This is a genomic window from Mycobacterium sp., from assembly GCF_965229105.1.
GTDB lineage: Bacteria > Actinomycetota > Actinomycetes > Mycobacteriales > Mycobacteriaceae > Mycobacterium.
In genome coordinates, this window is record NZ_OZ245858.1 from 2497927 (window position 1) to 2555103 (window position 57177).

54 protein-coding genes (2 of these 54 cut by a window edge) are annotated in these 57177 nt (G+C 63.8%); 32 read left to right on the plus strand and 22 right to left on the minus strand.

The genetic code is table 11. The features are described from left to right. The 7 genes in view from ADBZ9O_RS12005 to ADBZ9O_RS12035 are tightly spaced (at most 49 nt apart) and all read left to right on the plus strand, a layout consistent with a single transcriptional unit that may run on beyond the window. Window positions 1-850, plus strand: the 3' portion of a protein-coding gene (locus tag ADBZ9O_RS12005) for an MCE family protein (RefSeq protein ID WP_526531440.1). Its footprint begins 368 nt before the window's first position; the window shows 850 of its 1218 coding nt (coding positions 369-1218); its start codon lies off the left edge, out of view; it ends in the stop codon at window positions 848-850. Then, a complete protein-coding gene (locus tag ADBZ9O_RS12010) occupies window positions 847-1869 on the plus strand; it encodes an MCE family protein (protein ID WP_526531442.1) in 1023 nt (340 codons plus the stop codon). Before ADBZ9O_RS12005 ends, ADBZ9O_RS12010 begins: the two co-directional genes overlap by 4 nt. Then, window positions 1869-2951 carry an MCE family protein gene (locus tag ADBZ9O_RS12015; RefSeq protein WP_526531444.1) on the plus strand — a complete coding sequence of 361 codons (1083 nt, stop codon included), beginning with the start codon at window positions 1869-1871 and terminating at the stop codon, window positions 2949-2951. The genes ADBZ9O_RS12010 and ADBZ9O_RS12015 overlap by 1 nt, the downstream gene beginning before the upstream one ends. After that, a complete protein-coding gene (locus ADBZ9O_RS12020; protein ID WP_526531446.1) occupies window positions 2948-4465 on the plus strand; it encodes an MCE family protein in 1518 nt (505 codons plus the stop codon). Before ADBZ9O_RS12015 ends, ADBZ9O_RS12020 begins: the two co-directional genes overlap by 4 nt. Then, window positions 4465-5850, plus strand: coding sequence for an MCE family protein (locus ADBZ9O_RS12025; RefSeq protein ID WP_526531448.1), 1386 nt, complete (start codon window positions 4465-4467; stop codon window positions 5848-5850). Before ADBZ9O_RS12020 ends, ADBZ9O_RS12025 begins: the two co-directional genes overlap by 1 nt. Further along, complete coding sequence (locus tag ADBZ9O_RS12030; RefSeq protein WP_526531450.1) at window positions 5850-7538, plus strand: MCE family protein; 1689 nt, start codon at window positions 5850-5852, stop codon at window positions 7536-7538. The genes ADBZ9O_RS12025 and ADBZ9O_RS12030 overlap by 1 nt, the downstream gene beginning before the upstream one ends. Before the next feature lie 49 nt (window positions 7539-7587). Next, window positions 7588-7869, plus strand: coding sequence for a hypothetical protein (locus ADBZ9O_RS12035; RefSeq protein WP_526531452.1), 282 nt, complete (start codon window positions 7588-7590; stop codon window positions 7867-7869). A gap of 33 nt (window positions 7870-7902) precedes the next feature. Here ADBZ9O_RS12035 and ADBZ9O_RS12040 read toward each other — a convergent pair whose 3' ends face one another. Further along, entirely contained in the window at window positions 7903-8424 is a 522-nt protein-coding gene (locus ADBZ9O_RS12040) for an Rv2253/PknI dimerization domain-containing protein (protein WP_526531454.1), read from the minus strand. 145 nt (window positions 8425-8569) lie between these two features. Further along, on the minus strand, window positions 8570-9301 hold the full coding sequence (locus ADBZ9O_RS12045) for an Rv1363c family protein (protein WP_526531456.1): 732 nt from the start codon (window positions 9299-9301) through the stop codon (window positions 8570-8572). 103 nt (window positions 9302-9404) lie between these two features. Here ADBZ9O_RS12045 and ADBZ9O_RS12050 point away from each other — a divergent pair, with 103 nt between their 5' ends. Then, on the plus strand, window positions 9405-9794 hold the full coding sequence (locus ADBZ9O_RS12050) for a hypothetical protein (protein ID WP_526531458.1): 390 nt from the start codon (window positions 9405-9407) through the stop codon (window positions 9792-9794). 65 nt (window positions 9795-9859) lie between these two features. Here ADBZ9O_RS12050 and ADBZ9O_RS12055 read toward each other — a convergent pair whose 3' ends face one another. Both ADBZ9O_RS12055 and ADBZ9O_RS12060 read right to left on the minus strand, forming a co-directional pair. After that, window positions 9860-10297, minus strand: coding sequence for an Rv2576c family protein (locus ADBZ9O_RS12055; protein WP_526533090.1), 438 nt, complete (start codon window positions 10295-10297; stop codon window positions 9860-9862). Between the two features lie 77 nt (window positions 10298-10374). Further along, window positions 10375-10845, minus strand: coding sequence for a hypothetical protein (locus ADBZ9O_RS12060; RefSeq protein ID WP_526531460.1), 471 nt, complete (start codon window positions 10843-10845; stop codon window positions 10375-10377). 291 nt (window positions 10846-11136) lie between these two features. Here ADBZ9O_RS12060 and ADBZ9O_RS12065 point away from each other — a divergent pair, with 291 nt between their 5' ends. Genes ADBZ9O_RS12065 through ADBZ9O_RS12075 form a run of 3 tightly spaced genes read left to right on the plus strand, consistent with a single transcriptional unit; the run spans window position 11137 to window position 14160 of the window. Beyond that, window positions 11137-12720: an AMP-binding protein gene (locus ADBZ9O_RS12065; RefSeq protein WP_526531462.1), complete on the plus strand. Its 1584-nt coding sequence runs from the start codon at window positions 11137-11139 to the stop codon at window positions 12718-12720. A 16-nt stretch (window positions 12721-12736) separates the two neighbouring features. Next, window positions 12737-13180 carry a nuclear transport factor 2 family protein gene (locus ADBZ9O_RS12070; RefSeq protein ID WP_526531464.1) on the plus strand — a complete coding sequence of 148 codons (444 nt, stop codon included), beginning with the start codon at window positions 12737-12739 and terminating at the stop codon, window positions 13178-13180. Continuing rightward, on the plus strand, window positions 13177-14160 hold the full coding sequence (locus ADBZ9O_RS12075; RefSeq protein ID WP_526531466.1) for an NAD-dependent epimerase/dehydratase family protein: 984 nt from the start codon (window positions 13177-13179) through the stop codon (window positions 14158-14160). Before ADBZ9O_RS12070 ends, ADBZ9O_RS12075 begins: the two co-directional genes overlap by 4 nt. 28 nt (window positions 14161-14188) lie before the next feature. Here ADBZ9O_RS12075 and ADBZ9O_RS12080 read toward each other — a convergent pair whose 3' ends face one another. Beyond that, the gene (locus tag ADBZ9O_RS12080) at window positions 14189-15832 is read right to left on the minus strand and encodes an FAD-dependent oxidoreductase (protein ID WP_526531468.1); all 1644 of its coding nucleotides are present in this window, start codon (window positions 15830-15832) and stop codon (window positions 14189-14191) included. Window positions 15833-15871: 39 nt separating this feature from the next. Beyond that, a complete protein-coding gene (locus tag ADBZ9O_RS12085) occupies window positions 15872-16507 on the minus strand; it encodes an IclR family transcriptional regulator (RefSeq protein WP_526533092.1) in 636 nt (211 codons plus the stop codon). Between the two features lie 223 nt (window positions 16508-16730). Between ADBZ9O_RS12085 and ADBZ9O_RS12090 the strand changes: the two genes are divergently transcribed. The 13 genes from ADBZ9O_RS12090 (at window position 16731) to ADBZ9O_RS12150 (ending at window position 29809) form a co-directional block, all read left to right on the plus strand. Continuing rightward, complete coding sequence (locus ADBZ9O_RS12090) at window positions 16731-17594, plus strand: alpha/beta fold hydrolase (protein ID WP_526531470.1); 864 nt, start codon at window positions 16731-16733, stop codon at window positions 17592-17594. A gap of 1 nt (window position 17595) precedes the next feature. Continuing rightward, a complete protein-coding gene (locus ADBZ9O_RS12095; RefSeq protein ID WP_526531472.1) occupies window positions 17596-19290 on the plus strand; it encodes a bifunctional 3-(3-hydroxy-phenyl)propionate/3-hydroxycinnamic acid hydroxylase in 1695 nt (564 codons plus the stop codon). Further along, window positions 19247-20164, plus strand: coding sequence for a 3-carboxyethylcatechol 2,3-dioxygenase (locus ADBZ9O_RS12100; RefSeq protein ID WP_526531474.1), 918 nt, complete (start codon window positions 19247-19249; stop codon window positions 20162-20164). Before ADBZ9O_RS12095 ends, ADBZ9O_RS12100 begins: the two co-directional genes overlap by 44 nt. 80 nt (window positions 20165-20244) lie before the next feature. Then, on the plus strand, window positions 20245-21903 hold the full coding sequence (locus ADBZ9O_RS12105; RefSeq protein ID WP_526533094.1) for an FAD-dependent oxidoreductase: 1659 nt from the start codon (window positions 20245-20247) through the stop codon (window positions 21901-21903). 9 nt (window positions 21904-21912) lie between these two features. Further along, window positions 21913-23232 carry an LLM class flavin-dependent oxidoreductase gene (locus ADBZ9O_RS12110; RefSeq protein WP_526531476.1) on the plus strand — a complete coding sequence of 440 codons (1320 nt, stop codon included), beginning with the start codon at window positions 21913-21915 and terminating at the stop codon, window positions 23230-23232. Window positions 23233-23253: 21 nt separating this feature from the next. Further along, a complete protein-coding gene (locus ADBZ9O_RS12115; protein WP_526531478.1) occupies window positions 23254-24090 on the plus strand; it encodes a coniferyl-alcohol dehydrogenase in 837 nt (278 codons plus the stop codon). 23 nt (window positions 24091-24113) lie between these two features. Then, complete coding sequence (locus ADBZ9O_RS12120) at window positions 24114-25094, plus strand: cyclase family protein (RefSeq protein WP_526533096.1); 981 nt, start codon at window positions 24114-24116, stop codon at window positions 25092-25094. Further along, complete coding sequence (locus ADBZ9O_RS12125) at window positions 25091-25852, plus strand: alpha/beta fold hydrolase (RefSeq protein WP_526531480.1); 762 nt, start codon at window positions 25091-25093, stop codon at window positions 25850-25852. The genes ADBZ9O_RS12120 and ADBZ9O_RS12125 overlap by 4 nt, the downstream gene beginning before the upstream one ends. A gap of 28 nt (window positions 25853-25880) precedes the next feature. Next, window positions 25881-26744: an alpha/beta fold hydrolase gene (locus tag ADBZ9O_RS12130; RefSeq protein WP_526533098.1), complete on the plus strand. Its 864-nt coding sequence runs from the start codon at window positions 25881-25883 to the stop codon at window positions 26742-26744. 56 nt (window positions 26745-26800) lie between these two features. Beyond that, window positions 26801-27610 carry an SDR family NAD(P)-dependent oxidoreductase gene (locus tag ADBZ9O_RS12135; protein ID WP_526531482.1) on the plus strand — a complete coding sequence of 270 codons (810 nt, stop codon included), beginning with the start codon at window positions 26801-26803 and terminating at the stop codon, window positions 27608-27610. A 60-nt stretch (window positions 27611-27670) separates the two neighbouring features. Further along, entirely contained in the window at window positions 27671-28348 is a 678-nt protein-coding gene (locus tag ADBZ9O_RS12140) for a TetR/AcrR family transcriptional regulator (RefSeq protein WP_526531484.1), read from the plus strand. Next, entirely contained in the window at window positions 28345-28539 is a 195-nt protein-coding gene (locus ADBZ9O_RS12145; RefSeq protein WP_526531486.1) for a ferredoxin, read from the plus strand. Before ADBZ9O_RS12140 ends, ADBZ9O_RS12145 begins: the two co-directional genes overlap by 4 nt. Before the next feature lie 37 nt (window positions 28540-28576). Beyond that, window positions 28577-29809 carry a cytochrome P450 gene (locus tag ADBZ9O_RS12150; RefSeq protein WP_526531488.1) on the plus strand — a complete coding sequence of 411 codons (1233 nt, stop codon included), beginning with the start codon at window positions 28577-28579 and terminating at the stop codon, window positions 29807-29809. A gap of 102 nt (window positions 29810-29911) precedes the next feature. On the opposite strand, the gene ADBZ9O_RS12155 is transcribed toward ADBZ9O_RS12150, so the two are convergent. Further along, window positions 29912-31243 (minus strand): aminotransferase-like domain-containing protein, encoded by a 1332-nt coding sequence (locus tag ADBZ9O_RS12155; protein WP_526531490.1) that lies wholly within the window; start codon window positions 31241-31243, stop codon window positions 29912-29914. A gap of 63 nt (window positions 31244-31306) precedes the next feature. Between ADBZ9O_RS12155 and ADBZ9O_RS12160 the strand changes: the two genes are divergently transcribed. Then, window positions 31307-31924 carry a DJ-1/PfpI family protein gene (locus ADBZ9O_RS12160; protein ID WP_526531492.1) on the plus strand — a complete coding sequence of 206 codons (618 nt, stop codon included), beginning with the start codon at window positions 31307-31309 and terminating at the stop codon, window positions 31922-31924. Between the two features lie 7 nt (window positions 31925-31931). Here ADBZ9O_RS12160 and ADBZ9O_RS12165 read toward each other — a convergent pair whose 3' ends face one another. The 6 genes from ADBZ9O_RS12165 to ADBZ9O_RS12190 form a co-directional block, all read right to left on the minus strand. Further along, a complete protein-coding gene (locus ADBZ9O_RS12165) occupies window positions 31932-33338 on the minus strand; it encodes an HNH endonuclease signature motif containing protein (protein WP_526531494.1) in 1407 nt (468 codons plus the stop codon). A gap of 85 nt (window positions 33339-33423) precedes the next feature. Then, window positions 33424-34398, minus strand: coding sequence for an NADPH:quinone oxidoreductase family protein (locus ADBZ9O_RS12170; protein ID WP_526531496.1), 975 nt, complete (start codon window positions 34396-34398; stop codon window positions 33424-33426). Next, window positions 34395-35021, minus strand: a complete 627-nt coding sequence (locus tag ADBZ9O_RS12175) for a TetR/AcrR family transcriptional regulator (protein WP_526531498.1) — start codon at window positions 35019-35021, stop codon at window positions 34395-34397. Before ADBZ9O_RS12175 ends, ADBZ9O_RS12170 begins: the two co-directional genes overlap by 4 nt. Continuing rightward, complete coding sequence (locus ADBZ9O_RS12180; protein WP_526531500.1) at window positions 35018-36328, minus strand: acyl-CoA dehydrogenase family protein; 1311 nt, start codon at window positions 36326-36328, stop codon at window positions 35018-35020. The genes ADBZ9O_RS12175 and ADBZ9O_RS12180 overlap by 4 nt, the downstream gene beginning before the upstream one ends. Window positions 36329-36338: 10 nt before the next feature. Then, window positions 36339-37103, minus strand: a complete 765-nt coding sequence (locus tag ADBZ9O_RS12185; protein WP_526531502.1) for an SDR family NAD(P)-dependent oxidoreductase — start codon at window positions 37101-37103, stop codon at window positions 36339-36341. Then, on the minus strand, window positions 37103-38161 hold the full coding sequence (locus ADBZ9O_RS12190; RefSeq protein WP_526531504.1) for a phosphotransferase family protein: 1059 nt from the start codon (window positions 38159-38161) through the stop codon (window positions 37103-37105). Before ADBZ9O_RS12190 ends, ADBZ9O_RS12185 begins: the two co-directional genes overlap by 1 nt. 396 nt (window positions 38162-38557) lie before the next feature. Here ADBZ9O_RS12190 and ADBZ9O_RS12195 point away from each other — a divergent pair, with 396 nt between their 5' ends. The 5 genes from ADBZ9O_RS12195 to ADBZ9O_RS12215 are packed head-to-tail and all read left to right on the plus strand — an operon-like array spanning window position 38558 to window position 45531. Beyond that, complete coding sequence (locus tag ADBZ9O_RS12195; protein WP_526531506.1) at window positions 38558-39727, plus strand: amidohydrolase family protein; 1170 nt, start codon at window positions 38558-38560, stop codon at window positions 39725-39727. Window positions 39728-39735: 8 nt separating this feature from the next. Continuing rightward, entirely contained in the window at window positions 39736-40992 is a 1257-nt protein-coding gene (locus ADBZ9O_RS12200) for a M24 family metallopeptidase (RefSeq protein WP_526531508.1), read from the plus strand. Next, window positions 40982-42100 (plus strand): M24 family metallopeptidase, encoded by a 1119-nt coding sequence (locus ADBZ9O_RS12205; protein WP_526531510.1) that lies wholly within the window; start codon window positions 40982-40984, stop codon window positions 42098-42100. Before ADBZ9O_RS12200 ends, ADBZ9O_RS12205 begins: the two co-directional genes overlap by 11 nt. 36 nt (window positions 42101-42136) lie before the next feature. Further along, on the plus strand, window positions 42137-43087 hold the full coding sequence (locus ADBZ9O_RS12210) for an enoyl-CoA hydratase/isomerase family protein (RefSeq protein WP_526531512.1): 951 nt from the start codon (window positions 42137-42139) through the stop codon (window positions 43085-43087). Window positions 43088-43089: 2 nt separating this feature from the next. Continuing rightward, the gene (locus tag ADBZ9O_RS12215) at window positions 43090-45531 is read left to right on the plus strand and encodes a CaiB/BaiF CoA-transferase family protein (protein WP_526531514.1); all 2442 of its coding nucleotides are present in this window, start codon (window positions 43090-43092) and stop codon (window positions 45529-45531) included. A gap of 190 nt (window positions 45532-45721) precedes the next feature. Here the strand turns inward: ADBZ9O_RS12215 and ADBZ9O_RS12220 are convergent, their stop codons facing one another. Then, the gene (locus tag ADBZ9O_RS12220; RefSeq protein ID WP_526531516.1) at window positions 45722-46927 is read right to left on the minus strand and encodes an alpha/beta hydrolase family protein; all 1206 of its coding nucleotides are present in this window, start codon (window positions 46925-46927) and stop codon (window positions 45722-45724) included. A gap of 18 nt (window positions 46928-46945) precedes the next feature. Further along, window positions 46946-48229, minus strand: a complete 1284-nt coding sequence (locus ADBZ9O_RS12225) for a hypothetical protein (protein ID WP_526531518.1) — start codon at window positions 48227-48229, stop codon at window positions 46946-46948. Window positions 48230-48273: 44 nt separating this feature from the next. On the opposite strand from ADBZ9O_RS12225, the gene ADBZ9O_RS12230 reads away from it, so the two are divergent. After that, window positions 48274-48864, plus strand: coding sequence for a TetR/AcrR family transcriptional regulator (locus ADBZ9O_RS12230; RefSeq protein ID WP_526531520.1), 591 nt, complete (start codon window positions 48274-48276; stop codon window positions 48862-48864). Here the strand turns inward: ADBZ9O_RS12230 and ADBZ9O_RS12235 are convergent. The 4 genes from ADBZ9O_RS12235 to ADBZ9O_RS12250 form a co-directional block, all read right to left on the minus strand. Further along, the gene (locus ADBZ9O_RS12235; RefSeq protein WP_526531522.1) at window positions 48848-51022 is read right to left on the minus strand and encodes a molybdopterin-containing oxidoreductase family protein; all 2175 of its coding nucleotides are present in this window, start codon (window positions 51020-51022) and stop codon (window positions 48848-48850) included. The two genes, ADBZ9O_RS12230 and ADBZ9O_RS12235, sit on opposite strands and share 17 nt — an antisense overlap. A 2-nt stretch (window positions 51023-51024) precedes the next feature. Continuing rightward, the gene (locus ADBZ9O_RS12240; RefSeq protein WP_526531524.1) at window positions 51025-51864 is read right to left on the minus strand and encodes a mycofactocin-coupled SDR family oxidoreductase; all 840 of its coding nucleotides are present in this window, start codon (window positions 51862-51864) and stop codon (window positions 51025-51027) included. A gap of 39 nt (window positions 51865-51903) precedes the next feature. Beyond that, complete coding sequence (locus tag ADBZ9O_RS12245) at window positions 51904-53106, minus strand: cytochrome P450 (protein WP_526531526.1); 1203 nt, start codon at window positions 53104-53106, stop codon at window positions 51904-51906. Window positions 53107-53253: 147 nt separating this feature from the next. Next, on the minus strand, window positions 53254-54585 hold the full coding sequence (locus ADBZ9O_RS12250) for a cytochrome P450 (RefSeq protein ID WP_526533100.1): 1332 nt from the start codon (window positions 54583-54585) through the stop codon (window positions 53254-53256). Between the two features lie 110 nt (window positions 54586-54695). Here ADBZ9O_RS12250 and ADBZ9O_RS12255 point away from each other — a divergent pair, with 110 nt between their 5' ends. Continuing rightward, window positions 54696-55307, plus strand: coding sequence for a TetR/AcrR family transcriptional regulator (locus ADBZ9O_RS12255; RefSeq protein WP_526531528.1), 612 nt, complete (start codon window positions 54696-54698; stop codon window positions 55305-55307). Window positions 55308-55318: 11 nt separating this feature from the next. Here ADBZ9O_RS12255 and ADBZ9O_RS12260 read toward each other — a convergent pair whose 3' ends face one another. The 3 genes in view from ADBZ9O_RS12260 to ADBZ9O_RS12270 are tightly spaced (at most 47 nt apart) and all read right to left on the minus strand, a layout consistent with a single transcriptional unit that may run on beyond the window. Beyond that, entirely contained in the window at window positions 55319-56098 is a 780-nt protein-coding gene (locus ADBZ9O_RS12260; RefSeq protein WP_526531530.1) for a GntR family transcriptional regulator, read from the minus strand. Between the two features lie 42 nt (window positions 56099-56140). Next, the gene (gene fabG, locus ADBZ9O_RS12265; protein WP_526531532.1) at window positions 56141-56920 is read right to left on the minus strand and encodes a 3-oxoacyl-ACP reductase FabG; all 780 of its coding nucleotides are present in this window, start codon (window positions 56918-56920) and stop codon (window positions 56141-56143) included. Between the two features lie 47 nt (window positions 56921-56967). Further along, window positions 56968-57177 carry the final stretch of a phosphotransferase enzyme family protein gene (locus ADBZ9O_RS12270; protein ID WP_526531534.1) on the minus strand. It continues 789 nt past the right edge of the window, so 210 of the gene's 999 nt are visible here — the last part of the coding sequence; its start codon lies beyond the right edge, outside the window; its stop codon occupies window positions 56968-56970.

A 57177-nucleotide genomic window follows, 5' to 3' on the forward strand; every position in this document is an offset into this window, starting at 1 on the left:
CGCCGAGCCTGTTGCGCAGGCGCTGCAACCCGGGCAGGTATTGCAGGGCGAGCACGTGACCGTGGAGACGAATACGGTATTCCAGCAACTGACCACACTCCTGGGCCGGATTGACCCGACCAAACTCAATGAGACGTTGGGCGCCCTGTCGCAGGGACTGGCCGGACGCGGCGATCAGCTCGGCCAGACGTTCAACGATCTCGACGAGTTCCTGGCCAAGTTGGAGCCGGGTCTGCCCAGCATCAGTCATGACATTCAGACCTTGCCCGAGGTGGCCAATGCCTACGCCGATGCGGCGCCCGATCTGCTCAAGACCGCGGCCAACGCATCACAGTTCAGCGACACGATCGTCGACCAGCAGGAGAACCTGGACACCCTGCTGGTCAGCGCAATCGGACTGGCCGACACAGGTAATCAGGTGCTTGGGGACAACCGCAAGCCACTGTCCGACGTGCTGCACCTGCTGGTACCGACCACCGATCTGCTCAACGAGTACCACCACGCATTGAACTGCGCACTGCTCGGCATGCGGCCGATCGCTACGTCGCCACCTCAGCCCGTGCCCGGCGTCCTGGTGAACGTCAGCTTCGTGCTCGGTGTGGAACGGTACAAGTACCCGGCGAACCTGCCCAAGGTCGCCGCCACCGGCGGCCCGCATTGTGAGGATGTCGGACTGCCCGAGGTGGCGTTCAACGAACACGCCCCCTTCGTCGTCGCCGATATCGGCGCCAACCCCTGGCAGTACGGCAACCAGGGCATCCTGCTGAACTCCGCCGGCTTGAAAGAGGCGTTATTCGGTCCCCTCGATGGCCCACCCCGCAACTCCGCACAGATCGGCCAACCAGGATGACCGGCACCAGGAATACCATCGTCAAGCTCGCCATCTTCGGCGTGATCATGGTGCTGCTCACCGGATTACTGTTCTTCATCTTCGGTCAGTACCGCACCGGGTCGGTGAACAACTACTCGGCGGTGCTCACCGACGCCTCCCGCCTGCAGGCCGGCGATACGGTCCGGGTGGCCGGTATCCGGGTCGGCACCGTCGATGACGTGTCATTGCAGGACGACAAGACGGTGCTGGTGAAGTTCGACACCGACCGCGACATCGTGTTGACCACCGGCACGAAGGCCATGGTGCGCTACCTCAACCTGGTCGGTGACCGCTACCTGGAACTGGTCGACGGCCCGGGGTCGACCCGGGTGATGGCGGCGGGATCGCGGATCCCGTTGGACCGCACCGCGGGTGCGCTTGATCTCGATCTGCTCCTCGGTGGACTACGCCCGGTGATCCAGGGGCTCAACCCCCAGGACGTGAACTCGCTGTCCAATTCGCTGCTGCAGATTTTCCAGGGCCAGGGTCCCACCATCGAATCGCTGTTCACCAAGACATCCTCGTTCACCAACGCGTTGGCTGATAACAGCCAGGTCATCGAGCAGTTGATCGACAACCTCAACATTCTGGTCGGCACGCTCTCCAAGCAGGGCGACCAATTCACCGGTGCGGTGGACAAGCTGGAGAAGTTGATCACCGGCCTGGCCAAGGATCGCGACCCGATCGGCGAGGCGATCGACTCCCTGAACACCGGTACTGCATCGTTGACCAGCCTGTTGACGCAGGCACGGCCACCGCTCGGTGGTCTGGTGGACCAGCTCGACCGGCTCGCCCCGCTGCTGGACGACCAGAAAGCTCTGTTGGACACCGGATTACAGAAGGCGCCGGAGAACTACCGCAAGCTCGTCCGGTTGGGCGCCTACGGCAGCTTCGTCAACTACTACATCTGCGGGCTGAATCTACGGCTGACAGATCTCCAGGGTCGTACCGCGGTATTCCCCTGGATCAAGCAGACGACGGGAAGGTGCGCTGAGTAATGCTCAAGTACCGCGGATCACACCTCGTCAGGGCCGGCATTATCGGCGCGACGCTCATCATTCTCGTCATCACTGTTGGGCTGCAGCCTGCGCGCCTGCTCCAGTGGGCCACCTCGGTTCGGCACCAAGCTTTGTTCTCTGAGGCAGGTGGCATCTCCGTCGGGAACGATGTCACCTTGTCCGGTATCAAAATCGGTTCCATACAGGATGTTTCGCTGCAGAACGGTGACGCGCTGATCACCTTCACCACGGCGGGCAAGTATCAACTCGGGTCGCAGACCACGGCGCATATCCGCACCGGGTCGCTACTCGGTGAACGCGTGCTGACGCTCGAATCGGCAGGCAGCGGATCGCTGCGACAGTCCGATGTCATTCCCGTGACACGGACATCGTCGCCGTACTCGCTGACCGAAGCGGTCAGCGACCTGACCTCGAATACGGCCGGCACCGATACCGTGGCGCTGAACCAATCACTGGACACGTTGTCGGACACCATCGATCAGATTGCGCCGCAACTGGGTCCGACCTTCGACGGCCTGTCCCGCATATCCAAGAGCATCAACAGCCGCAACGAGACCCTCGGCGATCTGTTCAAGAGCGCAGGCGACGTCACCGGGATCCTCTCGGAACGCAGCCAGCAGGTCAACACACTGATCCTCAACGCAGATGACCTACTAGGCGTGCTGTCGGCACGCAGGCAGGCGATCGTCAACCTGCTTGCCAATACTTCTGCGGTGGCACAGCAACTGACCATGTTGGTGGCCGAGAACGAGAAGGAATTGGCCCCGACCCTGGAACGACTCAACCGAGTCAACGCCATGCTGCAGAAGAACTCCGACAATATCGTCAAGGCATTGAAGGGTTTCACCAAGACTGCGGTGACCAACGGCGAGACAGTCAACAACGGCTTCTACTACACGGCGTATGTGCCCAACCTGCAGCCCGCGCAGTTGCTGCAGCCCTTCATGGACTACGCCTTCGGATTCCGCCGCGGCTTCGACGCCGGTCTGCCACCCGATAACGCCGGCCCACGCGCTGAGCTCCCGCTCCCGTACAACGGCATTCCCGGAGGCACACGATGACCCGCAAGAGAATCGCTCCCTTTCTGGCGGTCGGCCTCGTGGTGCTACTGGTCGCTGCCGTGGCAATTGTGTTGCAGAAGAGCGTCTTCGGGCCGAAGACCATCACCGCCTACTTCACCTCGGCCACCGGCGTCTACCCGGGTGACGAAGTCCGGGTGTCCGGTGTCAAAGTCGGCACGATCGCATCGATCGACCCGGTGGGCACCCAGGCCAAACTGACCCTCGACGTGGATCACGACGTTCCCATCCCCGCCGATGCCAAGGCGGTGATCGTCGCGCAGAACCTGGTGGCGGCGCGCTATGTGCAACTCGCACCGGCGTTTCGGACCAGCGGCCCGACGATGGGCGACGGCGCGGTGATCCCGGTGGACCGCACCGCTGTTCCCGTCGAGTGGGATGAGGTCAAGGACCAGCTGATGAAGCTGGCCACAGATCTCGGCCCGAAGAGCGGTGTCTCGACGACCTCGGTCGGACGTTTCATCGATACTGCGGCCAACGCCCTTGACAACGGCAACGGTGACAAACTGCGCGAGACGGTGACGCAGCTGGCCGGCGTGGGACGTGTCCTCTCCGATGGCAGCGGCAACATCGTCGACATCATCAAGAACCTGCAGACCTTCGTCACCGCCCTCAAGGGCAGCAGCACCCAAATCGTGTCATTCCAGAATCGGCTCGCATCACTGACCAGCGTGCTCGACGACAACAGGTCCGATCTCGATTCCGCGCTGAAGGATCTGTCCATCGCCGTCGGCGAGGTGCAGCGGTTCGTCGCGGGCAGTCGCAATCAGACCGCCGAGCAACTCCAGGGACTGGTGGCCGTCACCCAGAACCTGGCGGATCATCACCTCGACCTGGAGAACCTTCTGCACACTGCGCCGAACTCTTTTGGCAACGCGTACAACATCTACAACCCGGACACCGGCGACGATATCGGCTCCTTCGCGCTGGCGAACTTGTCCAACCCGGTGCAGTTCATCTGCGGCGCGATCGGTGGTATCGAGAACACCACAGCACCCGAGACGGCCAAGTTGTGCCAGCAGTATCTCGGCCCGGCCGCCCGGCTGCTGAACTTCAACTTCCTGCCCTTCCCGCTCAATCCGTACCTGATGAAGTCGGCCAGTCCGGACCGGATCATCTACTCCGACCCGGCGCTGGCGCCCGGCGGCGCGGGAACGCCCAGCCTGCCCGAGATCCCGCCGTCGGTATCGGCGTACACGGGGTTGAACGGTGATGTGCCCCCGCCGCCCGGGATGGGCCCGCCCGGCGCACCGATGCCGCCGTCGCGGCTGCCGTTCTACCCGTCACCGGCGCTGTACCCGGGGGCTCCCATTCCGCCTGGACCGCCGCCCGGACCGCCGCCGCCCGCGATACCGCCAGGTTCGGTGGCTCCCGATCCGCTGGACAACGTGCTGCTGCCCGCCGAAGCGTTACAGCCTGCGCCGCCAGGCAATTCGCTCAATGGGGTACCGCTGCCAGGCCCGCCGCTACCAGCTGAAGGGACACCGCAGCCGTGATGCGTTGGAATCGAACACCCCGTTTTTCGGCCTTGATCGCCACCGGCGGTTGCGTGGTGCTGGTCTCCAGTGGCTGCGCCTTCCAGGGCTTGAATACTCTGCCCTTGCCCGGGGCCGTCGGGCGCGAGTCCGACGCCACCATCTATCACGTGCAGATTGCGAATGTCGCTCAGCTGGAATCGAATTCGCCGGTTTTGCTCTCTGATGTAGTGGTGGGCAGCGTCGGTAAGATGACCGTGGATCAATGGCATGCCGATGTCGAAGTGCGGATCCAGCCGGGTGTGGTGGTGCCGGCGAATGCTGTTGCCAGTATCGGCCAGACCAGCCTGCTGGGCTCGATGCACCTGGCGCTTAATCCACCGGTGGGCAAGGCCCCCGAGGGTCGGCTTGAGCCGGGCACCACTCTGGCACTGAACACATCGTCGACATATCCCACGACCGAGCAGACCCTGTCGTCGCTCGCGGCAGTGGTCAACGGCGGTGGGCTGGGCCAGATCGGTGATGTCATCCACAACTTCAACGCAGCCATCAGCGGCAACGGCCCCCAGGTCCGCGACCTGATCACCCGCCTCGACACCTTTGTCGGCACCCTGGACGCGCAGCGCGACGATATCGTCGCATCGATCCAGGGCCTGAACCGCCTGGCCGCCACCTTTGCCGGGCAAAAGGACGTCATCTCCACGGCCCTGACGAAGATTCCGCCAGCCCTGGAAGTGCTGGAACGGGAACGGCCACGGCTCACTGCGGCCCTGGACAAATTGCGAGTCTTCAGCGATACCGCAACCGGTGTGGTCGATGACGTCCAAGCGGATCTGGTGACCAATCTCAAGAACCTTGAGCCGACCATCAAGGCTCTCGCCGATGTCGGACCCGATCTGGACTTCCTGCTGACCTACGCCCTGACCTTTCCTTATACCCAGGGCTTTATCGACCGCAGCGTCAAGGGAGACTTCCTGAATTTGTTCGCGACGATCGATGCGACGGTCCCGCGGCTCAAGCGCGGTTTGTTCCTCGGTACGCGCTGGGGTGAGGAGAACGCGGCGTTGGTGCCACCGGCCGGCGACCCGAGCTTCATCCAGTACACCTACGACCCGCTCGCCGCTGGGGTGGCGCCACCCCCGCCGGGGACGCCGCCGGCCGAACCTGACGACCCGGCCGATGCGATGCCGGTGCCATCGGGACCGATGCCCCCGATCACGGCAGAGGTCGGTCCGCTGCTGCCGGTCGTCCCGCCACCGCCGCCACCCGCACCACCGGGCCAACCGGCAGGCGCGCAACCCATGACAAATCAGAACGGTGTCTTCGCCGGCCCGTATGGACCGGCGTCCGCACCGCCCGAGGCACAGGTGCCGGCCAAGGCCGCACCGAATAGTGGAGGCCGCTGATGCTGACCAGGTTCGTCAGAATCCAGTTGACGCTCTTCACCATCGTCGGGGTCATCGGCGTCGCTGTGATGATTTTTGGCTACATGCAGGGCCAGACCCTGCTGGGGGTGGGCCGCTATACCGTGAAGGTGCAGCTGCCTGCCACCGGCGGCCTGTACCAGTTCAGCAATGTCACCTACCGGGGCGTGCAGATCGGCAGGGTCACCTCGGTGGACCTCACCCCGACCGGTGCGGAAGCCACACTGTCGCTGGATAGTTCGCCCAAGATCCCCGCCGACCTGACCGCGGCGGTGCGCAGTATCTCGGCGGTCGGCGAGCAGTACGTCGATCTGCGGCCCCGCACCGATTCCGGCCCGTACCTCCGGGACGGTTCGGTGGTCCCCTTGAAGGACACCTCCATCCCGCAACAGGTCGGGCCGGTACTCGATCAGGTGAGTACGCTGCTCGACAGCATCCCGGGGAACAGCCTGACGAAGCTGCTCGACGAGGCGCATCAGGCGTTCGGGGGCACCGGATACGACTTCGGTTCGCTTCTGGATTCCGGTTCCAAGATCGCCGCGGAGAGCAATAAGTCCGCCGATACCACCCGCACGCTGGCCGAGGACGCCGGACCACTACTGGATACGCAGGCTCAGACGGCCGACGCGATCAGGACCTGGTCACGCAGCCTGGCGGGGGTGACCGACCAGTTCGTCGTCAATGACCCGCAGGTGCGCAACATCCTGAGCACGGGCCCCGGCGCCCTTCAAGAGGCGACCAAGCTGCTCGAGCAGATCAAGCCCACATTGCCGGTCCTACTGGCCAACCTCAGCAGTATCGGTCAGATCGCCGTGACGTATCACGCGTCGATCGAACAACTTCTGGTGTTGTTGCCGCCGTTCGTGGCCGCGACCCAGACGTTCGGTGTGTCGGCGAAGAACTCCGGTGGCCTACCTCTGGGTGAGTTCGCCATCGAGATCGGTGACCCGCCTGCCTGTACCGTCGGTTTCCTGCCGCCGTCGCAGTGGCGGTCACCGGCCGATACGACCACCATTGACACCCCCGACGGCTTGTACTGCAAGCTGCCGCAGGATTCTCCTGTCGCCGTCCGCGGCGCGAGGAATTACCCCTGCCAGGCGGTGCCGGGTAAACGTGCGGCCACCGTCGAAGAATGCAACAGTGACAAGCCCTTCGTGCCGCTGGCGATGCGCCAGCATGTGCTCGGTCCCAACCCCATCGATCCGAACTTGATCGCGCAGGGGATCCCGCCCGATGATCGCATCGACCCGAGCGCAGATATCTACGGGCCGCTGGAAGGCACGCCACTGCCCCCGGGTGTTGGGGTTCCCCCTGCGCCGGGTGCACCACTGGCAGCGCCGGTGCCCGTGCCGCCCCCACCGCCGCCGGTAGGCAATTCCCTTAACGGCCAACCATTTCCGGCCGTGCAGCCACCGCTTGTCGAGGATCCCGCTGCTCCTGCGGCAGGTCCCTTGCCAGGGCCCGTGGACGTAGCGCCGGTGCCCGATGCGGTACCGCAGGCCGCGCCGAGTGCATTCAACGGCGCCACCCCTACCGGGCCGTCGGTGGCCGTCGCGCAGTACAACCCGAAGACCGGGCAGTATGTCACTCCTGACGGTGAGGTGTTCTCGCAGTCGAACCTCGCGGCACAGGGGACGCCGAAGTCGTGGAAGGACCTGCTGCCCATCTGAGGGGCGTGTGGGGGATCTTTGAAATGAGAGGTAAGACGTGAAGAGTTGGATGGCAGTGGCGGTCACCGGCATCACCGTTGCGTGTTTCGTAGTGGGAGCGCCGCAGGCGCAGGCCGATGAGAACGCATTTCTGTATGGCCTCTCGGGCAGCTACTTCCTGCGAATCTTCGGTGCCCAGAAGATGATTGAGGAAGGCCATAAGGTTTGTGCGACACTCGCCGGCGGCCCGGTTACACCCGAAGTCATCGACATGGTGCAGGTCGATCTGTCGGTGCCCCTCAACACAGCACAGGACATTGTCAACACTGCCTTCAACAAGCTGCCCTGCTGACAGCCCGGCGGCAAGGTCAGAAGATGCGAAGGGCTAAGCGGCCTTCAGGTTGAATGGCATGTTGATCTCCAGACGCTTGTTGATACCGCAGGCCCCGCTGGCCGAGTTGGTGATGTCCTCGCCGAGCCAGACGCCTTGCGGTGTCACCGACTGCTGGCCGGTCATGGGGTCGCCGGCGTAGAACCGGAACAACTGCAGTCCGTCGGCGAAGGTGCCGTTGGAGCAGGGCTGCCAGTTGGGGATCGCTCGTTTGACGAACCACAGACCGCTACGTGCATAGATCGGCGCATCCCAGCCCGCGTCGCTGTGCACAGTCCCCGTACAGTCCGTGGGGCTGACGCACGTTGTCGACACCGTCCACGTGGTACGCACGACGGCTTCGTTGCGGTACTGCTCATTGGTCTTAGCGAACTCGCCGTTGGAAGTGGCGATGAAAGTGCCGTTGATACCCCAGTTTCCGTCATCGGCTATGGCCGTCGGAGCAGGTGATCCGGTGACGACAAGGGCCGCGATCGCTGCGATGCTCAGACCGGCCCGCACAGCGCGTGCACCCATCAACGACTCCTCAATACATTGCGTGCCAACGATTCCGGCGACGCTGCTGGTATCGGCATTCTCGATCGGGAGAATAACACTGGCGGACGGCTCAGGTTCATAGTTTGAGTGCTCTCAGCTTGCACAGGCACAGATGGCACGGGCATTAGGAGACGAAGTCGACGCCAGACATCTTGAGCTCGCCGCCGTCGCGGGTCAGTGTCACGCTGATGCGCCACTGCGCAGGCTTGCGTTCCTTGGTGGCGGTGTCGACCGCCTCCGAGGTGGCGGCGACCAGAACGACTCCGGTGTCGGCGCTCATCGACTCGACCGCGGTGGAATCCACCGTGACGGTGGTGACGACCTTGGCCTGCTCCAAGGAGTTGGTGAGCGCATCCACGGTGGCGGTCAGGTCGTCCTTGAACTTGCCCGTCGAGCTGTCCAGGAGGCGCTGCACGCCCTCCTGAGCTTCGGTGAAGTCGATTGACATCAGATTGACCACACCTTGGCGCGCGGCGGCATTGAACTCGGCCGTGCGCTGCTGTTCGGTGGTGACGCGGTGGTGGCGCCACATCAGGTAGCCGCTGGCCGCCAGGCAGGCGCAGATCAGCACGACACCCACAACGGCGAGCAAGGTCTTCACCACCGACCGTGCGCGTCGTGACGGCGGCTGTGGCGGCAGTGGCTCATCGGTCGCGATGACGGAGACTTCGGCCGTGGCCGGTGCCGTCACGGCCCGTGAACGCGACCGAATCGCCCTCGCACGCGCGGCTGCGGCGCGGGCGTCGGCCTCTGCTGCGGCGGCGTCGGCCTCCGCTGCAGCAGCTTCCGCCTCCGCCGAATCGATGAGCGCCAGAGCGTTATCCTCCGCTGGCGTCGCCGGGGAGCGGTCCGTCATAACGGTTGTCTCCTCGACTCCTGTTGCGGCACCGAACAAACAGTGCCGAAGTAAACTTCTCCAAGGGGGAGAATTTGCTTTCCAAATATGCCAGAGTGGTGCGGTGCGATCGACCGTAGCAGCACTGGCTGCCATTCTGACAGCAGCGATGTTGTCAGTACCAGCACCGTCGGCCGTCGCCGAACCTGCCCCGACGAACTGCGACAACCCATTCTGCACTCCCGGGATCACGCCCGGGGTGGTGTTGGGCGCGTATTGCGAGCAGACCGGCTACTACGTCTACGGCACCACGTCATGGGGCCGACTGGTGTTCTGCGGGTCACCTCGACGGTATGAACCCAGATATTTCCGCTCGCCCCCGATGAAGGGGATCAGGGACGAGAATTCCAACTGCTCGGGATTCGACGGTTTCGTGGCGCAGGCGCCGGACGGTTTGTTCCTGACCTGTGTAGGCGCGAACGGCGAAAGCCGTTGGCTGCGCGGCGACGCCTGATCAATCGTCTCGACCGAGTGAGCGCCGGCTCGTCTGTTCTGTGCTGACCAGTTACGGATCGAAAGTTACCAGTTACGGATCGAGCAAAGCGCGCCCTTGGGCCCGCTGTTCGTCTTGACCACGACCCCGTCCACCTTCAGTTCGCAGTGAATCTGCGGCGTCTCGCTGGACCAGCCGCTGGTGGCGGCGACCATCGCCCAGTCGTCGGGATTGGCCAACATGACGTCGAGGACCCACGACTTACCGGGACCCAGATCGGCTTCGATCCTGGGGCTGTAGATGTAGGGATTGTGGCTGTAGTCGGCGAAGTTCGCGGGGTCGGTGTCCCGGTAATAGATATCGGCGTTATTGGGCTGCTCGCTGGTCACGGTGTAGGTGACGTGGTGCAGGAAGTCTTCGGCTGAGGCGGTTGCCGTCGATAACGACACACCTGCAAGAGCGCCGGATGTGGTCACCAGGCACGCCAGTCCCAGCCGGACTGCGCGATTGGCCGGAAGCATCATGTCCATGCGTTAACGCCCCTTACGCAGGTCGGTCGCTGTGCGAAGTCCCTATCGGTGGTCTTCATGGTTCTAGGTGGTCAGAACCGGGTCAGCCAGAACGGATACGTCAACGTGCCGGGCTGGCCGTCGCAACCCGCGTCAAATGAAGAGGTCAGCGTTCCGGCGAGCGTGGTCGCGTCCCAGGAGTAGACGTCGTGGGTCATCGAGGTGGGCCCGTAGTAGACGTTGCCGCAGCGCAGGCCGAAGGGATCGTCCACGGTCAGGGTGTAGCGACCGTCAACGAGGTGCACGTCATCGCGGTAGTTGAACGCCTTCGCGACGGGTTGTGCAATGGCGTACACGTGAATGCACTCCGGTGGTGGGCCACCGCCGTGTCCGCCATTCGCACACGACGCGACAGCCCAAATCCAGGTGTGGAAATCGAACCTGTCCGGAATGTTCATTGCCCAGTTGCCGATCGGGTTCGTGACGGCACCGGCGGGTGGGGCGAGTAGACCCGCACCCACCATTAGAACGGCACCCAGTGCTCCCGCCAGGGCTTTCCTCATACCGCGCTCCATTTCCGGATCGGATCTCGCCCGGCTGACTATATGGCCCGACGTCACGTCGGTGGCCGGTTTCAGGCGTTCCCGACCGGCCATGCACGCAGACTCGGCGAGATTATCATTCTCTAAGGCCGAGAACTACGTGTTCAGTCCAACTCGGCTGCGAAGCATGCACACTCGTGCGGCCGCGCCCAAGGCTGAACAACGTCCCACTCGGATGTTCTTCTAAAACGGTATTGGCATTCTCGACTGAGGAGAAATAGCATCTCCTTCGAAGGTGGAGGTGTCGACCCCATGCGCAATATTCCAGTCGAACTGGCCCAACGCTATGAGCAGGAGGGCTGGTGGACCCGTGACACGCTCGGTGATCTCGTCGCCCGCGGGTTGGCTGCGACACCGGATGTCGAGTTCCGGGTGCATTCCGCCGTTCGGCCCTATCGGGGCACCTACGGCGAGGTTGAGTCGACCGCGCGACGCCTGGCGGCCGGGTTGCAAGCACGGGGAGTGGGCCCGGGGGATGTCATCGCGTTCCAGCTGCCGAACTGGCAGGAAGCCGCCGCGACGTTCTGGGCGACGGCGCTTCTCGGCGCGGTAGTGGTGCCGATCGTGCATTTCTACGGTCGAAAGGAGCTCGGCCATATCCTCGCCGATGCCCGGCCCAAGGTGTTCATTACCGTCGAGCAGTTCGGCCGGATGAGGTACGAGCCGGAGGTGTCGGCTCAGGTGCCGATTGTCGGGGTGGTGGGCGGGAGAGACCCAGGCGTGGTGGGTGAGAGAGACCCAGGCGTGGTGGGTGTCACTTTCGAGGAACTGCTGGCCGACGAGCCGCTGACGGGCGTGCTGAGCGCCGACCCGGCCGACCCGGCGCTGATCGCCTACACATCGGGTACCACCAGCGCGCCAAAAGGTGTGGTGCACAGCCACTATGGCCTCGTCCACGAGACTTATCAGCTGGTATCGCAAAACCCTCATGACACCGGAAAGCAGCTGACCGCAACACCTGTCGGGCATTTCATCGGCATGGTCGGCGCCCTGTTGATGCCCGTCATCGGCGGAAGCCCGATCAACCTCGCCGACGTCTGGGATCCGGGTCTGGCGCTGGCGTTGATGCGCAGCGACGGTCTGGCGATCGGCGGCGGTCCGCCCTACTTCGTCACCAGTCTGCTGGATCACCCCGATTTCACCCCCGAGCACCTGGCCGGCGTTCGGGTGGTGGGGCTGGGCGGATCCTCGGTACCCAGTGCGGTAACCAAACGGTTGGCGGGTCTTGGGATTACCGCATTCCGGTCCTACGGCAGCACGGAGCATCCGTCCATCACCGGATCCCGTTACGACGAGCCGGAGACCAAACGGCTCTACACCGACGGTAAACCCCTCTCGGGGGTGGAAGTGCGCCTGGCCGACGACGGCGAGATCTTGTCCCGCGGGCCGGACCTGTGCCTCGGCTATACCGATGAGGCCTTGACCGCCAGGGCTTTTGACGCCGACGGCTGGTATCACACCGGTGATATCGGCATCCTCGACGAGGACGGCTACCTGACGATCACCGACCGCAAATCCGACATCATCATCCGCGGTGGGGAGAACATCAGCGCCCTGGAGGTCGAGGAAACGCTGCTGACCATGCCCGGCGTCGCCGAGGCAGTGGTCGTCGCTGCAGCCGATGCGCGGTTCGGTGAACACGCTGCGGCAGTGCTGCGGATGCACGCCGGTCACGACTTACCGCGTCTGGATGATGTGCGGGCTCATTTCCAGGCGTGTGGGATGGCTCGGCAGAAATGGCCCGAGGAACTGCAGAAGGTGGACGACTTCCCGCGGACTGCCAGCGGCAAGGTGCAGAAGTTCAAGGTGCGCAAGGATCTTTCGTGCGTGCTGTGACCCCGAGAGGATGCCGATGAGCGAGCGCGACACCATCAGGGCCGTCCAGGAACTGACTCAGGCGAAAGCGCGGTACTGCTTCACTCTTGATACCAGGGACTGGGCCGGTTTCGCCGATCTGATGACCGCTGATATCGAGTTGGATGTCAGCGACGGCAACACCGGTGTGCCAGTGATCACCGGCCGCGACAACGCGGTCGACATGATCCGGTCGTCGCTGGCCAATGCGAAATCGGCCCACCATGTGCACACCCCAATCATCGATCTCAATGGTGATGAGGCGCAGGTGATCTGGGCCATGCAGGATCGGGTCGTCTGGGAGAACGGGCCGGCACTGACCGGGTATGGCCACTATCACGAGCGGTGGGTGCGTCAATCCGGGGAGTGGAAGATCGCCTCACTTCGGCTCACTCGATTGATGATGGAATTTCAGCAGCCATCAGCACCGCAGCACGCATGACCGAACCCAAAAAACTCGTCATCGGTGCCAGCGGTTTTCTCGGCTCACACGTGGTGCGCCAGCTCGTCGAGGGCGGCGACGATGTTCGGGTCATGGTCCGGACCACGAGCTCGACGGTGGGCATCGACGATCTCGAGGTCGAGCGCTGCTACGGCGACATCTTCGACGATGACGCGTTGCGCGCCGCGATGGCCGGCTGCGATGTCGTGTACTACTGCGTCGTCGATGCCAGGATGTGGCTCCGCGATCCCGCGCCGTTATTCCGCACCAACGTCGATGGTCTGCGTCATGTGCTCGATGCCGCGGTCGAGGCCGAGCTGCGAAAGTTCGTCTTCACCAGCACGATCGGCACCCTGGCCATCAATGACAGCCGACTGGTCACCGAGGATGACCCACACAACTGGAGCCAGGGCGGCGCCTATATCGAATCCCGCGTGGCCGCCGAGGAACTGTTGTTTTCCTATGTCAGCGACAGGGGTTTACCTGCTGTCGCACTGTGCATTTCGACCACCTACGGCCCCAGGGACTGGCAACCCACGCCGCATGGTGGGGCGGTCGCCATGGTCGCGGCAGGCAAAATGCCGTTCAGTTTCGATCAGTCCCTGGAAGTCGTCGGCATCGAGGACGCCGCCCGCGCTATGTTGTTGGCCGCGGATCATGGTAAAGCCGGTGAACGGTACATCATTTCGGACTGTTACCTCAGTGGTCGTGAAGTGAACCAGATCGCGGCCCGCGCTGTTGGCGCTCGAGAGCCGAGGGTGGTGGTGCCCAAATCGGTGCTGTTTTTCGCCGCCAGACTCAACGATCTGGCGGCCCGGATGCTGCGCAGGGATCTCATGCTCGCGACGGTGGGGATGGAGATCGCCGAACTGATGTCGCCGTTGGACCACAGCAAGGCCGAGCGTGACCTCGGCTGGGAACCGGAGCCCGTCGCGGACGCGATCACCAAGGCCGCCCGCTGGTTCCACGCCCGCTCCTGATCTCGCCCAAACCAACAAACGGGCAGAGCTAGGACGCAGGTTCACCCGTTGCGGCGTGATGGCCGGCTCGATAGCCGAAGACCATCGCCGGACCGATGGTGCCGCCTGCGCCACCGTAGGCTCGGCCGGTGATGCCTGCCATGGCGTTACCCGCCGCGTAGAGCCCTGGTATCACCGCACCGGACACATGTATTACGCGGCCGTCACGATCGGTACGGGGTCCACCTTTGGTGCCCATCGAACCCACGGCCACCGGAACCGCGTAAAAGGGTGCCGTATCCAGTGGGCCGAGGGTCTTACCCGCGGTGGTGGTGGCGTGCTCGTCACCCCAGTAGCCGTCATATGCGCTTGCGCCGCGGCCGAAGTCGGGATCGAACGGCTCCGAGGCGCCGCCGGAAACAGCGCCGTTCCAGGCCGCCAGGGTCCCAGCCAGCCCGACCGCATCGATACCTGTCTTCTCTTGCAGCTCGTCGAGATCACGTGATTTGCAGAACCAGTCGGGTACCGGTTGGCCCGGTTCCACGCCGAGGAAGCCGTACCGCTTGAGGTGCTGATCGTCGAAGACGATCCAGGCCGGGTCGTTGACGTAGCCGTTGCGGGGATCGAGGTAGTGGAAGGCTCCGGCCATCGAGTTGTAATCGCATGCCTCGTTGACGAAGCGTTTACCGGCTTTGTTGACGATGATGCTTCGGGGCCGGGTCCGCTCGAGTCGCACACTGCGACTGCGTTGTTCGCCCTCGATGGTGTCGCCGGGGATGCTGACGACGGGCACCCACCAGGCCTCGCCCATGTTGCCGAGGTCGGCACCGAGCGCCATCGCCATCCGCAAGGCGTCGCCGGTGTTGTGCGGTGGTGAGACCGGGCCGTGCATCGGCCCGCGCAGGAAGGTGCGGACCAGCGTCGGGTCCCATTCGAAACCACCGTTGGCCAGGACGACACCGCGCCGCGCGCGGATGTTGAGCGTCATCCCGTCGACGATGACCCGCACACCGGTGACGACACCATCGTCGGCGATGAGTTCGACGGCGCGCGCACCGGTGCTGGGGGTGACCCCTGCGTCCAGCAGGCCCTTGAGGAGGCCGGCTACCAGGGCGGTGCCTGCGACGATGACGTCCGGCGAGGCGTCAGCGGCCAACGTGTCGGCATGCAGCCGGGCCCTGGTTTCAGCATCGATCCCGACATTGCTGAAATCTGGTGGGAACGAGGTGATCCGGTCGCGCCACTGCGGGATCCGGGTGAGGTCATATGCCATTGGACCGAGGGAGCGTCCGCCTCCGGGCTTACCGCCGGGCAGCTCGGGCTTGTAGTCAGGGAACCCGGTGGCGATCTCCAACTCCACGTCGCTGTGCGCCTCGACGAAGTCAAGCATCGCCGGTCCAGTCCGCACGAACGTCTCGACCAGGTCTTCGTCCATCGCTCCGAACGACTGGGCTCGCAGATACTCGAGTGCGTCCTGTACTGACAGATCAGGGGCGCGGTCGTGGGCGGGAATCCAGATGACACCGCCGGAGACTGCGGTCGTACCGCCAACGGTGGTGGACTTCTCGTATACCGCAACCTCGGCACCACCGGCCACGGCTGCCAGCGCAGCGGTCAGGCCGGCACCGCCGGTGCCCAGGACGACAACATCGGTCTCCTGGTCCCATATGACAGCATCATTCGGAGCAGACACGGTGATCCTCTCGTTGTGCCAGTAAGGCTTTCGTCGAAATCATGCCAGGATGGCCGACAGCTGCTCGGCGGTCGCCATCACCGCTTCCCGCCCGCGCTCGACGACGTCTTCGCGGTGTGAGATCAGGTTTATACAAGTCGGTGGCGACGGGCGAAGTCGGTACACCGGAACTGCCAGCCCAAAGGTATTGGGCTCGATTTCGCCGTGGGTCACTACCCAGCCCCGCTCCCGGGTCACGGTGACCAGGTCCCGCTCATCCGGTCGCGGCGGCATACTCGCCAACAATGCGATCCCTGCGGCGCCGCGGTCCAGTGGATAGCGGCTGCCTTCATGAAACGACATTTGATAGGCGACGTGGGTCGGCACGATCACAGCGATGGCCACCTGTTGGTCGCCCTCGGCCACTAACAGCGACACCGTCGTGCCCAACTCGTCGGCCAGCGCGCGCAACCGCGGCAGGCACAACTGGCGCACGCCATTGTCAAAGGACGCCCCCAGTACCGCGAGACCGGCTGCCGACCGGTACCGACCGTCCTCGCCCTTGGTCACGAACCGGAACTGGGCCAACGTGGTGAGTAACCGGTAGGCGATCGTCCGATGGACGCCGATGTGTTCGGCAACCTGCTGCACGGTCAAGCCGACGGGTGCGGCGGTGACGGCTTGAAGCGCCGTCAATCCTCTGGCGAGGGTCTGGGAACCCGGTGCCGCACTGACCCTAACCGCCGCGCTGCTGACGTCCGGGCCGGTGGCGCCGACCGCGGGGTGGTCAGCGCGAGGTCCCTTGACAGACGTCACGATGAGAGTGATGCTCTATACATAGTGCACATTGGTGTGCGATTTTAGCACATCATGATCGCAATAAAAGAGAATGACGTAATCGCAGGCAGAGGGGCCTTTAGTGGCAGAGTTCGAGAGCATCTGGAGTGATCTGCAGGGCGTTTCCTGCTCGCAGGGTTACTTAGATGTCGGTGGAGTACAGACTCGCTACCTACACAGCGGGTCCCAGGACAAGCCGGTCCTGGTGCTCTTGCACGGATCCGGTGGTCACGCCGAGGCGTATATCCGCAATCTCGAGAGTCACGGCGACCACTTCTCCACCTGGTCGATCGACATGCTGGGCCACGGGTACACCGATAAACCCGGTCACCCCTTGGAAATCAGTCACTACGTCGAGCATCTGCTGGCCTTCTTCGACACCATCGGCGCCGACCGGGTTTACCTCTCCGGGGAGTCACTGGGTGGCTGGGTGGCCTCGCGAGCCGCCGCCGATCATCCCGACCGCGTAGAGCGTCTGGTCCTCAACACCGCGGGTGGCTCGCAGGCCGACCCAGAGGTGATGAAGCGGATCATCACCCTGTCGATGGCCGCAGTCGAAGACCCGACCTGGGCCACCGTCCAGGCTCGCATCAAGTGGCTGATGGCCGATAAGTCCAAGGATTACGACGATATTGTCGCCAGCCGGCAGCGAATCTACCGCCAGCCAGGGTTTGTCGCCGCCATGCGCGACATCATGGCATTGCAGGAGCCGGACATTCGCGCTCGAAATCTGATGTCCCCCGACGACTATGGACGCATCGCGGCGCCAACATTGGTGCTATGGACCAGTGACGACCCGACTGCCGATGTCAGCGAGGGTCGCCGGATCTCCGAAATGATCCCCGGTGCACGGTTCGAAGTGATGCAGGGCTGCGGGCACTGGCCGCAGTACGAAGACCCCAAGACATTCAACCGGTTGCACCTCGACTTCCTGCTGGGGCGCTGACGTGTCCCCAGACATCGACGTGGATGTCCTCATTGTCGGGGCCGGGCCGGTGGGCCTGACATTGGCCAATGTGTTGGGAATGCAGGGTGTTCGCACGCTGATCGCCGAAGAGCGGGACACCCTCATCGACTACCCGCGCGGGGTCGGCCTCGACGACGAGTCGCTGCGCACGTTCCAGTCGATCGGCGTGGTGGACCGTGTCCTCCCGCATACGGTGCCCAATCAGATTCTGCGTTTCTTCGACGGCAACCGTCGACTGCTCGCCGAGATGGCACCGCCCGACGCCCGTTTCGGCTGGCCCAAGCGCAACGGGTTCGTTCAGCCCCTCGTCGATGCTGAATTACTCACCGGCCTGAATAGATTCGCTGATGTCAGCGTGCGGTGGGCAAGCCCGATGACGACCTGTGTCGAGGCGGCCGACGGCGTGACAGTCCAGCTGGCCGGCGCATCCCCCGAAACGGTGTGCGCGCGCTATGTGATCGGTTGTGACGGTGGACGCAGCGCCACCCGCAGATTGATGGGTGTGAGCTTCGACGGGACGACCTCGGCCACCCGTTGGCTGGTGATCGACCTGGCCAACGATCCGTTGGGGCATCCCAACAGTGAGGTCGGGGCCGACCCCATGCGGCCGTATGCGTCGATCTCCATCGCGCACGGCATCCGGCGATTCGAGTTCATGATTCACGCCGACGAATCCGATGAGCTCGCAGAGGATCCCGCGTTCGCCCACCGGCTCCTCGCCACCTTCGTACCGCATCCCGAACGCGTCGACGTGATCCGCCGCCGCGTCTACACACATCACTCGAGGATCGCCAGTTCGTTTCGCGCCGGCCGACTGCTCTTAGCCGGCGATGCAGCACATCTGATGCCGGTCTGGCAGGGGCAGGGCTACAACAGCGGCATCCGCGACGCGGCCAACCTGGGCTGGAAACTCGCCGCGGTCATCAACGGTCAGGCCGATGACGCTCTGCTCGACTCCTACGATGTCGAGCGGCGCAAGCACGCCAGAGCGATGATCGACCTGTCTAGTTTGGTGGGGCGGGTCATCTCACCGACCAATCGCCGAGTCGCTGCCGTGCGGGACAGTGTGATCAGGGCGGCGTCGGTAGTTCCGTCGCTCAAGCGCTATGTGCTGGAGATGCGGTTCAAGCCGATGCCGCGCTACGACACGGGTGCGGTGGTGCACGCCAGCGCACCGCCGGCGTCCGGGTCGCCGGTGGGCACCCTGTTCATCCAGCCGCGGGTGGATACCCGAACGCAGCAGAACGTTCTGCTCGACGACGTTCTCGGATCCTGGTTCGCCGTGCTGTGCTGGAATAACGACCCCCGTGAACTGCTCGGGCCTGCGGCCTTCGAGCGCTGGAAAGTGTTGGGGGCTAGATTCATCGCGTTGCGACCTCAGACCCAGCTGCACTGGGACGCCGACGATCACCCCGCCGATCCCGAGGTCATCATCGTCGGTGACCGCACCGGCGCGCTGAAAGCCTGGTTCGACGGGCACACCGAATCGGTGTTGTTCGTGCGGCCAGACCGCTGTATCGCCGGTGCGTGTATTGCGCAGCTGGCACCAGAACTGAGCGTGTCGCTTATGGCTGCGTTGACCCTCAATCCGGGAGGAGGTGAACCCGATGGCTCAACTCGCCCTGTGCTGTATGTCGCACAGCCCCCTGCTGAATCTTCCAGGACCGTCAGCTGAACTGCTCGACGATATCGGGGCAGCCACCGCAGCGGCCCGGGCATTCGTGCGTGCCTTCGACCCGGAGTTGGTGGTGATCTTCGCGCCGGATCACTACAACGGGTTCTTCTACAAAGCGATGCCGCCGTTCTGTATCGGGACCGACGCCACTGGGGTGGGTGACTACGGCACGTATGCCGGTCCGCTCGATGTTCCTGAGCAGATCGCAAACGATTGCGCAGCAGCAGTTCTCGACGCCGGGATCGACGTCGCGATATCAGCGAGTATGGACGTCGATCATGGGACGGTACAACCGCTGCAGGCGCTGTTGGGCGATGCCACCGCGTGCCCGGTCATCCCGATCTTCGTCAACTCGGTGGCCACCCCGCTTGGACCGCTTAGTAGGGTACGGGCGCTTGGCACCGCCGTCGGTGACTACCTGCGCAGCCTGGATAGGCGCATCCTGGTCATCGGGTCCGGCGGGCTTTCACACGACCCACCGGTACCCACCCTGGCCACCGCACCGCCGGCCGCCTTGGACCGGATCGTGCATGGCGCGCCCATGAGCCCGCAACAGCGTCAGGCCCGTCAAACAGCGGTGATGGATGCCGCCCACGATTTCGCCCACGGAGAGAGTGCCCTGAAACCCCTGAATCCCGCATGGGACCAAGCCTTCCTAGAACTGCTCGATACCAACCGACTCGCCGAGGTCGACTCCTGGTCCAATGGCTGGATCGAGGATGAGGCCGGCCACTCTGCACACGAAATCCGGACCTGGGTAGCGGCTTTCGGCGCCCTGGCCGTGGCGGGACCCTACGAGCCGGACGTCAGGTACTATCGCCCCGCACCGGAACTGATCGCCGGTTTCGCCATCCGGACGGCGGTACCGCGGTGACATCATCCGAATCCGGTGACTACTCGAGCACTTTCGATGCCACCGTTGATGTCTTGGTGATCGGTTCCGGCGGTGGCGGCATGACTGCCGCCCTGGCAGCCGAAGCCAACGGGTTGGACACCCTCGTCGTCGAAAAGTCGCCGCAGTTCGGCGGTTCCACCGCGTTGTCCGGTGGCGGGATATGGGTGCCTGGCGCACCGTCGCAGACGCGCGAAGGCTATACCCCGGACGCCCAAGGTGTGGTGGACTACCTGCGGCAGATCACCGGGGGTCTGGTCAGCCAGGCGCGCCTGCAGTCCTACGTCGATCAGGCGCCGAAGATGATGGACTTTCTGGAGAAGCGCAGCCGCTGGCTCGAATTCGTGTGGAAGCCCGGCTACGCCGATTACTACCCGGAAGTGCCCGGCGGCTCCGAACTCGGAAGCACCATCAATGTGCCCGCCATCGACCTACGCACACTGGGGGATGAGGAAAAACACCTGCTGACCCCGCTCGCCCTGGCGCCCAAGGGAATCTGGTTCGGTCCCAAAGATCTTCGGCTGTTCTACCTGGTCCGGCAGTCCTGGCGCGGCAAGGCAGTGCTGGTCAAGCTGTTGTGGCGCATGGTCCGCGCCAGGGTATTCGGCGACCGGATGGCGGCCATCGGGCAGTCATTGTCGGCCCGCCTGCGGATGGCGATGAAGGACCGCGATATTCCGCTCTGGCTTGATTCGCCGATGACCGAGCTGATCACCGATATCGATGGGTCGGTCACCGGGGCGGTCGTCGAACGGGACGGACGCGCGCTGCGCATCGGTGCCAGGCGTGGGGTCATCGTCGCCAGCGGCGGTTTCGACCACGATATGGCTTGGCGCCGCGAACATCTGCCGTTGCTCGAAAAGGACTGGAGCTTCGGCAATCCCGCTGCAACCGGTGACGGTATCCGGGCGGGGGAGAAGGTCGGCGGTTCGACCGAATTACTCGACGAGGCGTGGTGGTTTCCTGCGATGTGCTGGCCCGACGGACGACTGCAGTTCATGCTCAACGAACGCATGATGCCGGCCCAGTTCGTGGTGAACGGCGAGGGCAAGAGGTTCATCAACGAGGCCGCGCCGTACATGGACTTCGCGCACGCGATGATCCAGGGCCAGCAGACCGGCGTCGCGCATATCCCGTGCTGGCTGATCACCGACCACCGGTCCTTCAACCGGTATGTGGTCGGCGGGCATCTGCCCATCCCGAAGATTCCGTGGGCACCGGTGCCCACCGGACGCAAGATGCCTGCCGCTTGGCTGGAGTCCGGGGTGGTGTGCGAAGCTGCCTCCCTTGATGAATTGGCCGGCAAGATCGGCGTACCTGCCGCCGCGCTGCGCACAACCGCAGAGCGCTTCAACGAACTGGCCCGCAGCGGCCATGACGACGATTTCAATCGCGGCGACAGTGCCTACGACAATTACTACGGGGATCCGACGCTGCCCAACCCCAACCTGTATCCGTTGACCGCACCGCCGTATTATGCGTTCCAGATCATCCTCGGCGACCTCGGCACATCGGGTGGCCTACGGACGGATGAATTCGCCAGGGTCCTGCGCGATGACGACACCGTGATCGACGGGCTCTACGCCGTCGGGAACGCCTCTGCGGCCGTGATGGGTCGCAGTTACGCAGGGGCAGGCGCCACCATCGGGCCCGCCATGACATTCGGCTATATCGCCGCCAACCACATCGCACAGATGACACCAGCAATAGCTCTCACATAGGAGGCCACCTTGAAGATTTCGCTGTTCTACGAGTTCCCGCTGCCCCGGCCGTGGTCCGATGACGACGAGCACCAACTGTTCCAACACGGACTCGACGAAGTCGAGCTCGCCGATAAGGCTGGCTTCTCGACAGTCTGGCTGACCGAGCACCACTTCCTTGAGGAGTACTGCCACTCGACGGCGCCGGAAATGTTTCTGGCCGCAGCAAGCCAGCGCACCAAAGACATTCGGCTGGGCTTCGGCGTCATGCACCTACCACCCGCCATCAACCATCCCGCCAGGATCGCCGAGCGGGTGGCCACGCTCGATCACCTGTCGAACGGCCGCGTGGAGTTCGGCACCGGCGAGGGTTCCTCGGTTGCCGAGCTCGGTGGCTTCGGGATCGACCCCGCCGATAAGCGCGGCCAGTGGGAAGAAGCGCTCGAGGTGGTGATCCGTTGCATGACCGAGACGCCGTTCAGCGGTTTCAAGGGTGAGCACGTCGAGATGCCGGCCCGCAACGTGATCCCCAAACCGCTGCAGCAACCGCACCCACCGGTCTGGGTCGCCTGCACCCGCCCGGCCTCGGTCCAGATGGCCGCCCAGAAAGCCATCGGCGCACTAAGTTTCGCCTACACCGGCCCGGTCCCGCTGGCTGACCGGGTCAGAGGCTACTACGAGGAGTTCGAGAACAACGGCGTGCCCATTACCCCGTCGATCAACCCGAACATCCTGGCCATCGGTGGCGACCTGTCGATGATGGTCGCCAAGACCGACGAACAGGCCTTGCAACGCCTCGGCCTCGGCGGCGGATTCTTCTCGTTCGGGATCATGCACTACTACCTGACCGGGATGCACACACCAGGGCGGACCGGCGTGTGGCAGCGCTACCTCGAGGAGGTGGAGAAAGATCCGACGCTGGCCTACGGACCCGGCCGCGGCGCAATCGGCTCGCCGGAGACCGTGCGCGAATTCCTGCGGGGTTATGAGGAGAGCGGCGTCGACGAGATCATTCTGCTGCTCAATCCGCGCAGCCATGAGGGCACCATGGAGTCCATCGAACTGATGGGTAAAGAAGTGCTGCCGGAATTCATTGAGCGTGACGAAAAGGCGGTTGCCGCAAAGGCCAAGCGCCTCGCGCCGGTCATCGAAAAGGTCGAGGCCCGCCGGGAAGTTTCCAGCGCGCCGATGTTCGACGAGACCTACTCGTTCGGCGGCCTGCCCACCGGCCGCGGCGGTAAGTTCACCTCCAGCGAGATCCCCGAGGCGATGGCCGAAATCAACGAGGGCCGAGTGCAGGCCGCGCAACGGGAAAAGGACGAGCGGGCCGCGAAAGAGGCCGCGAGCTGATTCCCGGGAAGGCCAGAGATCGTGGGACAGATCGACGAGATGTGGCGCTACGACGGCAAACGGGTCGTTGTCACCGGCTGCGCCTCGGGGATCGGAGCGCATGTCGCGCGCCAGCTCGCCGAACTCGGAGCGCAGGTGACAGGACTCGACGTCCGGCCACCCGCAGTGGCGATCGATGAGTTCATCGGCCTCGACCTGGCCGACCCGGCATCGATCGACCACGCCGTGGCGTCGATCGGTGGACAGGTCGACGCACTGTTCAATGTGGCGGGCGTGTCATCGGGTATCGGTGACCCGCTGCTGGTCGTCACCATCAACTTTCTTGGCATGCGGTATTTCACCGAGTCGTTGATCCCGACGATGCCGCCAGGATCGTCGGTGACCAACGTGTCCTCGCTCGCTGCGGCGGCATACCGCGAGAACGCCAACGTCACGTCGGGTCTGGTGCAGACCTCGACGATGTCCGACGGTATCGATTGGTGCACTGCGCATCCCGAGGCTCTCGCCGATGGCGGCTACCGGTTATCCAAGGAAGCGATCATCCTCTATGGCATGAGCAGTGTCGAAGAGCTCGGTGGGCGTGGAATCCGGATCAACAGCAGCGGGCCGGGAGTGACCGAAACTCCCATCCTCGACCAGCTGCGCTCGGCGTACGGCCAGAATTATCTGGATTCGTTCTCCACGCCGTTGGGCCGTATCTCGGGCCCTGACGAGCAGGCCGCGGTGCTGGTCTTCTTGGGTAGTCAAGCTGCGAGCTACATTTCCGGACAGGTGATCTGGGTCGATGGCGGCACCGTCGCCAGTCGGATCGCCGGGGAGATCGACACCGCAGACGCAACACAGGGGAGTAGATCGTGACCGTAGGCGTGCAACTGGCCGCTATGACCGATTTTCGGCGCGTCGCCGACGATGTCCGAAACTGGGGCCGCTGGGGTGACGCCGACGAAATCGGTACCTTGAACTTCATCTCGACCGAGAAGGTGGCGCAAGCAGCGTCACTGGTCAAGCACGGCAAGGTCTTTCCGCTCGGTGTCGACTTCGGGTCATCGGGTCCCCAGGGTGCCTTCCAATATCGGCCCAACCCGATTCACGTGATGACCGTCGACGGCGGTGACGCCAACACCCTGGTTGAGTACGGCCCGAATTGGTTCAAAAATACGGTGGCCCAACAGCTGTCGGGATACTTCGTGGACAATCCGTTCCGATTCAATGACGATATGATCATCATGCCGCTGCAGGCTGCCACGCAGTGGGACGCGTTGTCTCATGTCTACTATGAGGACAAGCTCTATAACGGCTTTCCTGCCAGCTCGGTGACCAGTCTGGGCGCCTACCACTGCGGTATCGACAAGGTCGACGGTAAGGGCATCACCTCCCGGGGTGTGCTCCTTGACCTGGTCCGTCATCGCGGAGCCGACGTCTTCCTCGAACACGGCCAGCCGATCACTCCCGCCGAATTGGATGCCGTGGCAAAGGCGCAGGGCGTGACGGTCGGCAGCGGCGATATCGTGCTGATCCGAACCGGCTGGTGGGCAAGGTTTCTCGGGAATCACGACGGCACAGAACCGTACTCGGGTCTGGATTGGCGGTGTGCGTCGTGGTTACATGATCACCAGATCGCGGCGGTGGCCGCCGACAACCTGATGGTCGAAGACCCGGTATCGGGCGTCGAGGGCACGATCCTGCCGCTACACATGCTTTGCCTGCGGGATATGGGTCTGATGCTCGGTGAGTACTGGGATCTGACCGCACTAGCCGCCGATTGCGCTGCCGACGGGGTCTACGAATTTCAGCTCATCGCGCCACCGCTGCGCGTCACCGGCGCAGTGGGATCACCCGTCAATCCCATCGCTATCAAATGACGCGATTTGTATTCGTGCACGGCGGCTTTCACGGCGCGTGGTGTTGGCAACGGACCATCGCCGAACTGGCCGAGCTCGGTCATCAGGCGCTGGCCGTAGACTTGCCCGGCCATGGGACACGCCTCGATGAGGAGTCGACGCTGGCCAACCGGACCGAAGCCATCGTCTCGGTGCTGCGCCCAGGTGATGTGCTGGTTGGCCACTCGGGCGGCGGTTTCGACGCGACCCTGGCCGCCGATGCCCGCCCCGACCTCGTCGGTCATCTCGTCTACCTGGCGGCGGCCCTGCCGCGCGAGGGTCGTACGTATCCCGAGGCGATGACCATGCGTAACCGCGAAGACGGCGAATTCGACGGTGATGTCGGGGAAATGCTGGGCTACCTGCAATTCAGCGAGGACGGCGCGATGACATTCGCCGATTTCGAGGGGGCCTGGAAGTACTTCTATCACGACTGCGATGAGACCACCGCGCGATGGGCTTTCGATCAGCTCGGACCCGAACGTTTCGGTGACACCACCGTCACACCGGTCTCAATACCCCGATTCTGGGCGGCCGAGCTACCCCGCAGTTTCATTGTCTGCGCACAGGATCGGTCCATGCCTCAATGGCTGGCCGACAACGTCGCGCACCGACTGGGTGTCGAACAGCTGGTGATCGATACCTCCCATTCACCGTTTCTCAGCCGTCCCCGCGAACTGGCCGTGTTGCTCGTCCACGCGATCACCACCGCCCCTGTCGGCCCACTCATGCCGAATTGACGCGCCCACCACCTTCAGGAGCATGCCCGTGGAAATACACCGCCGGACCATCGTGGTCGACGGTCTGCGCACCAGCTATCTGGAGGCGGGAAATTCAGCTGCACCCGACGGCACCGTCGTTCTGCTGCACGGGGGTGAATTTGGCGCCAGCGCTGAAATCGGTTGGGCAGAGCTAATTCCCGCGCTGGCCGAGCATTACCGCGTGCTGGCCCCCGATATGCTTGGTTACGGAGGGTCCGCCAAAGTCATCGATTTTGTCGACGGTCGCGGTTTACGCATCAGACATATCGCCCGATTCTGCGAGCTCGTCGGGATCGAAACTGCCTATTTCGTGGGTAATTCCATGGGCGCGATCAACCTGCTGGTCGATGCCACGTCCGCTGAACCGGTGCTACCCGCTCGTGCATTGGTCACCATCTGCGGGGGTGGCGAGATCCAGAACAACCGGCATGTGACGGCGCTCTACGACTACGACGCGACGCTGCCGGCGATGCGACTGATCGTGGAAGCGTTGTTCCACGATCAGTCGTATCCGGCCGACAACGACTATGTTCAGCGCCGCCACGAGTCGGCGACCGCACCCGGTGCCTGGGAGGCGATCGCGGCCGCACGGTTCCGCCGTCCCGGTGCGGTGCCCGCCCCCGCAGCATCCAGCACGCGGGCGTATCACCGGATTTCGGTGCCAACACTGGTCATCGAGGGTGGCGGCGACAAACTGCTTCCCGCAGGCTGGGCCGCCGAGATCGCCGCTCAGATCCCAGGTGCGCGATCTGCGGTGATCGAGCGCGCCGGCCATTGCCCGCAGATCGAGCAGGCGGAGGCTGTCAGCGAGTTGTTGCTGTCGTTCTTCGCCGAACAGCCGGCCCCGCGCGACTTGAACGGCTTGACTTAATTCACTGCCGCGAGTTGACTGCTCGGCGGCGCGCTACGGAAGGTGGATCTGGTTTTATGACAGCAGAATTGGCAGAGAAGATCGCGATCGTCACCGGCGGTGCCTCGGGTCTCGGCGAGGGGCTGGTGCGGCGGTTCGCTGCCGAGGGCGCCAAGGTTGTCATTGCCGATGTAGACGCCGATGGCGGCGCGGCCCTAGCCGCAGAGCTTGGTGGTGACACGCTGTTCATTCGGACTGACGTGGCCGATGTCGAGCAGGTCGGCGCTCTGGTCACGGCGGCGGTCGACACCTTTGGTGGCCTGGACATCATGGTCAACAACGCCGGTGTCTCGGGTAAGATGCACCGGAAGTTTCTCGACGATGATCTCGCCGACTTTCAGAATGTCATGGCAGTCAACGTTCTTGGCGTGATGGCCGGGACGCGCGAGGCCGCGCGGCATATGTCCACCCATGGCGGTGGGTCGATCATCAACGTGACGTCGATCGGCGGCATCCAGGCCGGCGGCGGTGTGCAGGCCTATCGGGCGTCCAAGGCGGCCGTCATCCAGTTCACCAAATCGGTCGCAATCGAGTTGGCTCACTACGAGATTCGGGTCAACGCTATTGCGCCGGGCAATATCCGCACTGCGATTGTGGCGAAATCGGCCGCAGGCGAGGATCGCGAGCGGCTGGAGCAGTTCGAGGCCGGGATTCGTGCACAGATGCGGGCCGACCGGCCGCTCAAGCGAGAAGGGACGGTCGACGACGTCGCCGAGGCCGCACTGTATTTCGCCGGCGATCGCTCGCTGTATGTGACCGGGACAGTGCTTCCGGTCGACGGGGGCACTGTGGCGGGCAAGGTCATCCAGAAGCCCACCAAGCCCTAACGGGTTACGTAATTAAATCAATCGCTTGACTTAAGTAAGTGATATTGATTGACTGGACCGGTGTCTGAAGCTGTCAGCCGGAACCTCCGCACTGAACGTGCGAGCGGCACCCGCGATGCCATTCTGACTGCTGCAGAACAGCTTTTCGCTGAACACGGAGTCTTCGCGGTATCGAACCGGCAGGTCAGCGAGGCTGCCGGCCAAGGCAATAACGCCGCGGTCGGCTATCACTTCGGTACCAAGGCTGATCTGATTCGGGCGATCGTGCGTAAGCACAACGAACAGCTCGAATACCTGTGCCAGCAGATGGTCGATGCGGCGGGCGAGTCGGCAGAAGTGCGGGACTGGGTGGAATGTCTGGTCCTGCCGTTCGCGCAACATCTGACTGCGCTGGGCAGCCCAACCTGGTATGCGCGGTTCAGTGCGCAGCTGATGCCGGATCCAGCGCACCGCGATATCGCGTCCGAGGAGTCGCTGATGTCTTCGTCGGTACTGCAGATCATTGACGGCCTGAGCAGAAGCCTGCCTGGGAGGCCTCCGGAGGTGCACGTCGCGCGTAACGCGATGGCCCGCCAGCTCATCGTGCACACGTTCGCCGAGCGGGAGCGTGCCCTAGCTGCGGGTGACCCGACCCCGCACTCCGATTGGGACCACATGGCCGCCAGCCTGGTCGACGCGATTACCGGGCTGATGTCGGCGCCGGTGTCGGCACACCCGAAGGGGGCGAAGCGACGATGAAAGTGACTGTAGAACAAGCAAAATGCGTGTCGGCAGGGAACTGCGTCGCACACGCACCGCAGGTTTTCGATCAGAATGAGGACGACGGCAGCGTCGTCCTGATCGACGCACATCCGCCTGACGAAGCGGCCGACGCAGTCCGGGAAGCCGCTGCGGCCTGCCCTGCGATGGCTATTCACGTCGAGGACTAATGCGCTCCTCAGCCACAGCCCGAGCGAAAGCGAGCTTATGACCGACACCCTGCCCGAGACCGAAACCGCGATTCCCGAGTATCCGATGGAGCGTGCCTCGGCATGCCCGTTTTCGCCACCACCGCAGATGCTCGAACTCGGTGCAGGTAAAGGCCTTTTCCGCGTGCGGATTTGGGACGGCAGCACCCCGTGGTTGATCACCGGCCACGAGGAGGCCCGGGCGCTGTTCGCCGACGCAAGGGTCAGTGTCGACGATCGCAAGGACGGCTTCCCGCACTGGAACGAACACATGCTGTCGACGGTGAACAAGCGACCGCGTTCGGTGTTCACCGCCGACGCCGAGGAGCACACTCGATTTCGTCGCATGTTGTCGAAGCCGTTCACGTACAAACGCGTGGAGGGTCTGCGCCAGTCTATCCAGCAGGTGACAGACGAGAGCATCGACGCGATCCTGGCCGGCCCGCAACCGGCAGATATCGTCGCCGCGCTGGCACTGCCGGTGCCCACCAAGGTGATCAGCGACATGCTCGGTGTGCCGTATGAGGACCATGAGTTCTTCCAGCATCACGCCAATGTCGGATTGGCCCGTTACGCCTCGGCGGAAGACGGCCAAAAAGGGGCGATGAGCCTGCACAAATATCTCATCGACCTGGTGACCAAGAAGATGGAAAATCCGGCCGAGGATGCGGTGTCGGATCTGGCCGAACGTGTCACCGCCGGCGAGATCAGCGTCAAGGAAGCGGCTCAGCTCGGTACCGGTCTGCTGATCGCCGGACACGAGACCACGGCCAACATGATCGGGATCGGGGTGCTCGCGCTGCTGCAGAATCCCGACCAGGCCGCCCTACTTCGGGATACCGATGATCCCAAGGTGGTCGCGAACGCCGTTGAGGAACTGATGCGTTATCTGTCCATCATTCAGAACGGGCAGCGTCGCGTTGCGACCGAAGACATCGAGATCAGCGGTGAGACGATCCGCGGTGGTGAAGGGATCATCATCGACCTGGCGCCGGCGAACTGGGACGCAAAGGCGTTTCCCGAGCCGGAAAGGCTTGATCTGAAAAGGGAGAACGCCAACCAGGAAGTTGGGTTCGGCTACGGTCGGCACCAATGCGTGGGCCAGCAACTGGCGCGCGCGGAGATGCAGATCGTGTTCTCCACTTTGGTGCGGCGGATCCCCACGATGAAGCTGGCCATTCCTTTTGCGGACGTGCCCTTCAAACACGACCGGCTTGCGTTTGGCGTGTATAGCCTGCCTGTCACCTGGTAACTGCGCAGAGCCTGACTGCCGGCGACATCCGTCCGATCTGATCATGGCAGTCACGGTCGTCGCACCGAAGGCGCCGGTCTCGACGTAGCCGCTGCCTGTCCCTCACATCGCTTGCTGCAGAACCATTTTCACCTTGGTCAGGGACTGGCGGAGCACGTCAGTCGGGACCGACCCCAGCGCGAGTCTCAGTGCGTGCGGGGTGTTTTTGGTGGTGCTGAACGGTTCAGCTGTCGAGACCGAGATGTTCTCGTCCTTCAGGCGTGTTGCCAACCGGTCGGCGCGGACGCCCTCGGCAAGGGGTAACCACACAAAGTATGAATTCGGATGACCTGTCAGCGAAAAGTCCTCCAGAACCTCGCGGGCGATGGATTGCCGTCGCTGTGCATCGGCCCGTTTCTGCGTCTCGAGTCGAGCGACGGTGCCGTCTTCGATCCATCCGGTGGCTAGTGCGGTGATGATCGCTGGGGTGTTCCAGGTCGTTGCGCGAATGGCCCGCTCGATTGCAGCCACCTGCCGTTTGGGCGCCACGACATACCCGAAGCGCAGGCCGGTGGCCACGCTTTTGGACAGTCCGGAGACATAGAGTGTCGATTCCGGAGCAAGCGCCGCCAACGGCGACGGCGGGTCCTCGACCAGGAACGCGTAGGCACCGTCCTCAATCAGCAGCAGACCGTGTTTGCGGATGACCTTCACCAACTGCAGACGCGACCGCTGAGACATCACCCAGCCGAGCGGGTTGTGCAGAGTGGGCATGGTGTAAAAAGCGCTGACGCGCCGACGCGCGCAAATCTTCTCCAGCACATCCAGGTCGGGGCCATCACCGCCGGCCGGCACGGGCAGCAGTTCAAGGCGCAGCGCCTGGGCGAGCACCTTGAACCCTGGATAGCTCAACGCATCGACGGCAACGACGTCGCCCGGCTTGAGCAAGGCCATCGAAACGGTCGCGAGACCGTGTTGGGCCCCGTCGACGATCATCACGTGATCGGCAGCCACGGCGATGCCGCTGCGGAGAAGGTGCCGCGCCACGACTGCCCGCTCGTCGGAGCGCCCACCATGCGGCTGGTAGCGCAGCAGAGATTCGAGGTCACCCCGAGATGCCAGGCTGCGCAGACCGTTTCGCAGTAGTTCCACTTGATTTGGCAACGACGGATAGTTGAAATTCAGATCTACCGAACCATCTACTATCCGCGGTTGGTCAATGCCGTGGCCGGGCGGCAACTGCGTATCGCGGACAAAGGTGCCCCGGCCGGTCTCACCGCTGACCAGTCCCATAGCGGCAAGTTCGGAGTAGACCCGGGACGCCGTTACGACGGCAAGACCGTGCTGGGCCGCAAGTTCTCGATGAGTCGGCAGCCGCACACCTCGTGCGAGCCGGCCTTCCCGAATGTCAGCAGCCAAGGCCGCGACGACATCTTTGTATCGAGCTCGTCCCATGAGCGGATTGTATCCAGGACAATTGTTTGATCGTCATGTACACGACGACCTACGCTCGCGATCATGCACATTGCCATCCTTACGTTCGAGGGCTTCAACGAGCTGGATTCACTCATCGCACTCGGAGTCCTCAACCGAATCCGCAAACCTGATTGGACCGTGTCCATCGCTAGCCCCAGTCCCCGGGTGCGTTCGATGAATGGTGTCGTCGTCGAATCCCACATCGGTCTGGCTGAGGCGAACCATGCTGATGCGGTCCTGATCGGTAGTGGCATGCGAACCCGGGAAGTGGTCGCGGACACGGCACTCATGGCGCAACTGCAACTGGACCCGTCCCGACAACTGCTGGGCGCGCAGTGCTCGGGCACCCTATTGCTCGCCAAACACGGACTCCTGCACGGCGTACCCGCCTGCACCGATGTGACCACCAAGCCCTGGGTGCAGGAGGCCGGGGTCGAAGTGCTCAACCAACCGTTCTTCGCAAGCGACAACATTGCCACCGCCGGTGGGTGCCTTTCCGCGCCCTACCTTGCCGCCTGGACGATCGCCCGTCTCGAAGGGTTGGCGGCAGCCACCGATGCGCTCCACTACGTGGCTCCAGTCGGTGAAAAGGACGTCTACGTCGCCCACGCACTCGCCACCATCACGCCGTACTTGCCCGAACAGAGAGCAAGTGCTTGACCGCTAATTAGGGCACGTCTTCATCCCCGTCATTCCCGTCGTGGTCGGGGTTGTGGCCGAGGAGTCGGTCGGGGTGGTGGTAGTCGTTGGTGCGTTGTTGGCCGGTGTCCAGGTGTGGTGGGGGGATCCATTCGGTGATGCCGTCGGGGCGTTTCCGGGTGGTCCAGTCGGTGTTTTCGATGAGCAGGTTATCGGGATGACAGGCCAGGGTGAGGTCACCGATGTTGGTCAACCCGTGGTCTTTCCAGTCGGTGACGGCGTGGTGGACCTCGCTGTGGTAGCCGTCGGCGGTGCAGCCGGGGCGGGTGCAGCCGCGGTCTTTGGCTAAGAGCACGATGCGTTGGCCGGGGGAGGCGCAGCGTCTCGCGCGTTGCAGGTCCAGCGGAACACTGTTGCCGTCGAACAGGACCAGATAGTGGAAGGCATGTGAGCCCACGCGCAGCACGTCAGTCATGGAGATCACGGTGCCGCCGGCGGTCAGGGCGTATCCGGTACCGGATTCCAACTCCGCCAGGGTGGTGGAGACGATGATCGTTGCGGGGAGCCCGTTGAGTTGGCCGAGTTTCCCCGAGCACAGGACTGCGCGGCCGGCGGCGAGCAGGGCGTCGTGGTTGCGTTGGCGTGGTGTGCGGTGATCGGCGCGGGCCTGTTCGGGGCTGGGATCGCCGTCGACGCACGGCGCGTCGTCGTCTGCGTTGCACATGCCGGGGCGGGCGAGTTTGGCGAAGATGGGTTCGAGGGTGGCGCGGGCCTCGGGGGTGAGGTCACCTTTGATCGTGGACATCCCGTCGGGGCGTTGCGGGCCCAGGGTCAGGCCGCGGCGGCGGGCGCGGTCGGTATCGGTGAGGTTGCCGTCGGGGTGATAGAGGACCAGTAGTCGGTCGGCGAGTTTCTTGACTTCGTCGGGGCGCAGCCCGCGGGAGTAGCCGACCAGATCGCGTTCGGCGCGGGTGCGGTCGTCGATACTGACGTGTCCGGGGAGGTCTTTGAAGAAATCGCGGATCACCCGGACATGGTCGGCCCGGATGGTCCCGGCGGCTTGCGCGGTGGCGGTGGCGGGCAGCCACGGGGCCAACGGTTCCCCGGATAGGGTGCGGCGCGGGCCGAGTTCAGCGGCGTCATCGATGCGTGCTTTGGCGTCTTTGGGGGTGATGTGCAGGGTGTTGGCCAGCGCAGTGGTCAGCGGGTCACCCAACTCCGCTGGGGTGGCGCTGTCGCGTAGCGCGGTGATCGCGCGGTGTCCGATAGCAGGCAGGCGACTCGCTGCGATGTTCAGACGCCGCAACAACCCCATCTGATCGCGGGTAGAGCGTGCGCTGATATCAGTAGCCAGCAGGGCATCGATGGCACCATCGAGAGCATTGAGGGCGGCAAACACCGGATCCTCATGCTTGACGACAGCGATCGAATGCATGCCCCAAATTCTACGAATGGCCTCCGACAGAATCGGCCGCCGTGTGGCCACTGATGCTCAAGTGGCACTGGGGAATTGAGCAGGGCTACCCGATGTCGATCACGACCTTGCCCAGCGCCTTGCGATCAGCCACATGACGCAGCGCCAGCGCGGCGTCATGCAGCGGGAACCGGGCACCGATATATGGCCGGATGGCACCGGAGGCCAACATCTCCTGCAGCTCACGTAGATCGCGCTCGGCCTCCCGCGGGTGGTCGCCCATGAAGGTCCGGATCTCCATACCTTCGACCGTGATCCCCTTCAGGAGAACCAGATTCAGCGGGATTGACGGGATGCTGCCCGCCGCATAGCCCAGGGTGATGAATTTGCCTCCGCGGCCCAGTGCCCGCAGCGCCGGCTCGGCATAGGGTCCGCCGACGGGGTCGAGCACCAATTGCGCTCCGGCCCCGGTGATCTCCTTGATTCGGTCCCTCAGGTTCTCGGTGTCGTAGTCGATGACAGCGGTGGCGCCGCGTTGCAGGCACAGCGTGAGTTTCTCGGCGCTTGACGCCGCGGCGATCACCCGCGTCTTCATCGCCACCGCCAGATCGACTGCGGCCAGCCCTACTCCGCCAGCCGCACCCAGCACGACGACCCAGTCATCGGGCTTGGTCTCGGCGACAGATCGCAACGTGTGGTACGCGGTGCGGTAGGTGACACCGAACGCTGCCGCACTGGCAAAATCGACACGGTCGTCGATCGATGTGAGTGCCGCCGCGGACACCACCACCTGTTCGGCGAACGCACCGACCATGGTCGAGCCGGACACCCGCGTACCGACCGCAAGGGTGGTGACACCGTCTCCGACCGCAAGCACGTCACCTGCGAACTCACTACCCGGCGCGAACGGCGGTGGCACCTTGACCTGGTAATTGCCCGAAAGGAACAGCACGTCAGGGAAATTCACCGCTGCCACCCGGACGCGCACCACCACCTCGCCGGGTCCGGGGATGAGGTCGGGAAGCTCGCTCAGCGTCAGACTTTCGGGCGGGCCGTACTCGCGGCACAGCATTGCCTTCATCGACGATCGTCCTCTCGCTTCACACCAAGCCCGCCCAGGCAGAAGCGCACCATATGGTCGATATCGTCTGTGCTGGGTTGCGCACTGGACCCGACATAGCTGCGCAAGGTGGCGGCGGTGATCTGGAAGACCGCGTCGGCGTCGCGTAGCGGATCCGGTCCACCGAGTGCGGACACCGGTTCGATCAGCAGATCGCGCATTGGCGCCATGATGTCGTCATCGGCACCGGTTCTGGCGCTGGCCGACATCTGGGTCATGACGGCTTTGCTCATTTTGACCAGCGCAGGATCGGCGACCTGGGCCAGGGTGCCCTCGATCCACCGGATCACCTTGTCCCGTGGGTGGGTTTCCTTGGCCATTTGATGTTCCAAGTACGACGTGATGATCGCGACGCCGCGTTCCATCACTGCCAGCAGCAATTCGTCTTTACCGGCGAAGTACTTGTAGAACGCCTTTTTCGACGACCCGGCCTCGTCGACGATATCGCTGACCCGCGGTGCCTGCGGTGTGACCCTCTCCATCACGGTGATCGCCGCGGCCAGGATCTGTTCGACCTCGTCACTGGCCTGCCGGTGTCGCTCGTCGAGGGCACGCTCGACCGCTGCGGCGACCCGCGTGCTCACGGGGAACCAGTCGGAACGGCGGGCACGTCCTCGACGAGGTCGCCGTATTTCTCCCTGACCGCCTCGATCCTGTTGTCCAAGAACTCCCTCGGCCATTCGGGATCTTCAGCTTGATAATCCTTCAGGAGGAGTCGAGCCAGATTGACCTTATGCGCTTCGGTGGGACCGTCGGCCAGGCCGAGCACGATACCGCCAAGAAGCATCTGCGCCAATGGCAACTGATCGCTGACACCGAGCGCGCCGTGCACCTGGATGGCTCGACGGGCAATGGACTCCAGCACCCTGCTGGCCAGGATCTTGCAGACGCCGATCTCGGCCCTGGCGGCTGGTTCTCCGTGCGTGTCGATCAGCCAGGCCGTATGCAGAACCGTGAGCCGGAATGGAATGAGCTCCGCATAGGAATCGGCGATGAAGGCCTGCACCAGCTGCTTATCGGCCAGTGAACTGCCCTGGGTGTAACGGCTTTTGGCGCGCCGCGCCATCATGTCGATGGCATGCTGACATAACCCGATGGTGCGCATCGCATGGTGAATACGCCCGCCGGCGAGGCGCGATTGCGCGACGTGGAAGCCCTGGCCCGGTTCACCGAGCATGGCGCTGGCGGGGACCCGGACGTTGTCGTAGCGGACCAGCGAATGTCCGGGATCGTGGGCGGGGGAGCCGAACAGTTGATGCGTGGCCTCGATGATCAGGCCCGGAGTCCCAGCAGGGACCAGGAACGTGGAGGCCCCCTTGTGCACCGGCAGGTCCGGATCGGTGATGGCGACGACGATGAAGAACGAAGCGACGGTTGCGTTGGACGAGTAGTACTTCCGTCCGCTGATGACCCAATCATTGCCGTCGCGGACAGCGCGCGTGGTGAACACCCGAGGGTCAGAGCCGCCCTGGGGTTCGGTCATCGAGAAGCAGGAGAACACCTCGCCGGATAACAGTCCGGCCAGGTACGTGTCCTTCTGATCCTGAGTGCCGAACCGCGCCAAGATCTCGGCGTTACCGGTGTCAGGGGCCTGCGTACCGAAAATGATGGGACCCCATGAGCTTCGGCCCAGGATCTCGTTGATCAGCGTCAGCTTGACCGTGCCGAAGCCCTGCCCGCCGAGTTCGGGCCCCAGATGCGGTGCCCACAGCCCCTGGTCGCGGACCGCCTGCTTGAGAGGGTCGACGATCTTGCGCCGTTCCTCGGTCAGCGGCAGGAACGCGCAGCTCGGAAAGAGGACGTCGAGCGGTTCAACCTCGTCCCGGACGAACGAGCGCACCCAGGCGAGCTTCTCTTCGAACTCGGGTTCGGTGGAGAAATCCCATGCCATGTGTAACTCCTTAAGGAATGCCGCCGTCGGACCGCAGAATCGATCCGGTGGTGAAGCTCGATGCGTCGGACATCAAAAACAAAGCGGCGCCCACGATTTCATCAGGGTTGCCGGCGCGTTTGAGTGCGTGCTGGGGGAATGGCTCGGGGTCGTTATCGTCGAGGTTCCACGCCTTGCTGATATCAGTCAGGTACGGACCCGGCATCAAGGTGTTGACCCGCACCGTGGGCCCGAAGGCCAGCGCCAAGCCCTCGGTCATCGCGTTGAGGCCGGCCTTGGAGGCAGCGTAGGGGATGAACCACGGCGACGGCCGCACCGATCCATGCGTGCTGACGTTGATGATCACCCCGCGTCCCGCCGCGACCATTCGCTCGCCGACAAGTGCCGAAAGCCTGAACGGGCCTTTGAGATTCAGGCCCATCACCGCGTCGAACAGCTTTTCGCTGACGTCGGTCAGTTTCTCGTACGTCGGCGACATGCCGGCATTGTTGACCAGCACGTCGATCTTGCCGAACCGGTCGTAGGTAGCGTCCACCAGGCCGTCGAGCTGATCCCATCGCCCGACGTGGACTTCGTAGGGCATGGCTGTGCGGCCGGTCTCGGCTTCTATCTGGTTGGCGGTTTCCACGCAGGCGTCGTATTTGCGACTGGCGATGACGACATCGGCGCCGCACCGGGCGGCAGCGAAGGCCATCGCGCGCCCAAGTCCCCGGCTCCCGCCGGTGATCAGCACGACGCGATCGGTGAGATCGAAAAGCGAATCTGCGTAACCCATTACGCCGACCTGGTAGTCAGAGACGAAGCCAGCTCGGCCGCGGTGCTGATCAGGCCGGGAATCATCGCACCCATCGCTTCGGCGACCTGTGGGTCGACCTGCCCGGGATGGCGGACTGAGGCAGCGTAGGTCTTCTCCAAGACGATGCCGAGCTTGAAGTTGGCCAGCACCAGGTAGTAGTCGATGTTCTCGGTCGACAGCCCGCTGACCGTCTCATAATGGGCAAGCAGTTCGGTCCGTGTCGGCATCCCCGTCATATCCAGATAGAAGCCGTCGGATTTGGGGTTGTCGCCGTCGTAGCCGAGTAGGCACCAGGCCAGGTCCAGTAGCGGATCGCCGACGGTTGTCATCTCCCAGTCGACGATCGCGGCGAGGCTGCCAGGAGCGCCGTGAGCAAACATGACGTTGGCGAACTGGTAGTCGCCGTGCATGATGCCTGCGGTGTAGTGCGCGGGCCGATGGGCACGCAGCCATTCGGCGGCGATATCCAGGCCGGGTAACTCACGGACTTGAAAGGCCGCCAGGAAGCTGCGCCAACGGTCGACCTGGCGTTCATGGAATCCGTCAGGGCGGCCGAAACCCTCCAGGCCTTGAGCGCGCCAGTCGACCCGGCCCAGTTTGGCCGCACCCCCAACCAGTTCGAAGGCCAGTTGGCGGCGGGCAGGCAGGTCGGTGTCGAAAGGTGCCTGCCAACCGCCGCCCATCGGGCTCCAGCCGTCGATCTCGGCCATGACGTAGAACGGCTTACCGAGTACCACTCCCGAGTCATCGGCGGCGATCATCTCGGCGTGCGGAACATCTGTGCCCTTCAGGCCGCGGACCAGTCGGATTTCGCGCAGCAGGCCATCGAGCCGGGCGGCGTCGGCGCGGGCTCCCGGCATGCGCAGCACCATCCGCTGGTCGCCGCGGCTCACCCGGTAGAGCGTGTTTTGCGATCCGCCGGTGAGGAGCTCGAGAACGGGCCGCTCACCCTCACCTGGGGCGTGATGGGCGTCGAGCCACCGGCCCAGCGCAGCCGTATCCAGGTCTCGCCCAGCATCTGGTGGTGTCCTCGTCATGGTTGATCCTTTCGGTCTCAGATCAGAGAATAACATTCTCATCAGAGTGACCGGCAGTTTCCCATCATCACGGCCAGCCCTGCGACTGCTGCACCACCCTCGGCGGAGCAGAGAACGTGTTCTCAAAAACGGAAATATGATTACCGCAGTAAACCGAGGTAAGTGCGCTATTTACTACGACTAGTTCGGTATGAGATGCCGGTACCCGGTGGTAACGTCATTACCGCTAGAAGAGCATGGCGCTCGCGTACCGCTCAACGACTGTCTCGGCGGTGCTGACGCCGTGTAGATGCCGGCACGCGGAGCATGCAGATCGACCGCCACCCCGCTTGCCGCCGGAGCCCGACGTCGTTATCGGCGGACGCGGCACGAACCGAGCCGAATGGAGGGCCCAAGATGGCCAATCAATCCAGCACCGCCATGCTGTACCCCCCGGGAGGTTACGGCGCACCAAAGGACCGGCACGGTCACGCAGGCCAAGATGTCGGACTGCCGGCAGGCACGGTGGTTTTCTCGGCGGACAACCACATCTCGGTGGCCGACGACATCTTCTTCGAACGCTTTCCCGACGATCTTAAGGGCGCGGCCCCCCGCATCTGGTACGAAGACGGCGCCTACATGGTGGGGATGAAGGGCAAGTCGTGGACTGGCGGCGATTTCGGCCGGGTGCTGATGCAGTACGACGATCTGGCCGGAGCGGCATCCAACAACATTGAGGCCCGCATCCGCGAGCTCGCCGAGGACGGTATCGAACGGGAACTGGCCTTCCCCAACGCCGTGCTGGCGCTGCTCCACTACCCGGACAAGGCGCTGCGCGAGCGGGTCTTCCGGATCTACAACGAGTACATGGCCGAGCTCCAGGAGAAGTCGGGAGGTCACTTCTACGGTGTGGGTCTGATCAACTGGTGGGACCCGAAGGGCACGCGAAGCACGCTCGCCGAACTGAAGTCGTTGGGGCTCAAGACCTTCCTGCTGCCGTTGAACCCGGGCAAGGACGACGAGGGCAATATCTATGACTACGGTGCCCGGTCGATGGACGCGGTCTGGGATGAGATCGAAGAGTCCGGCCTCCCGGTAACTCACCATATCGGCGAGACACCGCCGAAGACTCCGTGTGAGCACAACAGCGTCGTCGTCGGCATGATGGTCAACGTCGACTCGTTCCGTGAGCAGTTCGCCAAATACGTCTTCTCCGGCATCTTGGACCGGCATCCGAAGTTGCGGCTCGGCTGGTTCGAGGGCGGTATCGCCTGGGTGCCAACGGCGCTGCAGGACGCCGAGCACCTGCTGGCGTCGTATCAGCACATGTTCAACCACCAGCTCTCCCACGATGTGCGCTACTACTGGGACCAGCACATGTCCGCATCGTTTATGGTGGATCCGTTGGGACTCAAGCTGATCGACGATATCGGTGTCGACAACGTGATGTGGTCATCGGACTACCCGCACAATGAGAGCACCTTCGGCTACTCGGAGAAATCGCTGGCCAACGTTGTGCAGGCCGTGGGCCCCGAGGCCGCCGCAAAAATCGTCAGCACCAACATTCAGAAGTTCCTGGGACTCTAAGGCGTTCGATGACCTCATCTCTCTTGTCTTTGCAGCGCATTTCCCCTCTGATCGACATCCCTGAGTTCCCGGATCTCGACCGCCGGCGTCGGGAGACCGGCGCTCGTCTCCGAGAGTCGATGCGGGATAACGGTGTCGACGCGCTGATCCTGCTGGGCAACGCCAATGTCGTCTACTCGACCGGCGCCTACTGGCCACTGCTGGATGCGGGGCTATCGCATGTTGAGCGTCCGGTCGCGGTGATCCTCGCCGACGACCAATGGCCGCACCTGTTCCTGCCGTTCCGGGAGGGCGCGTCGGGTGAGACGGGCCTGCCTGCCGACCACGTGCACGGCCCGCTGTACCTGGAATTCGACGAGGGTGTCGAGGCCTTCGCCCGGGTGATCGCCGAGTTGATTCCGGCGGGCGCCGCGGTGGCGGTCGACGAGTTGACCGGCGCCATGCGCCGTGGCGAGCGCAAACTCTTCCCTGCCGGTCCGCCGACTGATGCCGCCCTGGTGGTCGGACCGGCCAAATTGGTCAAGACGCCCGATGAGATCTCCGCGATCCGCCGAGCCTGCCGGATCACCGAGCAAGCCGTGGCCGATGTCCAGGCCAAGCTCGCTCCCGGGGTGCGGCAGATTGACCTGTCGGCGCAGTTCGTCCGTCGGGCTTTCGAATTGGGTGCCACCGCCAACATGCTCGAGGCTATCTGGCAGGTGATGCCCACGAGCAAAGCCGAGGGCGTGTGGACCACACACGGTGACCTCGCCCTGCCCTTGCTAACCACCGAGCGGGAACTGGCCAAGGGCGATGTGCTCTGGACCGACGTCAGCATCACCTACGAGGGGTACTGCTCGGACTTCGGGCGCACCTGGGTGATCGGTGAAGAACCCACCTCGCGTCAGCAGGATCAGTACTACCAGTGGCGCAACATTCTCGATGCCGTGCTCGCCGTGACCAAGGCCGGCGCCACCTCCGGCGATCTAGCCAGAGCGGCGATCGCGGCCAACGGCGGCGTTAAACCGTGGCTGCCGCATTTCTATCTCGGGCACAGTATCGGCACCAACGCCGCTGAAATGCCCATGATCGGAACCGATCTGGGGCAGGAATACGACGACAATTTCGTCTACCCGGCCGGCATGGTCATGGTTTTGGAACCGGTCGTCTGGGAAGACGGCACCGGAGGCTATCGAAGCGAGGAGATCGTCGTTATCACCGAAGAGGGCTGGATGTCTCTCACCGACTACCCCTACCAGCCGTACGGCCCAAAAAATGGCCACTGAGATCCTGCCCGACGACCGGGCACTGAGGCTGGGGCGACGCGAGCGGGCTCTGGCGCAAATGGAGAAGTACGACCTCGACATCGTGGTGGTCGGTCGTCAGGCCAACGCGCGGTACATCTCCGGTGCACCGCAGCTCTGGGTCGCGGGTACCCGGCCGTTCGGTCCGGTCTGCACCTTTGTCCGGGCCAGCGGCGCAGTCCACCTGCTGAGCAGCTGGGACGAGGGGATGCCCGACGATATCCCGCACGACCAGCTCTACGGCTTGGCCTGGAACCCGATGACGCTGATCGAGGTGCTGAAGAACATCGAGGGTGCGGCGCAGGCACGCCGGGTCGGAACCGATGCGCTCTCACCGTCATTCGCCACTTTGCTGCCGTTGGCCTTCCCCAACGCCGAGATCGTCGACGGTGAGTTCGCCATGCGGGCGGCCCGCCGGGTCAAGACACCAGATGAGGTGACGGCACTGCGCGCTGCGGTGGGTGTCGCCGAAAAGGGTTTGGCCACAACCGTTGCCGCCCTGCGACCAGGCGTCACCGAGCAGACCCTGACCGGCATCCTGATGGAAGCGATGACGGCGGGCGGGGTAAGCACCCCGGCCACGCAGGACGGCGCGTGGGTGACCTCGAAGGAACATCCGTGGCGACGTGCGGCGGGGGATGGCCAGCTCAACGAGGGTGATCTGGTGGCCATCGCCGCGGGCGTCCTCGCCGACGGCTATGTCGGCGAGGTCGGCCGGACGTGGCCCATCGGTGGAGAGACCGGGCAGGCGCAGAAGTTGTACCGCCGGGCAGATGAACTGTGGGAGCGCCTGCTGGTGGCGTGTCGGCCGGGTGTGCCCGCCGCGGATCTGCTTGCCGCGTATGAGGCGGCAGGTGAGGCGCTACCGGCGATGCCGGTCGCCCACGGCCTCGGTCTGGGTTTCGACACACCCGTTGTGTCTTCGCACCTGCCGTCCACCGCTGCCGAGGAAATCCTCGAACCCGGTATGGTCCTGGCGGTCACCGGTTATGTCTGGGAGTCTGGGGTGGGTGCGGTATTCAATCGCGATGCGGTCCTGATCACCGACGATGGCGCCGAGGTGCTGAGTTCCAGCCCTACGTGGTCTTAACGGTGATTTCGGAGCAAGGCGTAAGGAGCCGAGCGAATGCCTGACACCCCCTCGCCCGAGGAGATCATTCTCTACGAGAAGGATCCCAAGACCAAGATCGCGACCATCACGTTCAACCGGCCGGAGTACCTCAACGCGCCGACCTCGCTGGCACGGCTACGGTACGCCGATGTCGTACGCAGCGCGTCGGTCGATAACGACGTCAAGGTCGTGGTGATCCGTGGAGTTGGCGACAACCTGGGCAGCGGGGCCGATCTCCCAGAGTTCATGGAGGGCAACGAGAATCCGCAAAAGCGGCTCGCCGAGCTGAAGTTGGAAGGGACCGACACCACCTACCCGCCGCAGGGTACTTTTCGCAACGGTGCCACCATCAGCGCCTGGTATGCCAATGCCCAGGCAGGCAACCGGCCGCTGCAGGAGCTCAAGAAGATCAGCATCGTGGAAGCCAAGGGTTACTGCTACGGCTGGCATTTTTACCAGTGCGCCGACGCTGATCTGGTGATCTCTTCCGACGACGCGCTATTCGGCCATCCCTCGTTCCGGTACTACGGCTGGGGTCCGCGGATGTGGACCTGGGTGCAGATGATGGGATTGCGCAAGTTCCAGGAGATGGTGTTCACCGGCCGGCCGTTCACCGCCGCTGATATGGAGAAGTGCAACTTCCTCAACAAGGTGGTGACCCGTGACGAGCTCGAGGCCGAGACGGCGAAATACGCACTGGCGTGTGCCCGAAATCGCCCGGTGGACACCGTTTTCATGCAGAAGATGTTCTTTGAGATCTACAAACAGCACCAGGGCGAATACATGGGCAGCCTGCTCAGCGCCTTCTTCGAGTCCATGGGTAGCGGGGTCCAGAACGACGACGCCGACGACCTCGACATGCACGAGGCGATTGGCACCGGGCTGGCCAACGCGGTCAATGACAATGACGACAAGTTCCCCCCGGACTTCAGGTTGAGCAAGAAGAACCGCAAAAAGAAGAAATAGACGTGCCACGTACTTCCAGCCCGCTGGACGGTTTCACCGTCGTCGACCTGTCCTCTGGCATCGCCGGCGGGTACTGCACGAAGATCCTCGCCGATGGTGGCGCGCAGATCATCAAAGTCGAAGATCCGGAGGGGGATTCGCTGCGGCGGTGGTCAGCATCCGGTGCACAGGTCGACGCTGCGGCGGGCGGGGCGTTGTTCAGCTTCCTGGCCTGTTCTAAACACAGTGTGGTCGTCGACACCGAAAGCACCCAGGATCGTGCGCTGGTTGAGGAGCTACTCGCCGGCGCGGATGCGGCGGTGTGGTCGTCAGGCTCACGGGTTGCCGAACTCGACTCGATGACGCCTGCCAACATCCTTTCCCGCCACCCGCATCTGATCGTCACCGCCATCACCCCGTTCGGGCTGGCTGGACCGTGGCGCGATCGCCCGGCCACCGAGTTCACCCTGCAGGCCTGGTCGGGCGGAATGATGGGCATCGGGCGTGGCTCCCAGGACCGGGCACCGGTATTCGTCGGGGGGCAGGTCGGGGATTGGCTGGCCGGGGCATATGCCAGTGCAGCCACCCTGGCGTCGCGTTGGACCTATCTGGGCACCGGCGTCGGCGAGCTGGTGGACCTATCGATGCTCGAGGCGCAGATCCTGGGTCTGACGTATTACCCGGTGACCTTTTTCGAGATGCTTGGCCGGCCGTGGCGCACCGAACGCAGACCGACTGTGCCGGGGGTGGCCACTGCCGCGGACGGGTTGGTCGCGCTCGGCTGCGGTACCGCGCAGCAGTGGTGGGACCTGTGTGCGATGTCCGGCCACGAGGAGTGGATTGACGAGCAATCGTCGCTGACCATCACCGAACAGGCGAACCTACACGCTGCGGAGCTCTATGACTGGCTCAACAACGAGAAGGTGGACGATATCCGGGACCTGGCCTCGGCCTTCCGAATTCCCAATTCGCCGGTAGGCAACGGCGAGAACCTCACCGGCATGGATCATTTCGTGGCCCGCGGTTCCTTCGTGAACAATCCCCGCGACGGTTTCGTCCAGCCGGCGCCTCCCTATCGGTTGCAGCCGGCGACCCTACGGACGCCGCAGCCGGCACCACGACTGGGCGAGCACACCGAGGCTTACCGCTGCTCAGCATCGCCACCCCGCCCGGCATTGCCGTCGACGGATGGTCCGGATCGTCTGCCGTTCAGCGGTTTACGGGTATTGGATATGACGACCTTCTGGGCGGGACCGTCGTGCACCCACGTGTTGGCTCTGCTTGGCGCTGAGCTGATCCACCTGGAGTCCACTCCTCGACCGGACGGCACCCGGCTGATCGCCGGCATACCGGCCTCGGTCGAGCAGTGGTGGGAGCGGTCCCCGATCTTCTCGGGACTGAACACCAACAAAAAGAGCGTGACCCTGGACTTCCAGACCGAGCAGGGCCGAGACCTGTTGCGTCGGTTGGTCGCGACCTGTGACGTCATCGTCGAGAACTACACCCCCCGGGTGTTGGACTCCATCGGTCTGGACTTCGATACGGTGCAGTCGCTGCGTCCGGGCGCGATCATGGTGCGGATGCCAGGATTCGGCCTTGACGGACCTTGGCGGGACAATCCGGCGTTCGCCTACATCATCGAGGACGCGTCCGGGCTGAGCTGGTTGACCGGTTACCCGGACCGCAATCCCTACGAGCCGTACTCCGTCGGGGACCCCAACGCGGGCGTGCATGCGCTCAACGGATTGCTGCTGGCGCTAGAGCACCGTAGGCGCACCGGTGAGGGCGTCCTTGTCGAAGCTGCGATGGTGGACGCCGCACTCAATATCGCGGCCGAGCAGGTGATCGAATTCGCCGCTTACGGAGCACTTTTGCAGCGCGACGGTAACCGCGGACCGGCGGCGGCACCGCAGAATCTTTACCGCTCGGCTGATATCGACGAATTCGGCAGGGCCGACTCATGGGTGGCGATCGCGGTGGCCACCGATGAGCACTGGCGCGCGCTGCGGGACGCGATCGGCAAGCCGGATTGGGCGATGAATCCCGAGCTTGAGACGATGGCCGGTCGGCGGATGCAGCATGACCGGGTCGACGAGCACCTCGACAGGTGGTGTGCACAGCGCGGCAGCGACGATATCGTTGACTCCCTCTGGGGGGCGGGTGTGCCGGTCGGCAAGGTGATGCAACCGCATCGGCAGACCGAGATGCCCCAACTGGCGTTCCGAAATTTCTTCGAAGAGGTCGGGCACCCCATCAACAAGGCGGCGCCGCACAGCACACTGCCGATGCGACTATCCCGAGGTCCCGCCCGGTTGCACAGATCAGCCGCGCCACTACTCGGGGAACACAACCACGAAGTGCTCACCGAACTGGGAGTGACCGATAGTGAGATCGCCGAGCTCGAGGCTGACGGCGTCATCGGCCGGGCCCCTGGAGCGCGAGGAGCAAAAAGGGCCGCACGCTGAGCGACGGCACGGGTAGCGCGTTCGGCTCGGGCGCCAGCAATTTTGGCGTTGCCGAGGTCACCAAAATGGCAACCGGGCCTTACCAAACAGGTCGAGAACATCCTGGGCGAGCTGATCAGATATTACTTCCGCGCCGAGGTGCGGGGAATGGAGAACTTCCCGGCCGCCGTTGGCGCGCTGGTGTTCTCCGCTAGTGAGGGCCGAACACCCGCTGAAGAAACGGGGTCGAGTCCACCATGGAGGCGAGCACCGTGCCGGTGTGGTCCTGATCCGGGTACACCCGCAATTCCACCTCCTGCTTGTTGGCGACCAACTGGTCGTAGAGGGTCAGCGTCGAAACGGGTGGAACATCGTGGTCCTGCAGGCCGACCCCGAGGAACACCGGCCGGTCGTATCCACTGGTCGGTGTGGTCATGTAATCGTGGAGAGCCCCGCCCATCCCTGGTATCGAGTCCAGCGGAGCGGTGAAGAACTCCCCGGGAGTCAGATCCGCTAGTTCGTCGGCGAACGCATCGACGCACACCGTCTTGACGCGCCCGAGGGCGTCAAGTCCTGCGGGGCTGAGCACGGCGTCGATACCCAGATCTGGCCGTGCCGAGTGCAGTCCGGCGAGGATATAGGCGGTGTACGCGCTGGCATACGGCCCGACATCGGAAATTGCAAAGTCGGGCCCGGCGGCGATGAACGCCCGCTCGACATTGGCCGGCGTACCGGTGGCCACCACCCCGCGATAGTCGAGGTTGGCACCTTGGCTGAACGTGGTGGCCCATCGCGCTGAGTTGACCGCCGCGCTGCCGCCTTGTGACTGACCCACGATGCCCCATTTCGGCGATAGTGGCAGGTCAAGATGATGCATGGCGACGACGGAATCGACGACGCCATGCGCGGCAACGACGTTGTCGAGGAAGGCCATCAGCCCGGGTGTGCCCAGTCCGACGTAATCGGTGGCGACGATCGCGTAGCCCTGATCCAGCCAATGTGAAAGGTATTCGTCGTCGCGCTGGCTACGGGGCAGCGCCGAGGGGGTGCACTCGTCGGCGAGGCCGACGGTGCCGTGTGCCCAGGCCAGAACTGGCCAGCCGCCCTCCGGTGCGGTTGCGCGCGGCACAAACACTGCAGCGGTACTCACCGCCGGCGCATCGACTTGGTCGAGCGTCGAGTACAGGATCCGATACGCGTTGGCCGCCCCGGACACCGACAGCGCTGGATCGAGCGGCACGGAATTGATCAATTCCCCTTGGGCGGAAATGGGGCCGTCGTAGAGGCGGGCATCGAGTCCCGACCAGTTCGCGGTGGCGGCGTCAGCCGTCCCGGGGCCTACCAAGACTCCGGCGCCGAATAGCGCCAGGCACACCACCACCGAAGACAGGGGGCGTGTGATTGCGCGACGCTGCATCGCCCAACAGTAGCGGGATCAGTAGGCGACCGGACCCGCCTGACACAGCTCGTCCAGAATCCGACCGAAATCCGCTGTCTCCCAGAGATTGAGAAAGTTCGTCATCATCAACAGGCGGCTACGGATCGTCTCGTTCTCCGCGATCTGCGGATCGGTGCGGCCCGGCACATGCGGGGGCAGGTGTGCCTGCAAATACGCGGGCACGTCCAGCAGCCAGGCGATCCCCATGATGGCGGCATACAGTAGTACCTGCTGTTTGAGCGCGTCGAGGTCGAGCACCGGTCCACCGCAGGCGTGGAACTCGGCCGCGAACAATGCCAGCAACTCCTCAAGGTGGTTGTCCCACAGGGCCGTTTCGGCGCTGCACAATGCGCCCCAAATGGCCATCGCCGCGTTCATCTGGCCGACGCAGCCCCAGTCCAGCAACCCGCATTCCACACCTGAGCCGGCACGCCAGAACCAGGCGTTGTCGACGTTGGCGTTCCAATGGCACAGTGCGATGAAGTCGGAGTTACCTTCCAGATGACGCCAGATCGTCGACTCGTGTTCGGCGAGTAGACCGACCTGGTAACCCATCTGGGCGATGAATTCCACCGATCGGATGTTCGCAGGCAGAATCTCCGGATTCGACACCGTCAGGTCGGCGAAACGTGCCACCCTACGTTGCAATTGAGCCGGGGTGCGCGGGACACGTTCTCCGACAGACAGTTTAGCCATATCGACCGGGAACTGCGCTGCAGTGTCAGACAGTTTGCCGCCTTTGTCGGTTCCGGCGAGCCGACCTAGCGCGGTGACAATCGCCCGGTAGTGGGCCAGCTGGTCAGGCATCAGGTAGTCGAGACACTTCGCATACTGCGGCTCGATACCGTTGGTCCCGAACGGAATCCGCTCGGTGATGAGTATCCCGGTGCCCGACTCCCGGTGATAGTCGGCGAACAGACAGGCTGGGACGGCGATCGGGAACCCGCCGCCACGCGAGAGCAGCGCCAGCCGTACCTCGAATTCCATCTGAAATCGCCCGATATCCCGGGCTGGGTCGTCGAGGTCCCGGGAGAATTTGACGAACGTCTCAGTCGGCAGGTCTCCGGCGGATCGGGCGTAGTCCACGGACAGCAGCGCCTTGCGCCCGGTGCTGCCGCCGCCGCACTCCCGGAGCTCGTTGATCCGGATGACGTCGTTGTCGGGCCCGAGCGTTCCACAGCGGCGAAATGCATTGGTCAGGAACGCGGTACCGCCATCGCGCAGCGCGGCAAGGTCCGCCGGGACGGGCAGGTCGAATTCATCGCCGGCAATGGGGTCCATGGAGTTCGACGCTATCGGATCGGTGGGTTGGCTAGTCTGATCGGGTGCCGGACGACCAACCGCGGGAATCAGCCTTGTTCGCCACAGAAACGCGCAGTCCTGCGCAGTGCCGCATCCTGGCGGCGGCACTCGACCTGATCGCCGAACACGGGGTCGGCGGGACGTCCTTGCAGATGATTGCCGACGCGGTCGGGGTGACTAAAGCCGCCGTCTACCACCAGTTCAAGGCCAAGGACGACATCGTCATCGCGGTGACCGAGTTGGAACTGTCCCGACTCCAGACGGCGTTGATCGCTGCGGAGGCGCAGGAGAGCAGGACGCAGGCGCGCAAGGTACTGCTGGATGAAGTGATCAACATGGCGGTCGCTCGGCGACGCTGGATCGCGACGTTGCAGTATGACCCCGTGATCGTGCGCCTGCTCGGTGAGCACGAACCGTTTCGTCTGTTCATGATCAGGCTCTACGGCGTGCTGCTCGACGAGAACGACGGGTTGGAGGCGCGGGTGTCGGCGGCCGTGTTGTCCGCTGCCATCGCCGGGTCGGTGGCCAACCCGCTGGTCGACGATGTCGAGGACGAGATTTTACGGGGGGCACTGCTGCAGCTGACCCGGCGCATGCTCAACCTGCCGGAGTGACCCGCGCCAAGGCGACGTACGTGGAGCTCATCGCAGGTGTCTGCGACAGCGGATCGATGGGCGCACCGTCGATCAAGAGGTTGCGGTTGACGCCGTAGCCTTCCGGTGATCGGCCGCCGCGCGGGTCGAAGATCCGTGAGCCCCAGCCATGATCGACGATCACCACCCCACGGCGGGGCCGCTCACTCAACACGGCGCCGAGCTGAATTTCGCCGACAGGGGAGAACACCCGAACCTGGTCGCCGTCGGCGATACCCAGGGCCGTGGCATCAGCGGGGTTGATCACCACCTGGTTGCCCTTGCCCGAGGGATGCAGCCCGGGCAGTTCGTTGAGCCAGGAGTTCATCGAATGGCGCTGCCTTCGGTTGGCCAGCTGGAACGGATAGCCCGCGGGTGCCTGTGGGTGCGAGGTGGCCAGCAACTCGCGGGTGCGTTCCACGAATTGTGTTGGAGCGACGTGGATCATCTTGTCCTCGGTGCGAAGAGCCCCGCGCAGGTGCCCGAATTCGCGCTGGCCGAAGACCAGGCCGTGCGGATGTGCAATGATGTCGCGCCATTTGACCTTCCGGTTGACGGCCACCAGCAGCCGGTCGATCCAGTGCGGCGAGAACTCCAGCCACGGTTTCCCTGTGTGGCGGGCCAGTGCCCTGGTGGCGCAGACGAATCCGTTGAATCCGCGGATGCCGAGAAACGGTTTCTTCATCGCCAGCGCGAGATCGAGGAAGATCCGCCATTCCTCGCGGGCACCCGGTGGCGGCTCGATGGCCTTGCGGCCGTACTGGACGTACGGCTCGTCGTGCAGGTTGCTGGTCAGTGCGGGTAGGTCGTTGCGTTCCAGCCAGTGCACCGCGGGAAGCAGCCAGTGCGCGTGCCGATGGCTTTCTCGTTGCACGAAATCGATGGCCACCAACAGATCCAGCTGAGCTAACGCCGCGTCGAGCTTGGCCCCATTCGGTCCGGAGATGACCGGGTTTCCGCTGTTGATGACCATCGCTCTGATCTGTCCGCGGCCCGGTGTGGTGATCTCGTCCGGCAGTTCGTCGAGGCCGTGGTTGCCGGCCACCATCGTCCGGCCCTGCAATCGGCTCAGATGCGGACTGGGTTTGGCCATCGCCGCCATCGCCAGCGAGTCGACGTAACCCGGCTCGTACCGGCGGCCGCCGGGCCGGTCCATCCGGCCGGTGATCACATTCAGGACATGCCCAAGCCACTCGCCGATGGTGCCGGTCACATGCAACGAGACGCCAGTCCTGGTGATCACCATTGCGGCTGGGGCAGAAGCGAACTCACGGGCAATGACCTCGATCTGTGCGCGCGGCAGATCGCAGCGCGCGGCGAGATCGTCGAAGTCGGCCTCCGCGAGCAGGACGCGCAGGGCGGGCACGCCGCTGGCCAGGTCCCGACAGTCACCCCGGTGTTCGAGCCCTTCGTCGAGGATGACTTTCACCATGGCCAGCAGCAACGCCCAGTCCTGGCCAGGCCGGATGGCCAGGTGGACGTCGGCCTTGTCAGCGGTCTCGGTGCGCAGTGGGTCGACTACGACGATTCGCGCGCCCTCACGTTGGCGGGCCAAAGTGCGCTTCCAGCCACCGGGCACACTTTCGAGCCAATTCCACGCGCTGACAGCTGGATTCGCCCCGACAATGAGAAAGTAGTCACAGTTGTCGATATCAGAGACCGGTGTCATGAGCTGCGAGCCGTACATGGCCGAAGCCACGACATGCATCGCATTCTGATCCACCGAGCCGACGAAGTACCGGTTCTGGGTTCCGATCGCGTCGAGCCAGCCGGTCATGAACAGGATGTTCGACGACGAGAACCCGGCCGGATTGCCGGTGTAGCTCCCGATGGCATCTGGGCCGCCCGCCTCGATCAGCGTGGACATCCGGGCGGCGATGTCGCCGATGGCCTCTGGCCAGGTGGCTTCGACGTACTCGTGGTTGTCTGCGGTGCCGACCCGCCGCATGGGCGCCAGGATCCGTCGCGGATGCTCGACGAGTTGGTTGGCGGTCCGACCTTTGGCGCAGAAATCAGTCCAGCTGTGCGGATTTCGCTTATCGGGCGAGATCTTGGTGACCGTGTTGTCCTCGACGGTCACCTCGATCCCGCACGAGGCCAGACAGTAGCGGCAGAACGTGTGGACTGTCTGCGCGCCCACAACTACTTCAGGCAGCTGCCGCCGTCGACCGGCAGCTGGACGCCGGTGATGTACCGCGCCTCGTCGGAGGCCAGGAAAAGCACGGCGTTGGCGATGTCCTCGGGCTCCACCCAGCCGATCGGTAGTACGTGCATGAACTCGCCGACGACCTTGATGTCCTCTGGCCCTGGGTTTTCCAGGTCGGGGCGAAACAGTTTCATCGTGCCGTCGTTCATGAACAATGGGGTGTTCACGTTGGTCGGGTGGACCGAGTTGACGCGGATGTTCTGCGCGCCGAGTTCGACGGCGAACGTCTTCATCAGTCCGACAACGCCGTGTTTGGCGGCGACATAGTGCCCGCAGTGGGGGTAGGCCTTGATTCCGCCGACCGAGCTGGTCAGGATGATGGACCCGCCGCGACCGCCCTCGATGAGATGCGGCACACCGGCTTTGACGGTCTTCCAGACACCGGCGAGGTTGATATCGATCATCGCCGTCCAGTCGGCTTCGCTGGTCTTGTCCAGCGTCTGCCCGCCGTTGCCGATGCCGGCGTTTGCCACTATGACGTCTAGCTTGCCGAATTCCTCGACACCGCTGTCGACAGCTGCTTTGAGCGCGTCGTAGTCGCGCACATCGACCTCGGCGGTGAAGACGCGGCCGCCGGCGTTCTTCACCAGATCCGCTGTCTCGGCCAGATCCTCCGGGGTCGAGGCGGCGATCAGGTCGACCGTGTCGATCTTCTTGCAGATGTCGACGGCGATGATGTCGGCGCCTTCCGATGCAAGGCGTACCGCGTGTGCGCGGCCCTGACCGCGCGCCGCGCCGGTGACGAAAGCGACCTTACCTTCTACGCGTCCAGCCATAGCTTCCTCAATTCTGTTGCTTGTGATGGGTTTTGGAGGTCAAGGGATGAAGGTGGGAAGGCTGTCCCAGCCGCGAATCGTCGACGTCGAGGAGAGCACCGCGCTTGCCAGGTCGACCGTCCACTCCGGGAAGCGTGTGAGGATCTCTTCCAGAGCGACCCGGCCTTCGAGACGGGCCAGCGACGAGCCGAGGCAGTGGTGCGCGCCGACGCTGAAGCCCAGATGCGGGCGGACTTCCCGATTGATGTCGAACAGATCGCCGTCCGGCGCGAACTGACGGTGATCGCGATTGCCCGCGCCGATCAGCATCATCATCACGGCGCCCTGCGGCACCGTCTGCCCGTAGTACTCGACATCGCGGGTCACGTAGCGCGCCACATGGGGTGCCGGCGGCTCATACCTGACCAGTTCCTCGATTGCCTTGGGGATCAGCGACGGGTCCGCCACCAGCTGGGCCCGCTGATCCGGATGCTCGGCGAGAACCTTTCCGGCCCAACCGATCAGACGGGTGGTGGTGTCATTTCCCGCTCCGGCGACCACGTTGAGATAAATCAACAGTTCGTCGCGGGTCAACCGGCGAGTGGTGCCGGTCTCGTCGACGAATTCGATGTTGAGCAACTCGGTCATGATGTCATCGGAGGGATGATCGACGCGCCAGTCGATGTAGTCGGCGAAGATGTCTCCGCTGACCAGACCTTCCTCGGCCGCTTTCATCGGCTGGCCGGCCTCGGTCTTCATCTGTTCGGTGACGTGGTCGCGCACTGCCTGCTGGTCGGACTCGGGGATACCGATGAGCGCGCTGATCGTCCTCATCGGCATGACGGCGCCGAGATCGGTGACGAAATCGAACGTCCCGGAACCGACTATCGGGTCAAGGCTTTCGACGCAGTACTGCCGAATTTTCTCCTCGAGTAAAGCGATCTTGCGTGGCGTGAACATTCGGGCCAGCAGCTTGCGGTGGATATCGTGGATCGGCGGATCCTCGAATATCAGCACGCCCGAGGGAATGGGGAAGTCGGCCTTGATCAGTTCGATGATCGCCCCCTTGGCCGAGCTGTAGAGGCCGTGGTCGACGATGCCCTTCTTGACGTCTTCGTAGCGACTCAGCGCGTAGAAGTCGTGCTGCTCGTTGTAGTAGAGCGGCGCTTCCTCGCGCAGTCGACGGAACGTCGGATAGGGATCGGCGTTGATCGTGACGTCGTACGGATCGAAGTAGACGTCGCTGTCGGCGCTGACTGTCATGGCTGTGAGTCCTCCCCGCGGGCCGCGGCCCCCAGAAAACTTGCATCTCCTACAAAAATCGGACTCTGCCACGAAATATGTTGTCTGTCAACGAAATAACGGTTAGTCATGAGCGATAGTCGCACCATTTGAGGAGGTCATGTCCGGCTATCGTGTGACGGGGGAGGCGACGGGCGTGTAGGTGATGTTGATGTCGGTGATCCCGCGCAGGATGAAGGTTGGCTCGAAGGTGAACCGGCGGTCATCGGCGGGGCCGTGCTTGTCCTCGTCGATGGCGATATCGGTCATCCGGTCCAGGATCCGCTCGATAGACACCCGACCCTCGACGCGCGCCAGCGGGCCGCCCGGGCAGGAGTGCACGCCGCGACCGAATGCCAGATGCTCGCGCACATTGTGCCGGTCGACATTGAACTCGTGCGGATCATTAAATCGCCGCGGATCTCGGTTGATCGCACCGGGATTGACCATCACCACCGTGCCCGCGGGAATATCCACCTCGCCAAGGGTGGTGTCCTTCTTGGCGAGCCGGAAGGTCGACTTCACCGGGCTCTCCATCCGCAACATCTCCTCGACGAAGTTTGGGATGCGGGTGCGGTCTCGACGCAAGCGGTCGACGATGTCCGGCCGTTCGGCCAGCAGCCTGATCGAGGCGCTGAGCAGTTTGGTGGTGGTCTCCTGACCGGCCGCGAACAGGAAGGTCGCGCTTTTGGCGACATCGGGGACCTCGGGAGTCGAGCCATCCTGGTACTTCGCCGTCGCGAGACCGGTGAGAACGTCGTCGCGCGGGTTGCTCCGACGGTCGTCGAGATAGTTGCAGAATGTTTCGTCGAGCCATTCCAGCGGATTGTGCGCCAGAGTTTCGCCCTCTAGAGACCCGACCGTCGACCCCGGCTGCCCGGCACCCAACTTCTCCCGGAACAGCTGGTGGTCGGACTCGGGAACGCCGAGCATGTCCGCGATCACCAGCAGCGAGAAGGGTTTGGCGTACTCGGTCAGGAACTCACACTTGCCGTTGGCGATGAACTCGTCGAGTTGGGCATCGGCGAGGCGCCACATGAACTCCTCGTTCTCCTTGAGCCGGCTGGGCGTGAGCAGCCTGTTGAGCACCGACCGGGCCTTCGAGTGGTCGGGTGGGTCCATCGTGATCATGTGTTCGCTCATGATCATCTCGCTGAAGTGCGCGCCGATCTGGTCGGTGATGTCGGAGCCCTCGGGTGTGAACGGCAACGGCGGGAACGGACCGCCGACGGCGATGCACGAGGAAAACTTGTCGGAGTCCTTGTAGACGACCGATGCCTCTTCGTGGCCGGTGACGGCGACGACGTCGTACATGTTCGTCTTCAACACCGGGCACTTCGACCGCAGATGATCGAAGTAGGGGTAGGGATCTGGCACGAGGCTCGGATCGGTGAAGAAGTCGACAGTGTCGTACTCGCCATGATCGGTCAAGGTGTGTTTCTCCTGAATGGACTGACAGATGCTGAGCACCTGCTTAGCATGTGTGCTAGCGCACGGTCAAGGAAACTCGACGCGGCGATAACATGTCAGTTCGAGATCAGGGCCCAAGGCACGGAAACGGAGAGGACACGATGGCGGCACCTCGCAGGCTCGGGGCGCCTGACGCGAAGAACCGCACGGTGTTGCTGAACGCGGCCGAGCAGTTGATGCGCGACGAGGGCTACGCAGCGGTGACCTCTCGCCGGGTGGCCGAGTCGGCAGGCCTCAAGCCCCAGCTCGTGCATTACTACTTCCGCACCATGGATGACTTGTTCTTGGAACTGTTCCGGCGCGGTGCCGAGCAGATGCTGCGGTACCACCAGCGTGCGCTGAAGGCGCGACAGCCGCTCTGGGCCATCTGGGAACTCAGTACCGACGCTGCGGGTACCGCGATGACGATGGAGTTCATCGCGCTGGCGAACCATCGGAAGGTGCTACGGACCGAGATCGCCCGCTACGCGGAGATGTTTCGCCTCGAGCAGATCAAGGCGCTCACGAGTGCGATCGAACGCTATGACATTCCGTTCGATGAATATCCGCCAACGGTGTTGATGGTGCTGATGACCGGCGCCACCCAGGTGCTGGTGCAGGAGCAGATGCTCGGCATGGTGGCCGGTCATGAGGAGACTGTGCAGTTCGCCCAGAAATGGCTGGCCATCCTTGAGGGCGAGCGGCTGCCCGACGACGATTGGCGGGCGGGCTAGCGGCCACCTCGTCAACTCGCAGTCTGGGTGCTCTCACTGTGCAGGGCAATCGAAGCCGTTCCCGCGGGTGACTGGATTCCCACTCCGCGGCCTTGAACAGTGACGGCGAGTCGGGTGCGGTCACCGCGGAACAGGTCCCGAGAGAATTCGCACGGAGTGCCGTGCTGGTCGTAGGTGATGCGGGTGATCAACAGCAGCGCCGATTTCGCTTTGATACCCAGTAATGCAGCCTCGTCGGCAGTCGCATTGACCGCCTCGATTCGCTCTTCGGCTTGGGAAGTGACCAAGCCGTAACGATTTTCGAGGATTTCATAGATCGATCCGCTGAGCGGCTGCTCCAGCAGTCCCGGAAATGCGTCGGCGGGAAACTGTGCGAGCTCCAGCGAGATCGGCGACCCGTCGGCGAGGCGGACACGCTGGATTTCGACGACGAAGCTGTTGGCGCCGAGCCGCAGGGCTTTCTGCGATGTCCGGTCCGGCGCGGTGATCTTGGTGGATAGCACCCGGGTTCCGGCCACGTACCCCTGATTGACCAGAAATGCAGGGACACCGACGACATCGGACAGGCTGCGCTGTACCTGAACATGGCTGATGAAGATGCCGCCGGATCGGCCGATCACCCGGTGCACCAGGCCGGCCTCCTCTAACGCTGCGAGCACCTGACGCAGGCTGGAGCGACTGGTGTTGTAGTGCTCAGCAAGATCGCGTTCGCTGCCGAGTTTCGCCCCGGGGACACCGGCGTTGATATCGGCGACAATTCTGCGTCGCAGCTCTTCACTTGGCGTCGCCACACCCCTCCTGCCCGCGATTTGGTACACCCAATTGTAGGGAGATTACAGCGCGGCGAGCGCCTGATGCGATTCAGGAAGAATCTGGCCGCCGTCGACGACCAGGGATTGACCGGTGATGTACGCCGCCTCATCAGTGGCGAAGAACAGCGCCGCGTTTCCGATGTCGCCGACCCCACCAAGACGCCCGGCAGGTACTGCCGCTGCCATGTGGTCCATGTACTCCTGGCCCATCTCGACCAGACCTTCGGTGATGATATTGCCGGGCAGTACCGCGTTCATCGTGATCTTCTTCGGCGCCAACTCAATCGCGGCGGTACGGAGGAATCCGAGCTGGGCGGCCTTACTAGCCCCGTAATGCGACCAACCGGGGTAACCGGTGATCGGACCGGTGATCGAGGACGTGATGATCACCCTGCCGTGGCCGCTGACAGTCAGTGCCGGCAGCGCGGCCTGCACGATGAACACCGTGCCCTTGAAGTTCACAGCCAGCACGTCGTCGATATCTGCTGGTGTGAGGTCCTCGAGCCGGGCGGAGGGGAAGACACCGGCGTTGGCGCACACGATGTCCAAACCTCCGTGCCGCTCAACGGCGGTGCCGACGACACGGCGGCAGTCCTCGGGATCGGTCACATCTGCGCGTAGCCCGCTGACCCGCCCGGGATGCCCGGCGAGGTCGGCGACGGTGGTGTCGATATCACCCTGGTTGCGGGCGGTCACCAGGACGTTGACACCGGCTGCTGCAAAGACTTCGGCGATACCCCGGCCGATACCCTTGCTGCCGCCGGTGACGACCGCGGAGCGGCCCTGAAGCGAGGTGAACATAGTTGAGTCCTTCAGTTGGGACAAGCAGGTCGGTACGAGCTGTTGAGTTACAAGCTGTGGCCGTTTGATGCCAGATAGCGCTCGGCGATGACGCAGCTGCCCTCGGCGTAGGTGATGGCTTTGGTGCGAGATTCCTTGGAATGGCTGTGTGTTCCCATCCAGGCCAGCAACAGCAGCCTGCGGAGCAGCACGAACGAGGCCAGCATGTCTTCGTCTTCTGCGTCCATCGGTTTGACGCTGCGGTAGCCGTTCACCCA

Excerpts from the sequence above, each read along its gene's own strand:
- ADBZ9O_RS12240 (WP_526531524.1), bottom strand. The coding sequence starts at position 51,864 with ATGGCTGGACGCGTAGAAGGTAAGGTCGCTTTCGTCACCGGCGCGGCG.
- ADBZ9O_RS12120 (WP_526533096.1), top strand. The coding sequence starts at position 24,114 with ATGACCGATTTTCGGCGCGTCGCCGACGATGTCCGAAACTGGGGCCGC.
- ADBZ9O_RS12185 (WP_526531502.1), bottom strand. The coding sequence starts at position 37,103 with ATGGGTTACGCAGATTCGCTTTTCGATCTCACCGATCGCGTCGTGCTG.
- ADBZ9O_RS12040 (WP_526531454.1), bottom strand. The coding sequence starts at position 8,424 with ATGGGTGCACGCGCTGTGCGGGCCGGTCTGAGCATCGCAGCGATCGCG.
- ADBZ9O_RS12180 (WP_526531500.1), bottom strand. The coding sequence starts at position 36,328 with ATGGCATGGGATTTCTCCACCGAACCCGAGTTCGAAGAGAAGCTCGCC.
- ADBZ9O_RS12190 (WP_526531504.1), bottom strand. The coding sequence starts at position 38,161 with ATGACGAGGACACCACCAGATGCTGGGCGAGACCTGGATACGGCTGCG.
- ADBZ9O_RS12060 (WP_526531460.1), bottom strand. The coding sequence starts at position 10,845 with ATGAGGAAAGCCCTGGCGGGAGCACTGGGTGCCGTTCTAATGGTGGGT.
- ADBZ9O_RS12210 (WP_526531512.1), top strand. The coding sequence starts at position 42,137 with ATGCCTGACACCCCCTCGCCCGAGGAGATCATTCTCTACGAGAAGGAT.
- ADBZ9O_RS12035 (WP_526531452.1), top strand. The coding sequence starts at position 7,588 with ATGGCAGTGGCGGTCACCGGCATCACCGTTGCGTGTTTCGTAGTGGGA.
- ADBZ9O_RS12205 (WP_526531510.1), top strand. The coding sequence starts at position 40,982 with ATGGCCACTGAGATCCTGCCCGACGACCGGGCACTGAGGCTGGGGCGA.
- ADBZ9O_RS12195 (WP_526531506.1), top strand. The coding sequence starts at position 38,558 with ATGGCCAATCAATCCAGCACCGCCATGCTGTACCCCCCGGGAGGTTAC.
- ADBZ9O_RS12065 (WP_526531462.1), top strand. The coding sequence starts at position 11,137 with ATGCGCAATATTCCAGTCGAACTGGCCCAACGCTATGAGCAGGAGGGC.
- ADBZ9O_RS12255 (WP_526531528.1), top strand. The coding sequence starts at position 54,696 with ATGGCGGCACCTCGCAGGCTCGGGGCGCCTGACGCGAAGAACCGCACG.
- ADBZ9O_RS12165 (WP_526531494.1), bottom strand. The coding sequence starts at position 33,338 with ATGCATTCGATCGCTGTCGTCAAGCATGAGGATCCGGTGTTTGCCGCC.
- ADBZ9O_RS12030 (WP_526531450.1), top strand. The coding sequence starts at position 5,850 with ATGCTGACCAGGTTCGTCAGAATCCAGTTGACGCTCTTCACCATCGTC.
- ADBZ9O_RS12045 (WP_526531456.1), bottom strand. The coding sequence starts at position 9,301 with ATGACGGACCGCTCCCCGGCGACGCCAGCGGAGGATAACGCTCTGGCG.
- ADBZ9O_RS12155 (WP_526531490.1), bottom strand. The coding sequence starts at position 31,243 with ATGGGACGAGCTCGATACAAAGATGTCGTCGCGGCCTTGGCTGCTGAC.
- ADBZ9O_RS12170 (WP_526531496.1), bottom strand. The coding sequence starts at position 34,398 with ATGAAGGCAATGCTGTGCCGCGAGTACGGCCCGCCCGAAAGTCTGACG.
- ADBZ9O_RS12220 (WP_526531516.1), bottom strand. The coding sequence starts at position 46,927 with ATGCAGCGTCGCGCAATCACACGCCCCCTGTCTTCGGTGGTGGTGTGC.
- ADBZ9O_RS12010 (WP_526531442.1), top strand. The coding sequence starts at position 847 with ATGACCGGCACCAGGAATACCATCGTCAAGCTCGCCATCTTCGGCGTG.
- ADBZ9O_RS12225 (WP_526531518.1), bottom strand. The coding sequence starts at position 48,229 with ATGGACCCCATTGCCGGCGATGAATTCGACCTGCCCGTCCCGGCGGAC.
- ADBZ9O_RS12245 (WP_526531526.1), bottom strand. The coding sequence starts at position 53,106 with ATGACAGTCAGCGCCGACAGCGACGTCTACTTCGATCCGTACGACGTC.
- ADBZ9O_RS12145 (WP_526531486.1), top strand. The coding sequence starts at position 28,345 with ATGAAAGTGACTGTAGAACAAGCAAAATGCGTGTCGGCAGGGAACTGC.
- ADBZ9O_RS12135 (WP_526531482.1), top strand. The coding sequence starts at position 26,801 with ATGACAGCAGAATTGGCAGAGAAGATCGCGATCGTCACCGGCGGTGCC.
- ADBZ9O_RS12055 (WP_526533090.1), bottom strand. The coding sequence starts at position 10,297 with ATGATGCTTCCGGCCAATCGCGCAGTCCGGCTGGGACTGGCGTGCCTG.
- ADBZ9O_RS12150 (WP_526531488.1), top strand. The coding sequence starts at position 28,577 with ATGACCGACACCCTGCCCGAGACCGAAACCGCGATTCCCGAGTATCCG.
- ADBZ9O_RS12025 (WP_526531448.1), top strand. The coding sequence starts at position 4,465 with ATGCGTTGGAATCGAACACCCCGTTTTTCGGCCTTGATCGCCACCGGC.
- ADBZ9O_RS12200 (WP_526531508.1), top strand. The coding sequence starts at position 39,736 with ATGACCTCATCTCTCTTGTCTTTGCAGCGCATTTCCCCTCTGATCGAC.
- ADBZ9O_RS12160 (WP_526531492.1), top strand. The coding sequence starts at position 31,307 with ATGCACATTGCCATCCTTACGTTCGAGGGCTTCAACGAGCTGGATTCA.
- ADBZ9O_RS12125 (WP_526531480.1), top strand. The coding sequence starts at position 25,091 with ATGACGCGATTTGTATTCGTGCACGGCGGCTTTCACGGCGCGTGGTGT.
- fabG (WP_526531532.1), bottom strand. The coding sequence starts at position 56,920 with ATGTTCACCTCGCTTCAGGGCCGCTCCGCGGTCGTCACCGGCGGCAGC.
- ADBZ9O_RS12020 (WP_526531446.1), top strand. The coding sequence starts at position 2,948 with ATGACCCGCAAGAGAATCGCTCCCTTTCTGGCGGTCGGCCTCGTGGTG.
- ADBZ9O_RS12100 (WP_526531474.1), top strand. The coding sequence starts at position 19,247 with ATGTCGCACAGCCCCCTGCTGAATCTTCCAGGACCGTCAGCTGAACTG.
- ADBZ9O_RS12070 (WP_526531464.1), top strand. The coding sequence starts at position 12,737 with ATGAGCGAGCGCGACACCATCAGGGCCGTCCAGGAACTGACTCAGGCG.
- ADBZ9O_RS12075 (WP_526531466.1), top strand. The coding sequence starts at position 13,177 with ATGACCGAACCCAAAAAACTCGTCATCGGTGCCAGCGGTTTTCTCGGC.
- ADBZ9O_RS12105 (WP_526533094.1), top strand. The coding sequence starts at position 20,245 with ATGACTGCCGCCCTGGCAGCCGAAGCCAACGGGTTGGACACCCTCGTC.
- ADBZ9O_RS12015 (WP_526531444.1), top strand. The coding sequence starts at position 1,869 with ATGCTCAAGTACCGCGGATCACACCTCGTCAGGGCCGGCATTATCGGC.